At 74.0% G+C, this 55,983-nt stretch carries 53 protein-coding genes (2 of these 53 only partly in view); 38 read left to right on the top strand and 15 right to left on the bottom strand.

Going from position 1 to position 55,983, the window contains the following annotated elements; all coding sequences use genetic code 11:
- Positions 1-365 carry the 5' portion of a flavoprotein gene (locus tag ACFY1T_RS25395; protein ID WP_390790209.1) on the bottom strand. 190 nt of this gene lie to the left of the window's left edge, so 365 of the gene's 555 nt are visible here — the first part of the coding sequence; its start codon is at positions 363-365; its stop codon lies off the left edge, out of view.
- Positions 362-1,243: an alpha/beta fold hydrolase gene (locus tag ACFY1T_RS25390; protein WP_390790208.1), complete on the bottom strand. Its 882-nt coding sequence runs from the start codon at positions 1,241-1,243 to the stop codon at positions 362-364. Before ACFY1T_RS25390 ends, ACFY1T_RS25395 begins: the two co-directional genes overlap by 4 nt.
- Before the next feature lie 107 nt (positions 1,244-1,350).
- Between ACFY1T_RS25390 and ACFY1T_RS25385 the strand changes: the two genes are divergently transcribed.
- The 3 genes from ACFY1T_RS25385 (at position 1,351) to ACFY1T_RS25375 (ending at position 3,535) form a co-directional block, all read left to right on the top strand.
- Positions 1,351-1,566: a DUF4287 domain-containing protein gene (locus tag ACFY1T_RS25385; protein ID WP_030872579.1), complete on the top strand. Its 216-nt coding sequence runs from the start codon at positions 1,351-1,353 to the stop codon at positions 1,564-1,566.
- Between the two features lie 78 nt (positions 1,567-1,644).
- Entirely contained in the window at positions 1,645-2,493 is an 849-nt protein-coding gene (locus ACFY1T_RS25380; protein ID WP_390790207.1) for an NAD(P)H-binding protein, read from the top strand.
- 34 nt (positions 2,494-2,527) lie between these two features.
- A complete protein-coding gene (locus ACFY1T_RS25375) occupies positions 2,528-3,535 on the top strand; it encodes an AraC family transcriptional regulator (RefSeq protein ID WP_390790206.1) in 1,008 nt (335 codons plus the stop codon).
- On the opposite strand, the gene ACFY1T_RS25370 is transcribed toward ACFY1T_RS25375, so the two are convergent.
- Positions 3,532-4,017, bottom strand: coding sequence for a GNAT family N-acetyltransferase (locus ACFY1T_RS25370; protein ID WP_390790205.1), 486 nt, complete (start codon positions 4,015-4,017; stop codon positions 3,532-3,534). The genes ACFY1T_RS25375 and ACFY1T_RS25370 overlap by 4 nt on opposite strands.
- 112 nt (positions 4,018-4,129) lie before the next feature.
- Between ACFY1T_RS25370 and ACFY1T_RS25365 the strand changes: the two genes are divergently transcribed.
- Positions 4,130-4,666: a DUF1772 domain-containing protein gene (locus ACFY1T_RS25365; RefSeq protein WP_390790204.1), complete on the top strand. Its 537-nt coding sequence runs from the start codon at positions 4,130-4,132 to the stop codon at positions 4,664-4,666.
- Positions 4,667-4,684: 18 nt separating this feature from the next.
- Here ACFY1T_RS25365 and ACFY1T_RS25360 read toward each other — a convergent pair whose 3' ends face one another.
- The gene (locus ACFY1T_RS25360; protein WP_390790203.1) at positions 4,685-5,179 is read right to left on the bottom strand and encodes a DUF1772 domain-containing protein; all 495 of its coding nucleotides are present in this window, start codon (positions 5,177-5,179) and stop codon (positions 4,685-4,687) included.
- A gap of 196 nt (positions 5,180-5,375) precedes the next feature.
- Here ACFY1T_RS25360 and gdhA point away from each other — a divergent pair, with 196 nt between their 5' ends.
- Positions 5,376-6,731 carry an NADP-specific glutamate dehydrogenase gene (gene gdhA / locus ACFY1T_RS25355; protein ID WP_390790202.1) on the top strand — a complete coding sequence of 452 codons (1,356 nt, stop codon included), beginning with the start codon at positions 5,376-5,378 and terminating at the stop codon, positions 6,729-6,731.
- Positions 6,732-6,862: 131 nt separating this feature from the next.
- Positions 6,863-8,215 (top strand): AMP-binding protein, encoded by a 1,353-nt coding sequence (locus tag ACFY1T_RS25350; RefSeq protein WP_390790236.1) that lies wholly within the window; start codon positions 6,863-6,865, stop codon positions 8,213-8,215.
- 21 nt (positions 8,216-8,236) lie between these two features.
- Here the strand turns inward: ACFY1T_RS25350 and ACFY1T_RS25345 are convergent, their stop codons facing one another.
- Positions 8,237-9,517: an MFS transporter gene (locus ACFY1T_RS25345; RefSeq protein WP_390790235.1), complete on the bottom strand. Its 1,281-nt coding sequence runs from the start codon at positions 9,515-9,517 to the stop codon at positions 8,237-8,239.
- A gap of 17 nt (positions 9,518-9,534) precedes the next feature.
- Positions 9,535-10,074: an ArsR/SmtB family transcription factor gene (locus tag ACFY1T_RS25340; RefSeq protein ID WP_390790201.1), complete on the bottom strand. Its 540-nt coding sequence runs from the start codon at positions 10,072-10,074 to the stop codon at positions 9,535-9,537.
- 275 nt (positions 10,075-10,349) lie between these two features.
- On the opposite strand from ACFY1T_RS25340, the gene ACFY1T_RS25335 reads away from it, so the two are divergent.
- The 8 genes from ACFY1T_RS25335 (at position 10,350) to ACFY1T_RS25300 (ending at position 19,601) form a co-directional block, all read left to right on the top strand.
- Complete coding sequence (locus ACFY1T_RS25335; protein ID WP_390790200.1) at positions 10,350-10,874, top strand: hypothetical protein; 525 nt, start codon at positions 10,350-10,352, stop codon at positions 10,872-10,874.
- A gap of 280 nt (positions 10,875-11,154) precedes the next feature.
- A complete protein-coding gene (locus ACFY1T_RS25330) occupies positions 11,155-11,997 on the top strand; it encodes a DUF4097 domain-containing protein (RefSeq protein WP_390790199.1) in 843 nt (280 codons plus the stop codon).
- A 60-nt stretch (positions 11,998-12,057) separates the two neighbouring features.
- On the top strand, positions 12,058-13,056 hold the full coding sequence (locus tag ACFY1T_RS25325) for an ATP-binding cassette domain-containing protein (RefSeq protein WP_390790198.1): 999 nt from the start codon (positions 12,058-12,060) through the stop codon (positions 13,054-13,056).
- A complete protein-coding gene (locus ACFY1T_RS25320) occupies positions 13,053-13,841 on the top strand; it encodes an ABC transporter permease (protein WP_390790197.1) in 789 nt (262 codons plus the stop codon). Before ACFY1T_RS25325 ends, ACFY1T_RS25320 begins: the two co-directional genes overlap by 4 nt.
- A 567-nt stretch (positions 13,842-14,408) precedes the next feature.
- A complete protein-coding gene (locus ACFY1T_RS25315) occupies positions 14,409-15,521 on the top strand; it encodes a bifunctional DNA primase/polymerase (protein WP_390790196.1) in 1,113 nt (370 codons plus the stop codon).
- Positions 15,522-15,538: 17 nt separating this feature from the next.
- Positions 15,539-17,128: a phage/plasmid primase, P4 family gene (locus tag ACFY1T_RS25310; protein WP_390790234.1), complete on the top strand. Its 1,590-nt coding sequence runs from the start codon at positions 15,539-15,541 to the stop codon at positions 17,126-17,128.
- Entirely contained in the window at positions 17,125-17,514 is a 390-nt protein-coding gene (locus ACFY1T_RS25305) for a DUF6009 family protein (protein WP_390790195.1), read from the top strand. Before ACFY1T_RS25310 ends, ACFY1T_RS25305 begins: the two co-directional genes overlap by 4 nt.
- Positions 17,515-18,095: 581 nt before the next feature.
- Complete coding sequence (locus ACFY1T_RS25300; RefSeq protein WP_390790194.1) at positions 18,096-19,601, top strand: FAD-dependent monooxygenase; 1,506 nt, start codon at positions 18,096-18,098, stop codon at positions 19,599-19,601.
- A 94-nt stretch (positions 19,602-19,695) separates the two neighbouring features.
- On the opposite strand, the gene ACFY1T_RS25295 is transcribed toward ACFY1T_RS25300, so the two are convergent.
- The gene (locus tag ACFY1T_RS25295) at positions 19,696-20,361 is read right to left on the bottom strand and encodes a ScbR family autoregulator-binding transcription factor (protein WP_390790193.1); all 666 of its coding nucleotides are present in this window, start codon (positions 20,359-20,361) and stop codon (positions 19,696-19,698) included.
- Positions 20,362-20,496: 135 nt separating this feature from the next.
- On the opposite strand from ACFY1T_RS25295, the gene ACFY1T_RS25290 reads away from it, so the two are divergent.
- Positions 20,497-21,342, top strand: a complete 846-nt coding sequence (locus ACFY1T_RS25290; RefSeq protein ID WP_390790192.1) for an SDR family oxidoreductase — start codon at positions 20,497-20,499, stop codon at positions 21,340-21,342.
- A 52-nt stretch (positions 21,343-21,394) separates the two neighbouring features.
- Here the strand turns inward: ACFY1T_RS25290 and ACFY1T_RS25285 are convergent, their stop codons facing one another.
- Positions 21,395-22,351 carry a ScbA/BarX family gamma-butyrolactone biosynthesis protein gene (locus ACFY1T_RS25285; protein ID WP_390790191.1) on the bottom strand — a complete coding sequence of 319 codons (957 nt, stop codon included), beginning with the start codon at positions 22,349-22,351 and terminating at the stop codon, positions 21,395-21,397.
- Between the two features lie 557 nt (positions 22,352-22,908).
- On the opposite strand from ACFY1T_RS25285, the gene ACFY1T_RS25280 reads away from it, so the two are divergent.
- The 7 genes from ACFY1T_RS25280 (at position 22,909) to ACFY1T_RS25250 (ending at position 30,296) form a co-directional block, all read left to right on the top strand.
- Positions 22,909-23,529, top strand: a complete 621-nt coding sequence (locus ACFY1T_RS25280) for a ScbR family autoregulator-binding transcription factor (RefSeq protein ID WP_390790190.1) — start codon at positions 22,909-22,911, stop codon at positions 23,527-23,529.
- A 350-nt stretch (positions 23,530-23,879) separates the two neighbouring features.
- Positions 23,880-24,728, top strand: coding sequence for a BTAD domain-containing putative transcriptional regulator (locus ACFY1T_RS25275; protein WP_390790189.1), 849 nt, complete (start codon positions 23,880-23,882; stop codon positions 24,726-24,728).
- Between the two features lies 1 nt (position 24,729).
- Positions 24,730-25,572, top strand: a complete 843-nt coding sequence (locus ACFY1T_RS25270; protein ID WP_390790188.1) for a ScbR family autoregulator-binding transcription factor — start codon at positions 24,730-24,732, stop codon at positions 25,570-25,572.
- 34 nt (positions 25,573-25,606) lie between these two features.
- On the top strand, positions 25,607-26,524 hold the full coding sequence (locus ACFY1T_RS25265) for a phosphopantetheine-binding protein (protein WP_390790187.1): 918 nt from the start codon (positions 25,607-25,609) through the stop codon (positions 26,522-26,524).
- Positions 26,525-26,563: 39 nt separating this feature from the next.
- Positions 26,564-28,396: a polyketide synthase gene (locus ACFY1T_RS25260; protein WP_390790186.1), complete on the top strand. Its 1,833-nt coding sequence runs from the start codon at positions 26,564-26,566 to the stop codon at positions 28,394-28,396.
- Positions 28,393-29,214, top strand: a complete 822-nt coding sequence (locus tag ACFY1T_RS25255) for a 4'-phosphopantetheinyl transferase family protein (protein WP_390790185.1) — start codon at positions 28,393-28,395, stop codon at positions 29,212-29,214. Before ACFY1T_RS25260 ends, ACFY1T_RS25255 begins: the two co-directional genes overlap by 4 nt.
- A 167-nt stretch (positions 29,215-29,381) precedes the next feature.
- A complete protein-coding gene (locus ACFY1T_RS25250; RefSeq protein ID WP_390790184.1) occupies positions 29,382-30,296 on the top strand; it encodes an MBL fold metallo-hydrolase in 915 nt (304 codons plus the stop codon).
- On the opposite strand, the gene ACFY1T_RS25245 is transcribed toward ACFY1T_RS25250, so the two are convergent.
- The gene (locus ACFY1T_RS25245) at positions 30,266-31,195 is read right to left on the bottom strand and encodes a BTAD domain-containing putative transcriptional regulator (RefSeq protein ID WP_390790183.1); all 930 of its coding nucleotides are present in this window, start codon (positions 31,193-31,195) and stop codon (positions 30,266-30,268) included. The genes ACFY1T_RS25250 and ACFY1T_RS25245 overlap by 31 nt on opposite strands.
- A 211-nt stretch (positions 31,196-31,406) precedes the next feature.
- On the opposite strand from ACFY1T_RS25245, the gene ACFY1T_RS25240 reads away from it, so the two are divergent.
- The 7 genes from ACFY1T_RS25240 to ACFY1T_RS25210 all read left to right on the top strand — a co-directional run bounded on the left by ACFY1T_RS25240 (position 31,407) and on the right by ACFY1T_RS25210 (position 39,751).
- Positions 31,407-32,228, top strand: a complete 822-nt coding sequence (locus ACFY1T_RS25240) for a BTAD domain-containing putative transcriptional regulator (protein ID WP_390790182.1) — start codon at positions 31,407-31,409, stop codon at positions 32,226-32,228.
- Positions 32,229-32,398: 170 nt separating this feature from the next.
- Positions 32,399-33,163 carry a thioesterase II family protein gene (locus tag ACFY1T_RS25235; protein WP_390790181.1) on the top strand — a complete coding sequence of 255 codons (765 nt, stop codon included), beginning with the start codon at positions 32,399-32,401 and terminating at the stop codon, positions 33,161-33,163.
- The gene (locus tag ACFY1T_RS25230) at positions 33,160-34,425 is read left to right on the top strand and encodes a beta-ketoacyl-[acyl-carrier-protein] synthase family protein (protein ID WP_390790180.1); all 1,266 of its coding nucleotides are present in this window, start codon (positions 33,160-33,162) and stop codon (positions 34,423-34,425) included. Before ACFY1T_RS25235 ends, ACFY1T_RS25230 begins: the two co-directional genes overlap by 4 nt.
- Positions 34,422-35,690, top strand: a complete 1,269-nt coding sequence (locus tag ACFY1T_RS25225; RefSeq protein ID WP_390790179.1) for a ketosynthase chain-length factor — start codon at positions 34,422-34,424, stop codon at positions 35,688-35,690. Before ACFY1T_RS25230 ends, ACFY1T_RS25225 begins: the two co-directional genes overlap by 4 nt.
- 44 nt (positions 35,691-35,734) lie before the next feature.
- Complete coding sequence (locus tag ACFY1T_RS25220; protein ID WP_390790178.1) at positions 35,735-35,998, top strand: acyl carrier protein; 264 nt, start codon at positions 35,735-35,737, stop codon at positions 35,996-35,998.
- A 3-nt stretch (positions 35,999-36,001) separates the two neighbouring features.
- Entirely contained in the window at positions 36,002-37,294 is a 1,293-nt protein-coding gene (locus ACFY1T_RS25215) for an FAD-dependent monooxygenase (protein ID WP_390790177.1), read from the top strand.
- 234 nt (positions 37,295-37,528) lie between these two features.
- On the top strand, positions 37,529-39,751 hold the full coding sequence (locus ACFY1T_RS25210) for a condensation domain-containing protein (protein WP_390790176.1): 2,223 nt from the start codon (positions 37,529-37,531) through the stop codon (positions 39,749-39,751).
- An 11-nt stretch (positions 39,752-39,762) separates the two neighbouring features.
- Here ACFY1T_RS25210 and ACFY1T_RS25205 read toward each other — a convergent pair whose 3' ends face one another.
- Positions 39,763-40,932 carry a serine hydrolase domain-containing protein gene (locus ACFY1T_RS25205; protein WP_390790175.1) on the bottom strand — a complete coding sequence of 390 codons (1,170 nt, stop codon included), beginning with the start codon at positions 40,930-40,932 and terminating at the stop codon, positions 39,763-39,765.
- Between the two features lie 102 nt (positions 40,933-41,034).
- Between ACFY1T_RS25205 and ACFY1T_RS25200 the strand changes: the two genes are divergently transcribed.
- Positions 41,035-41,373: an EF-hand domain-containing protein gene (locus tag ACFY1T_RS25200; RefSeq protein ID WP_390790174.1), complete on the top strand. Its 339-nt coding sequence runs from the start codon at positions 41,035-41,037 to the stop codon at positions 41,371-41,373.
- A gap of 9 nt (positions 41,374-41,382) precedes the next feature.
- Here the strand turns inward: ACFY1T_RS25200 and ACFY1T_RS25195 are convergent, their stop codons facing one another.
- Positions 41,383-41,826 (bottom strand): nuclear transport factor 2 family protein, encoded by a 444-nt coding sequence (locus ACFY1T_RS25195; RefSeq protein WP_030870415.1) that lies wholly within the window; start codon positions 41,824-41,826, stop codon positions 41,383-41,385.
- Positions 41,827-41,982: 156 nt separating this feature from the next.
- Here ACFY1T_RS25195 and ACFY1T_RS25190 point away from each other — a divergent pair, with 156 nt between their 5' ends.
- The 8 genes from ACFY1T_RS25190 (at position 41,983) to ACFY1T_RS25155 (ending at position 52,314) form a co-directional block, all read left to right on the top strand.
- The gene (locus tag ACFY1T_RS25190) at positions 41,983-43,578 is read left to right on the top strand and encodes a class I adenylate-forming enzyme family protein (protein ID WP_390790173.1); all 1,596 of its coding nucleotides are present in this window, start codon (positions 41,983-41,985) and stop codon (positions 43,576-43,578) included.
- A 59-nt stretch (positions 43,579-43,637) separates the two neighbouring features.
- Entirely contained in the window at positions 43,638-45,464 is a 1,827-nt protein-coding gene (locus ACFY1T_RS25185; protein ID WP_390790172.1) for an FAD-dependent oxidoreductase, read from the top strand.
- Complete coding sequence (locus tag ACFY1T_RS25180) at positions 45,461-46,294, top strand: SDR family NAD(P)-dependent oxidoreductase (protein ID WP_390790171.1); 834 nt, start codon at positions 45,461-45,463, stop codon at positions 46,292-46,294. Before ACFY1T_RS25185 ends, ACFY1T_RS25180 begins: the two co-directional genes overlap by 4 nt.
- Entirely contained in the window at positions 46,294-47,253 is a 960-nt protein-coding gene (locus ACFY1T_RS25175; RefSeq protein ID WP_390790170.1) for an aromatase/cyclase, read from the top strand. Before ACFY1T_RS25180 ends, ACFY1T_RS25175 begins: the two co-directional genes overlap by 1 nt.
- Before the next feature lie 100 nt (positions 47,254-47,353).
- Positions 47,354-48,310 carry an aromatase/cyclase gene (locus ACFY1T_RS25170; RefSeq protein WP_390790169.1) on the top strand — a complete coding sequence of 319 codons (957 nt, stop codon included), beginning with the start codon at positions 47,354-47,356 and terminating at the stop codon, positions 48,308-48,310.
- Positions 48,311-48,435: 125 nt separating this feature from the next.
- Positions 48,436-50,592 (top strand): condensation domain-containing protein, encoded by a 2,157-nt coding sequence (locus ACFY1T_RS25165; RefSeq protein WP_390790168.1) that lies wholly within the window; start codon positions 48,436-48,438, stop codon positions 50,590-50,592.
- 169 nt (positions 50,593-50,761) lie between these two features.
- Positions 50,762-51,532 (top strand): SDR family NAD(P)-dependent oxidoreductase, encoded by a 771-nt coding sequence (locus tag ACFY1T_RS25160; protein ID WP_051806166.1) that lies wholly within the window; start codon positions 50,762-50,764, stop codon positions 51,530-51,532.
- The gene (locus ACFY1T_RS25155) at positions 51,529-52,314 is read left to right on the top strand and encodes a thioesterase II family protein (RefSeq protein WP_390790167.1); all 786 of its coding nucleotides are present in this window, start codon (positions 51,529-51,531) and stop codon (positions 52,312-52,314) included. Before ACFY1T_RS25160 ends, ACFY1T_RS25155 begins: the two co-directional genes overlap by 4 nt.
- Before the next feature lie 19 nt (positions 52,315-52,333).
- Here the strand turns inward: ACFY1T_RS25155 and mftE are convergent, their stop codons facing one another.
- The 4 genes in view from mftE to ACFY1T_RS25135 are tightly spaced (at most 10 nt apart) and all read right to left on the bottom strand, a layout consistent with a single transcriptional unit that may run on beyond the window.
- On the bottom strand, positions 52,334-53,032 hold the full coding sequence (gene mftE / locus ACFY1T_RS25150; RefSeq protein ID WP_390790166.1) for a mycofactocin biosynthesis peptidyl-dipeptidase MftE: 699 nt from the start codon (positions 53,030-53,032) through the stop codon (positions 52,334-52,336).
- Positions 53,029-54,417: a mycofactocin biosynthesis glycosyltransferase MftF gene (gene mftF, locus ACFY1T_RS25145; RefSeq protein WP_390790165.1), complete on the bottom strand. Its 1,389-nt coding sequence runs from the start codon at positions 54,415-54,417 to the stop codon at positions 53,029-53,031. The genes mftE and mftF overlap by 4 nt, the downstream gene beginning before the upstream one ends.
- Positions 54,414-55,178: a mycofactocin-coupled SDR family oxidoreductase gene (locus tag ACFY1T_RS25140; protein ID WP_390790164.1), complete on the bottom strand. Its 765-nt coding sequence runs from the start codon at positions 55,176-55,178 to the stop codon at positions 54,414-54,416. Before ACFY1T_RS25140 ends, mftF begins: the two co-directional genes overlap by 4 nt.
- A 10-nt stretch (positions 55,179-55,188) precedes the next feature.
- Positions 55,189-55,983, bottom strand: the 3' portion of a protein-coding gene (locus tag ACFY1T_RS25135; protein ID WP_390790163.1) for a mycofactocin-associated electron transfer flavoprotein beta subunit. 72 nt of this gene lie beyond the right edge of the window; only the last 795 of its 867 coding nucleotides appear in the window; the start codon falls outside the window, past its right edge; the stop codon is at positions 55,189-55,191.

Here is a 55,983-nt window from a genome sequence, read left to right as displayed (position 1 = left end):
GTGCAGGGCATGGTGACGACCGGGGTGCCCTTGCCGATCGCTTCGGCGGCGACGCCGACGGCGAAGCGGTCGGTGAGGCCGAGGGCCCAGGCGTTGAGGGAGTTGAAGGTCGCCGGCGCGAAGAGCACGGCGTCGGCGGCGGGCCATACGTCCGGCTCGCCGGGGAGTTTGTACTGCCATCGCACGGGGTGCCCGGTCAGGGCCGCCAGGCCGTCGAGGCTTCCGGCGACCCAGTGCGCGGCGGTGGGCGTGAGGCCGAGGCAGACGTCCCAGCCGCGGGACTGGGCGTCCTCGATCACGTGGGCCACGTCGAAGACGGGCGGGGCGGCGGAGCAGAGCAGGTAGAGAGTCCTCGTGGGGGTCATACCGACATGTGATCACATCGCTTGATCTCGACCCTAGTTGAGGGACCCGGATCATCCGGTTTGGCCAAAGGGCCCCCGTTTCCGGCCGGCTTGGCGAGGAAATCGGTCAGGAGGGCGTGGAGGGCCTCGGGATTGTGGAGGTGGACGTCGTGCGGGGCTCCGGGTATGGAGACCGCCGTAGTGTCGGGGCCCGGCGGGGTGAGCATGCGCTGTGATTCCTCCGGCGGGATGATCCCGTTCTCTCCGATCACGAGCAGTACCGGACAGGTGATCCGCTCCCATTCGGGCCACCAGGCACGGGTGGTGTTCTCGGTGATGGCGGCGACCATGACGTCCCGCTCGAAGCGCGGGCACCAGCCGTCCGGGCGCTTCTCCAGCCCCGCCGCCCAAGCCTCGCTGCCCAGGAACTCCCGGGCCGCGTCCAGCGAGGGGAACGGGACCGGCCAGGAGTCGAGCACGGCGCCGATCTCGTCCGGGGTCGCGGGGTCGGCGGCGGCCGCGCCCGCTTCGATCAGGACCAGGGCACGGACGAGGTCCGGGTGGGCGGCCGCGGTCAGCATCGCCGTGTGACCACCGAGGGACTGGCCGATGAGGACGGGCCGGTCGAGGCCCAGTTGGCTCGTCACGGCGAGGACGTCGGCGACGTGGGCCGCGCGCGAGACGTCGCCGGGGCGGCGCTCGCTCGAGCCGTGGCCGCGCTGGTCCACCGCGACCACGCGGTGGTGCGGGGCGAGACGCTCCGCGGCCGCGTCCCACTCGCCGGCGTGGCCGGCCAGTCCGTGGAGGAGGACGACGGGGACCCCGGTGCCGCCCCAGTCGCGGCAGGAGAGGCGGACGTCGTCCCGAGGCGAGGTGACGATGCGTTCGGTCCAGGTCATCGGGACATCATCCAAGATTCCTGCGGGGGCGGCGATGAGTTTCGGGGCGGGGCCGGGTCTACCCTTCGAGCGATCACGACAACCGGGACGACAGGAGAACCGCAGAGATGAGCGAGCCGGTGAAGGGCCCCGCCAGTTACTTCCCTTCGATCGAGAAGAAGTACGGACGTCCCGTCGCGGAGTGGAAGGAGCTGATCCGGTCCTCGCCGCTGAGCAAGCACATGGAGCTCGTCTCCTGGCTCAAGGCCGAGCACGGGATCGGGCACGGCCACGCCAACGCCCTCGTCGCGCACACCCTCGGCGAGGACGCCGGACGGGCCTGAGCGCCGCGTGGACGCTTGCGTATGGAGTTGAGCTTTTCGGCGATGTCGCGTCTCGCCGGGGCGGGCTTGACTTGAGGCATGACACAGACACAGGCACAGGCACAGACGACGGACGACGACCACCCGCTCACCCTCGTCATCGGCGGGAACGGCAAGACCGGGCGGCGCGTGGCGCAGAAGCTGCGCGGGCGGGGGCGTGCCGTGCGGATCGGGTCCCGTACGGGGGCTCCCGCCTTCGACTGGAACGCGCCCGGGACCTGGGGGCCGGCGCTGGAGGGCGTCGACCGGGTGTACGTGACCTACTACCCGGACCTCGGGTTCCCCGGGGCCGCCGAGCAGGTCGGCGCGTTCTCGGAGGCGGCAGTGGCCGCCGGGGCGCGGCGGCTGGTGCTGCTGTCCGGGCGGGGCGAGGAGGCCGCCCGGCGCGGGGAGGAGAGCCTGAAGGCGTCCGGGGCCGACTGGACGGTCGTCAGGGCCAGCTGGTTCAACCAGAACTTCGACGAGGACTTCTTCCTGGAGCCCGTACGTTCAGGGGAGATCGCCCTGCCGACCGCGGACGCCGTCGAGGCCTTCGTCGACACCGACGACATCGCCGACGTGGTGGTGGCCGCGCTGACCGACGACCTGCACATCGGCCGGACGTACGAGCTGTCCGGGCCGCGGCTGATGAGCTTCGCCGACGTCGCCGCCGAGCTGTCGAAGGCGACGGGGCGCGAGATCACGTACGCGCCCGTCTCGGACGAGGAGTACCGGGCCGCGCTCCGCGAGAACGGCCTGCCCGAGGAGTTCGCCGAGCTGTTCGCGCAGATCCTCGACGGACGCAACGCGCATCTGGTGCACGGGGTGGAGGAAGTCCTCGGGCGCCGGCCCAAGGACTTCGCCGACTTCGCCCGCGAGGCGGCGGCCACCGGTGTCTGGGAGGTTTGAGTTCCTGACGCGGGGCCGGGGAGAGGATGGGGCCATGGACACGCTGACCGGTCTGCTCGAAGGCCCCAAAGCCCGGGGCGCCTTCCTCCTCAAGGCCGTCTACAACCCGCCCTGGGCGGTGCGGATCGAGGACCGGGCCCCGCTCTCGGTGGCCACGATGGTGCACGGCTCGAGCTGGCTGCTCCCCGACGGCGGCGAACCCGTACGGATCGGCCCCGGGGACGTGGCGGTCGTACGGGGACCCGAGCCCTACACGATCGCCGACTCCCCGGACACGCCGGTGCAGATCACCGTCGATCCTGACCAGCGGTGCAGCACCTCGGACGGCGAGGACGTCACCGACAGCATGGCGCTGGGCGTGCGGACGTGGGGCGCGGAGCTCCAGGAGGCAGGGTCGGCGGTGATGCTGAGCGGCACGTACCAGGCGCCCAGCGAGATCGGCCGCCGGCTGCTGGCCGCGCTGCCCACGATCGTGGTCCGGCCCGCGGCGGCCGCGGACGCCACCCTGATCGGACTGCTCGCCTCCGAGATCTCCCGGGAGGAGCCGGGCCAGGAGCTCGTCCTGGACCGGCTGCTCGACCTGCTGCTGATCGGGGTGGTGCGGACATGGCTCGCGGATCCCGGCTCGGGGGCACCGGGCTGGTACCGGGCGCAGGGCGATCCGGTGGTCGGCCGGGCGCTGCGGCTGCTGCACGAGAACCCGGCCCACGGCTGGACGGTGGAGGAGCTCGCGCACAAGGCCGGGGTCTCGCGGGCCTCGCTCGCGCGGCGGTTCACGGAGCTGGTGGGGGATCCCCCGATGGCGTACCTGACGGGGTGGCGGCTGGCACTGGCGGCCGATCTGCTGCGGGAGCCGGACGCCACGGTGGCGACGGTGGCCCGGCGGGTCGGGTACGGGTCGGCGTTCGCGCTGTCGACGGCGTTCAAGCGGGTACGGGGAGTGAGCCCGCAGGAGTTCCGTACGGGGGCGGCGGCTGCGCCGACGGCCCGTACGGAGGCGGGCGGGCCGTCGCGCACGGTGGTCCTGCCGGACACGCCCTAGGTGTGTTGTCCGGACAGGTCCAGTACGCCCACGGTCTGGCCGCCGCTCGTCTCGCCGGTGAGCCGGAAGCCCAGGCCCAGGTAGAAGGGCTCGGGCGTGCCGGGGCCTTGCTCCCACGTGACGTACGCGCGGTCGGCGCCGCGGTCGCGGAGCTCGGAGGTGAGGGCCTGGACCGCGAAGCGGCCGTAGCCCTTGGCCTGGTGGGCGGCGGAGACGTTCAGCCGCCAGATGCCCGAGCGGATGTCGGCGGGGTCGCGCTCCGGGTTCCAGGCGATGTCGACGAAGCCCATGACGAAGCCGACCACCTCGTCGCCGTCGACGACGGCGCGCGGCCGGGCGGTGTCCCCGTGGACGTAGGCCTCGGCGAGGGACTTGACCACGGGGGAGACGAGATGGGCCTGGTCGGGCCGTACCCGGACCGCGCACACCGCGTCGAAATTGGCTGCGGTGACCGGCTCCAGGCGCAGTGCGGAGGTGCTCATGGCCGCACCCTAGCCGAGGCCGTGTCCTGCGCCGACTGCGGATGTTCCGAGACGGGATCCGATCCGTACCAGTGCCAGTGCCAGTACCAGTACCAGCAGAAGGGAGCTTCTCGTGCAGACGAACACCACCGGCGCCGGCGGCGGCAGCCGGATCGCGACAGTCCTGCTCATGGTCTCGACCGTCCTCGTGGGCCTGATGGCGGGCCTGTTCTTCGCGTTCGACGTCTCGGTGATGCCGGGGCTGGCGCGGGGCGACGAGCGGACGTACGTCACCGCGATGCAGAACATGAACGCCGTCATCGACGGGAACGGGCTGTTCGGCACCGTCTTCGTGGTGGCCCTGCTCGCCGCCGTCGCCTCGGCGGCCGTGGAACTGCGAAGGGGCCGGCGCGGGGTCGCGGTATGGGTGGGGGCGGCGGCCGTGCTCTACCTCGCCGTCCTGGTGATCACCTTCGCCGTGAACATCCCGCTGAACAACGAGCTCGCGGACGCGGGCGACGCGGCCCGGCTGACCGACTTCTCGATCGTGGACCGGTTCGAGGGGACCTGGGCAGCCACCAACATCGTGCGTACGGTGTGCAGTACGGCGGCTCTGGCCGCCCTCGTGCGGGCGCTCGTGCTGTACGGGCGGGCGACCGGCCCCCGGTAGGGCGCCGTCAGGGCCCCGTCACAGGCGGCCGCCGAGGACCAGGGCCCAGGCCAGGCAGCCGAGTGCGATCGTGCACAGCAGTGTCCGCCAGCGGTTGGCCGCCGCCCAGCGTGCCTCGAAGGCCCGCCGGACGGCGGCCGGGTCGGCGATGCGCTCGACGGGGCCGGCCCCGTCCAGGGCGTTGTTGAGCGGGATGTTGATCCGGCCCGTGACACCGAGCTGGAGGGCGTACGCGACGAGCGCGGCGATCAGCGGCGGCGCCACGGAGCCCGCGCCGGAGGCGAGGTGCAGCACCAGGGCGAGGGCCGTCAGGAGCAGGGAGCCGAGGAAGGCGGTCATGAACAGGCCGTTGACGATGGCGACGTTGACGCGCTGCATCACCTGGATGAGCGTCCGGTCGTCCGAGCGCCTCAGCGCCGGCATCACGGACACGTCGAAGGCGAAGAACAGGCCCGCCATGAGGCCCGTGGTGACGGTGGCGGCGATGAGTACGGCGAGTCTCGCGGTGTCCACGTCCGGTTCCCCCTGCTGATCGTCTGCTTGCGGTCATGTGCGGGTCGTCGAAGCTCGAGGCTGCCGATCCTAGGGCCCGCGAAAATTGCGCGTCCTGGACACACTCCGCTCGGAAACGACCGGTATTCGCGGACCTGCTGGCACCATGCAGGCACCTGCCGTCGTCTAAGCACCGCGCACTCCCTGGAGGACACACGTGAAGGACTCGAAGGACAGGCTGGAAGCACTGCGGGCGGAGATCGAGCGCCGCAACCCCGCCCAGCCGGAGTTCCACCAGGCGGTGCGGGAGGTCCTGGAGACCCTGGCACCCGTTTTCGCCGCCCGGCCCGAGTACGCGGATCCTGCGGTGGCGTTGGTCGAGCGGCTGACGGAGCCGGAGCGGCAGATCGTGTTCCGGGTGCCGTGGCAGGACGACCGCGGCCGGGTCCACGTCAACCGCGGCTACCGCGTCGAGTTCAACAGCGCGCTGGGCCCGTACAAGGGCGGCCTGCGCTTCCACCCCTCCGTGGACATCGGCGTGGTGAAGTTCCTGGGCTTCGAGCAGATCTTCAAGAACGCGCTGACCGGGCTGGGCATCGGCGGCGGCAAGGGCGGCAGCGACTTCGACCCGCGCGGCCGATCGGACGCCGAGGTCATGCGCTTCTGCCAGTCGTTCATGACCGAGCTGCACCGGCACATCGGCGAGCACACCGACGTGCCGGCGGGGGACATCGGCGTCGGCGGCCGTGAGATCGGCTACCTGTTCGGCCAGTACCGGCGCATCACCAACCGCTGGGAGGCCGGGGTCCTGACCGGCAAGGGAGCGGGCTGGGGCGGCTCCGCGATCCGGCCGCAGGCCACCGGCTACGGCAGCGTCCTGTTCGCCGCCGAGATGCTGAAGGTGCGGGGCGAGTCGCTGGACGGCCTGTCGGCGGTGGTCTCCGGCTCGGGCAACGTGGCGCTGTACACCATCGAGAAGCTCCAGCAGCTCGGCGCGAACCCGCTGACCTGCTCGGACTCGCACGGCTACGTCGTCGACGACAAGGGCATCGACCTCGCCCTGCTGAAGCAGGTCAAGGAGGTCGAGCGCGGCCGCGTGAGCGAGTACGCGGAGCGGCGCGGGGCCTCGGCGCGGTACGTGCCGGGCGGGCGCGTCTGGGAGGTCCCGGCGGACGTGGCCTTCCCCTCGGCCACGCAGAACGAGCTGGACGGCCAGGACGCCCGCACGCTCATCGCGAGCGGGGTCAAGGCGGTCTCCGAGGGCGCCAACATGCCGACCACCCCGCAGGCGGTACGGCTCCTGCAGGAGGCCGGGGTCGCCTTCGGGCCCGGCAAGGCCGCCAACGCGGGCGGAGTCGCCGTCAGCGCCCTGGAGATGAGCCAGAACGCCGCCCGCACCGCCTGGAGCGCGCAGCGCGTCGAGGAGGAGCTCGCGGGCATCATGCGCTCGATCCACGCGGTCGCGCACGAGACCGCCGAGCGGTACGGGACCCCGGGCGACTACGTGACGGGCGCCAACATCGCCGGCTTCGAGCGGGTCGCCGACGCGATGCTCGCCCAGGGCGTGATCTGAGCGCCGGACCCGAGCGGGGGCGGGAGGCCCGGGGCTTCGGCTCCGGACCCCGCTCCTCCAGCCCCGGTGGAGGTGGCGGGCCGTAGCCTGGGGCCGAGCTGCCGGAGTGAAACACCGAGGGGAACGTGACCGTGCTGACGGCGTTGGACGGGGTGTACGGGGATCGCAAGGACGCGGTCTCCGTCGCGGGGCGGACCGCCTCGTACGAGGAACTGCTGGGTGCGGCCCGGGCGGTGGCCGCCGACGTGGCCGGGGCGAAGTCCTTCGCGATGACCGCGACGGCCTCCCTGGAGACCGTCGCCGCCGCGGTCGGGGGGCTGCTGGCCGGGGTGCCGTTCGTACCTTTGCCGCCCGACGCGGGACCCGCCGAGCGCGAGCACGTCCTGCGGGACTCCGGGGCCGAGGTCGTGGAGGTGGACTTCGCCCGGCGCTCCGACTGGACCGGGCCCGCCGCCGCGCCCGCGGACCCGGCGCTGGTGCTGTACACCTCCGGGACCACGGGCCCGCCCAAGGGCGTGGTGCTGACCGGCGCGGCGCTCGCCGCCGACCTCGACGCGCTCGCCGGAGCCTGGCAGTGGAGCGCCGAGGACACCCTGGTGCACGGGCTGCCGCTGTTCCACGTGCACGGGCTCGTACTCGGCGTGCTCGGGGCCCTGCGCACCGGCAGCCGCCTCGTGCACACCGGGCGGCCGACGCCCGAGGCGTACGCGCGGGCGGGCGGGAGCCTGTACTTCGGTGTGCCGACCGTGTGGTCCCGCATCGCCGCGGCCCCCGAGGCCGCGGGCGCGCTGTCCGGGGCCCGGCTGCTGGTGTCGGGGAGCGCGGCGCTGCCCGCGCCCGTGTTCCGGGACCTGGAGCGGCTGACGGGGCTGCGGCCGGTGGAGCGGTACGGGATGACGGAGACGCTGATCACCGTGAGCGGGCGGGCGGGCGGCGAGGTGCGGCCCGGCACGGTCGGCACCCCGCTGCCGGGGATCCGTACCCGGATCGTGACCGAGCCGGGCGCCGAGATCGGCGAACTCCAGCTGACCGGGCCGACGTTGTTCGCCGGGTACCTGGGCCGGCCGGAGGCCACGGCGGCCGCGTACACCGAGGACGGGTGGTTCCGTACGGGCGACATCGCGGCCGTGGACGAGGTGGACGGGGTCCACCGGATCGTGGGGCGGGCCTCCATCGACATGATCAAGACGGGCGGGTACCGGGTCGGCGCCGGGGAGATCGAGAACGCCCTGCTGGACCATCCCGGGGTGAGCGAGGCGGCGGTGGTGGGAGTGCCGGACGCGGACCTGGGGCAGCGGGTCGTGGCGTTCGTGGTGGCGGCGGGGGTGACGGGGGCGGAGCTCACGGACTTCGTCGCCGCGCACCTGTCCGTGCACAAGCGGCCGCGGGAGGTGCGGTTCGTGGCGGCGATCCCGCGCAACGCGATGGGCAAGCCGCAGAAGAAGCTGCTGCTGACGGGGGAGTACGGCCCGCAGGCCGGCTGAGCCGGCGCGCGGCGCGGCCCCCTACACCGGTTGGTTGGCGGGCGAGGAGCCGTTCGCGGTGTCGTGGGTGGCGTCGTGGGTGGTGTCGGCCGCGGTGGCGGCGGCACGCAGCGCCGCCTCGACCCGGCGGTTGCCGGTCATGGTCGCGGTGACGGCGGTCATGGCGAGGAGGAGGCCCGCGGCGGTGTAGAGCGGGGTGCGCACGTCGTAGGCGGCGGCCAGCCAGCCGCCGAGGAAGGCGCCGAACGGGGCGGCGCACATGGCGAGCATGCGGGAGGTGGAGGCGACGCGGCCCATCAGATGGGCGGGGACGATCGCCTGCCGGAGGGAGGGCGCGAGCACCATCGTGGCGCCCATGCCCGCCCCGCAGACGGCGAGCGCGAGGCCGGCGGCGTACGGGTTCGGGGCGGCGGCGAGGCCCAGGACGGCGAGGCCCTCGACCGCGGCCGTGCAGGTCAGTGCGGTGCCGGTGCCGAGGCGCCGGCCGAGGAAGGAGGCGATGCCCGCGCCGAGCAGGCCGCCGGTGGCCTCCGCCGTGAGGAGCAGGCCGAAGCCGAAGGTGCCGATGCCGAGGCGGTCGTGCGCGAAGAGGGCGAGTACGGTCTCCACGGCGATGAAGGCGATGTTCCCGACCGCCGGACGCAGCGCGAGCCCGAGCAGCAGCCGGTTCCGGAAGACGTAGGCGGCGCCGGCCCGCGCCTGGCGCAGCAGCGACTCACGGGCCTGCGGTACGGGCCGGGGCGCCGCGGGCAGCGACCGTACGAGCACGGCGGAGAGGGCGAACGACACCGCGTCGGCGAGCAGCGGAACCGCCCGCCCGAGCGCGAGCAGCGCACTGCCCGCGGGGGGCCCGGCGAAGCCGGACGCGGCGGTCTGGGTGCCGCGCAGGCGGGAGTTGGCGCGCTCCAGGAGCGCGGGGTCGCGGCCGAGCAGATCCGGCAGATAGGCCGTGGCGGCCGTGTCGAAGAAGAGTCCGCCGAGGCCGAGCAGGAAGGCGACGGCCGCGAGCAGGGGAATGTTCAGTACGTCGAGCGCCGCCGCTGCCGCCGGTATCGCGAGCAGTACCGCCCGCGCCGCATCCGCGATCCACATCGTGCGCCGGCGGTCCCAGCGGTCCACCAGCGCACCGCCGAGCACCCCGAACAGCAGCCACGGCAGCGTTCCGGCGGCGGTGACGACGGCGAGCGCCATCGGATCCCGCGTCAGCGTCAGCGCGAGCAGCGGCAGTGCGGCATGCGTCACCCCGTCACCGAAGGAGGACACCGTCTGCGCGGTCCACAGGCGTCCGAACCCGGTCGGCAACTTCTTCATGTCTGCGGTCACTTGGCGTCCCCTTCGGTCTGTCGGCGCGGTGCGGGGTGGAACAGTGCGAAGACGAATGACGCGTCCGGCAGCGACGGGTCGGACAGCTTCCGGTACTCGGCGGCCAGTGCCTCCAGCCGCGTCCCCAGCTCCGCGAACTGCTCGTCGGTGAGCCGCAGGTGCGCCATCCCCACGTGCCGCTCGGCGTCCGCCGGCGCCGCCTCCAGGTCCGCCACCGCGTGCCGCATCAGCACGTCCGGCCCTCCCTCGCCCGGATCCGGCAGCACGATCGACCGTGCGGCCATCGCGTAGTACCGCTCGGTGACCCCCCGGACCTTCCGCGTCCGCACCACCTTCACCAGGCCGGCCCGTTCCAGCAGCCGTACGTGGTAGCTGGAACTCCCTTTCGCGAGGCCGACCCGTTCGGCGATCTGCGTGATCGTCGCGGGCTCGAAGCGGAGCACGGCCATGATCCGGTGACGCGTGAGATTGGAAACGGCGCGCAGCTGCTCGTCCGTGGTGACGTGAAACGTCTCGGGAAGATCGTCGGTTGGCATGTCCTCAATGGTCAACACTTCTTGACCATTGCGCAAGGGGTTTCGGCATTCGGAGTGCCGCCGGGTCGCATCTCGGCGTGGCGCCACGTGGCACGGCGTGGCGCCATTCGGTGCCATGCGGCGCCTTTGAAGGTGGGTGGGCATGTGTGGCGCCATCGCGATGGCAGTGAATTTTCCTGCGTTTTCGCAGGTGAAGGGGTGTTCGGCTCAGCCGGTGCCATGAGTGGCGCCATGGATGCTTGCGTATGGCGCCATTGTGGTGCCATCATTGAGCCATGGACCTCACGCCTTATGTCGACAACCTTCGCCGCGAGCTCGCGGTGGCCGCCGAAGCCGGTGGGGAAGACGCCCGGGAGCTGGCCGAGCGGCTCACGGCTCCTCTGGAGTCCGCGACCCGGCTGACCATGCTCAACGTGCTCTCCGCCGCGATGGACGAGATCACCCGCGAGCTGGCCCCCGGCTCGGTCGACGTACGGCTGCGCGGACTGGACCCCGACTTCGTCGTGACGCTGCCGCCCACCGGGGGCGGTGCCCCCGCGGAGCCGGACGCGTTCTTCGAGCCGCTGCCGGCCGCGGTCCCGGCCGACGGCGACGAGGGCGGCACCGCCCGCGTGAACCTGCGCCTGCCGGCCCACCTCAAGGCGCGCGCCGAGGAGGCCGCGAACCGCGAGGGCCTGTCGGTCAACGCCTGGCTGGTACGGGCCGTGTCGGCCGCGGTCGACGGCGGGGCCCGGCCGCGGCCGCGGCCGGCGGAGAAGACCCAGAGCGTCGGACAGAGCATCACCGGCTGGGTGCGCTAGGGGGTGTCGTCAAAGTCCCTTCTGGCCGGCGGGGTCTGGCACGCGCGCTCGCCGCGTTGTCGTCGGTCGACGACGCGAGCGTCGCCTCCCTCCTCCGCCTTGCGATCACACGCACCAGACCCCGCCGGCCCCGCCCTCGCGGGCGGACGAAGCTACTTCGACGACACCCCCTAGCCCTCGGGTCCCAGGCCCCAGGCCCCGGAACCCAGCCCTCAGCCCTCAAGCCTCAGAGCGCAACACACCACCACTTCACCCACAGACCCAAGAGGACGGGACAGCCATGCCTTCTTTCGACACCCCCGAACCGATCTCGGCCACGGCGCGCGTGGAGGCCGGTTCCATCCAGTTCGTCGCCGGTGACCGCACCGACACCGTCGTCGAGGTGAACCCCCGCGACCCCAAGAAGGACCTGGACGTGCGGACGGCCGAACAGACCGAGGTCGCGTACTCGGGCGGCGTACTGACCGTCAGGACGCCCAAGTCCAACATGTTCGGCCGCACCGGCGTCGTCGACGTGACCGTCGAACTGCCCACCGGCTCGCGCATCGACACGACCGGCTCCTGGACCCAGGTGCTCGGCGAGGGCCGGCTCGGCGAGGTCCGTGTGAAGACCTCCTCCGGCGACGTCCGCCTCGACACCACCGGGCCGCTGTACCTGAAGGCCTCGCACGGGTCCATCACCGTCGACCGGGTCGAGGGCACGGCCGAGATCACCACCAGCTCAGGCAGCCTGCGCGTCGGCTTCGTCGACGGGTCCGCCGTCCTGAAGAACTCGCACGGCACCACCACGGTCGGCGCCGCCAACGGCGAGCTGCGCGTGAGCGGCGCCAACGGCGACATCGAGATCCGGCGCGCCGAGGACTCGGTCACCGCGACCACCGCCCACGGCACCCTGCGCGTCGGGGAAGTGGTGCGCGGCACCATCCAGCTGGAGACCTCGTACGGAGCCATCGAGGTCGGCGTCCGCGAGGGCACGGCCGCCTGGCTCGACGTCAGCTCGGCCTCCGGCCAGGTGCGCAACGCGCTCACCCCGTCCGAGACCCCGGGAGGGACCGAGGAGACCGTCCAGGTCCGCGCCCGCACCCGGCACGGCAACATCGACGTCCGCCGCGCCAAGGCCTGAGCCACCACCCCTCGAACGACGCCGTCTTCCGACCACTTCAGCCTTCGAACGGAGGGCCCCATGCCTTCTTCTGTCATGCCCACGCCAAGGCGGGCGGACGGTCACACGTCGCCCGTCGCCGTCTCCACCACCGCTCTGCGCAAGTCGTACGGTGACAAGACCGTCCTCGACGGCGTCGACCTGCACATCCCGGCCGGATCCGTGTTCGCACTGCTCGGCCCCAACGGCGCCGGCAAGACCACCGTCGTGAAGATCCTGTCCACGCTCATCAGCGCCGACGGCGGTCAGGCCCGGGTCGCGGGTCACGACATCGCGGCCTCGCCGGAAGGGGTGCGCGCCGCGATCGGCGTCACCGGGCAGTTCTCCGCCGTCGACGGGCTCATCACCGGCGAGGAGAACATGCTCCTCATGGCGGACCTGCACCACCTCTCCCGCAGCGAGGGGCGGCGCGTCGCCGCGGAGCTGCTGGAGCGCTTCGACCTGGTGGAGGCGGCCGGGAAGCCGGCCTCCACGTACTCCGGCGGCATGAAGCGCCGACTCGACATCGCCATGACGCTGGTCGGCAAACCGCGGATCATCTTCCTGGACGAGCCGACCACGGGTCTCGACCCGCGCAGCCGCCACAACATGTGGCAGATCATCCGCGAGCTGGTCACGGACGGCGTCACCGTCTTCCTCACCACGCAGTACCTGGAGGAGGCGGACCAGCTCGCCGACCGCATCGCCGTGCTGAACAACGGCCGGATCGCGGCCGAGGGCACCGCCGAGGAGCTGAAGCGGCTGATCCCCGGCGGACACGTCCGCCTGCGCTTCTCGGACCCGGCCGCGTACCGGAACGCCACCCTCGCGCTCGGCGGGGTCACCCGGGACGACGAGGCGCTGTCGCTCCAGATCCCCAGCGACGGCAGCCAGCGCGAGCTGCGCTCCCTCCTCGACCGGCTGGACTCGGCCGGCATCGAGGCGGACGAGCTGACCGTGCACACCCCCGACCTCGACGACGTGTTCTTCGCCCTGACCGGCGGCAGCGACACCGACCAGCCCAAGGAGACCGCCCGATGAGCACGCTCGCCCACGCCGTCCGGGACTCGTCCACGATGCTGCGCCGCAACCTCCTGCACGCGCGCCGCTACCCGTCGATGACCCTCAACCTGCTGCTGACCCCGATCATGCTGCTGCTGCTCTTCGTCTACGTCTTCGGCGACGTGATGAGCGCGGGCATGGGCGGCGGCGCCGACCGCTCCGCCTACATCGCCTACCTCGTGCCGGGCCTCCTGCTGATGACCGTCGGCTCCACCACGATCGGCACCGCGGTGTCCGTCTCCAACGACATGACCGAGGGCATCATCGCCCGCTTCCGCACGATGGCGATCCACCGGGGCTCGGTGCTCGTCGGGCACGTCGTCGGCAGCGTGCTGCAGTCGGTCGCCAGCGTGGCCCTCGTGGGGGCCGTGGGCGTGGCCATCGGCTTCCGCTCCGTGGACGCGACCGCCCTGGAATGGCTCGCGGCGTTCGGACTGCTCGCCCTGTTCGCCCTGGCGCTCACCTGGATCGCGGTCGGAATGGGCATGGTCAGCCCGAACGCCGAGGCGGCCAGCAACAACGCGATGCCGCTGATCTTCCTCCCGCTCATCTCCAGCGCCTTCGTCCCGGTCGACGCGATGCCCGGCTGGTTCCGGCCGATCGCCGAGTACCAGCCGTTCACGCCCGCCATCGAGACGCTGCGCGGGCTGCTGCTCGGCACCGAGATCGGCATCAACGGGTGGCTCGCGGTCGGCTGGTGCCTCGTGCTCTGCGTGCTCGGCTACTTCTGGTCGAAGTCGGTCTTCGACCGCGACCCGAAGTAGCCGGTACGACGGCCCGGACCGGGGCGGCGCACTCCGACACCACGTCGGCGTACGCCGCCCCTTCGCGTCGTTTCAGTCGCTGCTCGCTTCCCGCCGGAGCCGGACTCCAGAACCGCTCAAGAAGGCCCGGAGCGCGCGGGGCGGGGGGCAGCGACTGAAGAAGAGCGACTGAGCGACTCTTGGGTCGCTCTTAGAGCGGAGGAGAAAGTGCAGGTCAGAGGGTATGGCCAGGGGAGACAGCGACTGAAGCGACTCAAGGTCCGGGTATATGGAGACATTGGCGTGCGCGTGTGTGTGCGCGTGTGCGCGTCATATATGGGGGACTTGAGTCGCTTCAGTCGCTGTTTCGTCTTGCGCAAGGCTGTGACCTGGTGTTCTGTGAGCGACTCGACGAGCGACCGAGCGGGGCTGAGTCGCTGTGCGTTCAGTCGCTCGGTCGCTGGGGCATCCCCGGGGCCCTTCGAGAAGGCGTACACCTGTTCTGGCTCATATGCCCCTCGCCTCCCGGCGGTTTCGCTAATCTGTTGTTGGGCGTTGAGTCGCTTCAGTCGCTTATGGGGGAAGTGAATGGCAGCTGACCTGCGGGTTTCGCGCAGCGACCGAAGGCAGTTCACGAGAGCTGCAGCGGTCGTGTCGCAGCCTCTGACGACTGCCACGTGGTGCGCGCGCCAGGGGTGGCCGGTTCACCCCCTTGCGCCGGGCCGCAAGACGCCCGTGGGCAACTGCGACGCCTGCCGGGCCACGGGCCACGACCGCGGTGCCTGCGACTGCCTGCGGGCGGGCCGCTGGTGTCACGGGTTCCATGCCGCCACGCTCGACTGCGAGCGGATCCGCCAGTGGTGGGGCGCGCGCCCGGATCTCGGGGTCGGTGTCGCCACCGGTCCGGCGGGCCTCGTGGTCATCGACATCGACGCGCACGGGGCGGAACTCCCCGGCCGCGAACGGCTGCTGCCGGGAATCCCGATCGCCGGCACCGTCGACCTGACCGGGCTGGCCAACGGCTTCCACACCCTGGGCGTGCTGGCCGCGCTGCGCGGTGCCACGAGCCCGGCGGACGACGAGACGACCCTGCGCGTACGGACCCCCTCCGGGGGCCTGCACGTCTGGTACCGCAACGACGGCGGTCGCCCGTGGCAGTGTTCCGCCGGCTCGGGCAGCGGCCGGGCGCTGGCCTGGCAGGTCGACGTACGGGCGCACGGCGGGTACATCGTGGCCCCCGGGACGGTGACCCCCTCCGGCGTCTACCGGCCCCTGGGGTCCGTACGCATCCCCGCGCCCCTCCCCGGCTGGCTGGCCGGGGAGCTGGAGCGCACCGGGCACCTGCCCGCCGAGGCCCTTCCCGGGCCCCGGCCCGTACCGCCCCGCGCCCGGCAGGCCGTCATCGCGGCGGGCGGGGGACGGGCGGTGTCGGACCGGGTCCTGGCGGGAGTGCTGGCCGATGTCGCCGACTGCGCCGCGATGGCCGAAGGGGCCGCGTTCTCCGAGAAGCTGAACCGCGCCGCCTACACGGCCGGAGGACTCGTCGCCGCGGGACACGTCAGCGAGGCCGAGGCGCTGCGGGCCCTGGAGGAAGCGGCCGGAGCCGCCCGCCCCGGGCAGGAGCGCCGCTGCCGCGCCATCATCCGCGGCGGACTGAGTGCGGGCCTGGCGCGCCCGCTCGCCCTCAGAGGACGCGTGTGAGGCCGGAGAACGACAGCATGCTGGCCGGTTTCGACGTACAGCCCGGTTTCGACGTACAGGCCGTCGCGGCCCAGATACTCGCGCAGCCCGTACCGGCGCCCCGCGGGCCCCAGGAGCCGCCGGTCCCCGCAGGATCCCCGGCCGGCCGGGAGGCGGCCGACCGCGACCCGGGACGGACGACGCCCGGGACCACGGAGCCTTCGGCGGTGGAGGGCAGCGAGGCGACGGCCGACGGACTGCTGCCCGACACCCTCACCGACCGCGGCAACGCCAAGCTGTTCGTGAAGCTCTACCGCAACGACTACCGGCACGTTCCCGGCATCGGCTGGTTCCGCTGGGACGGCACGCGCTGGCAGATCGACGAGGACGACACCGTCATGTGGTCCGCGGGCGACCTCGCGGAGTCCATCGCCACCACCGACCCGCGGGGCGTCTACACCCCGGTCGCACTCCAGCAGCACCGACGCCGCACGCTCAGCACCAGCGGGATGAACGCCATGCTCACCCAGGCGAAGTCCGCCCCGGGCATGGTGCTCAACGCGGCGCGCCTGGACGCCGATCCGTACGCGCTGTGCACGCCCGCCGGAGTCGTGGACCTGCGGACCGGGCACATCCGGCCCGCAGAGCCCACGAAGGACTTCCACTCCCGCTCCACCTCGGCGGCGCCGCAGCAGATGCCCACGCCGCGCTGGAACCGCTTCCTGACCGACACCTTCGGCGAGGGGCCGGAGGGCGCGGAGATGATCGACTTCCTCCAGCTGCTGCTCGGGTACTCCGTCACCGGGGACGTGGGCGCCCAGGTCATGCCGTTCCTGTTCGGTTCCGGCAAGAACGGCAAGTCCGTACTGCTGGACGTCCTGATGAAGCTGCTCGGGGACTACGCGGACGCCGCGCCCCCCGGATTCCTGATGTCGCGCCCGTACGAGGGGCACCCGACCGACCTCGCCGAACTGCACGGCCGCCGGGTGATCGTGTGCAGCGAGGTCAAACCGGGCGACCGCTTCGACGAGGCCCGCGTCAAACTGCTCACCGGCGGCGACCGCATCAAGGCGCGCCGGATGCGCCAGGACTTCTTCAGCTTCGAGCCGACGCACAAGATGTGGCTGCTGGGCAACCACCGGCCCGAGGTCGGCACCGGCGGTTTCGCGTTCTGGCGGCGCATGCGGATGATCCCGTTCGAGCGGGTCGTCTCCGACGACCGCAAGATCGACAACCTGGCGGACGTACTCGTCACCCAGGAGGGTCCGGGCATCCTCAACTGGCTCATCGACGGCGCCCGCCGCTACCTCGGCGGCGACCGGGACCTCACGGGTCCGGAGCGGGTCCGGATCGCGACGACGGCGTACGCGGAGACCGAGGACCACACCGGGCGCTTCATCGGCGAGACCTGCCGGCTGGAGCCCGATCTGAGGGCGGAACAAGCGCAGCTCTACGCGGCGTACAGGGGCTGGTGCCAGCATGAGGGCGCTCCGGCGATCTCTTCCCGGGCCTTCGCGGCGCGCGTGCGCGAGTCGGTGGGGCTGGCCTCGCCGAAGGAAATGATCCTGTCCAACCAGCGCAAGTACTACCCGGGCATCGGCCTGCTCGCGGACGAGGAGACAGCATGAGCGCCCTCATCGCAGAAGACGAGATCGTCCACGAGGTGGACTTCGTCTGGCTCGAGGACATCAGCCGCCTCGACTATGTCCGCCAGAGCCTGGACCGGCTGCCGACGCGGCGCGGGCGGCCCGCGTACCACCGCGACGGGCGGATGGTCGGGTACGCGCTGCTGGGGCCGAAGGCGAAGCCCTCGCGCTCCTCCGGCACCTTCCGGCGCCGGGTGTTCTGGCTGCTGCCGCACGACCGGGACACCGCCCCGGAGGGGCTGTACGCGACGGGGGCGCCGGCCGAGGCCGTGGACGCCCGGACGCTGGCGCCGGGCATCAAGGGGCGCAAGACGGAGCGTTCGGAGGGCGGGCCGATGTCCTCGGCGGTGCGCGGGCTGCTTCCGTAGCCCGCGGGCCTGTCCGCGAAGTTCCGCCTGCCCCGGCGGGCGCACGGCGCTGCTTTGCGGACACCTCCCGGCGGCGGTCTCGGAGGATCTCCGGGTCTCCATACGGGCGAGGACGTGCGACGGCTCTCTCGGTGAGCAGCCCGGTCCCCCCATCCCGAAACAGGACCTTCCCGCAGTCCTCGCGAACGCCGAGAACTGGGAGTACCCGCGATCCGGCAGGTGGCTGGGGTGCCTCGCCCTGACCCTCACCGAAGCGGGCCAGATGATCCACCGCTGACAGCGGTCTCCACGGCACCCCGGGTGGCGGCGGTGACTTCCTCGGCGGTGACTTCCTCGGGGGAGGCGGCCTCGACGCCGAGGCGGTCGGTCGGGTGGCCCGGCCCTCGATGGGGACCCGGCCGGGCCGCGACCGGAGCGAACGCCGCGTCCGCGCCCGTCGCTTGAGCGGGTAGCCCGGCCCGACGGTCCGCACCCGGTGATCATCAGCCCTTGGAAAAGAAACAGGCCATCCCGTATATTTCCGCGCCTGGCCTGAGGGCGCGTCAACGGGGGAGGGGACTGCTGTGCACGGGGAACGCGGGATGCGGGCACGGGTGGCGGTGGTGGGCGGAGGGCCCGTCGGGATGCTCGTGGCGGCCGAGCTGGCCGGGTACGGGGTCGACACGGTGCTCCTCGAGTCCCGGGCCACCGTGTCCGACCGGCCCAAGGCGACCACGCTGCACGCCCGGGCCGTGCAGTGCCTGGCCCGGCGCGGCCATCTGCCGGCGCCGACCGCCCCGTACGCCGGTGCCCGGGGCCCCCGGACCGGGAGCCCCTTCCACTTCGCCGGGCTGCCCGGACTGTTCATCACCGCGCCCGAGACCGAGCCCGAGCCCATCCTCAAGCGCCCCCAGGCGCAGCTGGAGCGGCAGTTCGAGGAGCGGGCCCGGGAGGCGGGTGCGCGGATCCTGCGCGAGCACCGGGTGACCGGGATGGTCCAGGACGCGGACGGGGTCCGGATCACGGCCGAGGGGCCGCGCGGGCCGGCCGCGTACGACGTGGAGTACGTGGTGGGGGCGGACGGTGCGCGCAGTACGGTCCGCGACCGGGCGGGCATCGGCTCCGACACCCATCCGGCCACCACCTCCGCACTGATGGGCGCCGTCACGCTCGCGGATCCGGACGCGCTGCCCCAGGGCTGGCACCGGACCCCGCGCGGCTGGATCGTGTCCAAGCGCGACGCCGAGGGCAGGACGCACATCCGGACGCTCAACTGCACCGGGGCGCACGCCGACCGGCACCTGCCGCCCACCCTGGAGGAGCTGCGCCGGGAGGTGTCCTGGATCGCGGGCCGCGAGATCGCGCTGGAGGAGCCGCAGTGGCTCGGCCGGTTCAGCGACTTCTCCCGGCTGGCGCGGACCTTCCGCGAGGGGCGGGTCTTCCTGGTGGGGGACGCGGCGCACGTGCACTTCCCGATCGGGGGGCAGGGCCTGAGCACCGGGGTGCTCGACGCCCTCAACCTGGCCTGGAAGCTGGCGCTCGCGGTGCGCGGCGAGGCGGGTCCGGACCTGCTCGGCACGTATGACGCGGAGCGCAGGCCGGTCGCCCGGCGGGTCATCGAGAACACCCGGGCCCAGCTCGCGCTGATGCGGCCGGGGCCCGAGCTCGACGCCCTGCGCGGGGTGTTCTCGGGGCTGCTGGCGGAGGAGGGTGCCCAGGGGCACCTCGGCGGGCTCATCAGCGCGCAGGACACGGTGCTTCCGGCGGTGCCGCCGGCGTGTCCCGGGAGTTCCGGCCTGCCCGCAGGAACGTTTCTTCACAATGCGGCACTGACCACCTCGACCGGCGAGACGGACGTCATCCGGCTACTGCGGGGCGGCCGGCCGCTGCTGCTGCTCCTCGGCGAGAAGGGCGCCGGCCACCGCGAGGACGCGCGGGGCTGGGAGGGGGTCCTGCGCGTGGTGCGCGCCCGGCCCACGCCCGACGTGCCGTACGAGGCCCTGCTGGTGCGCCCCGACGGCTACATCGCGTGGGCGCCGGGCGGCGCGGACCTGGCCGCCACGCTGTCGGCGTACTTCGCCGGGGGCGCCCGTACGGGATGCCGGTGAGGAGCGGGGTCCCTCCACGTCACCCGGATCGGTACGGGCACGGGCCGGTCGGTGCCCCGGCCCGTGCCCGTATCCGTACCGATCCCGGACCGGCTCAGCCGGCCGCCGCCTCCAGTGCGTCTGCGGCCCTGCGAGCTTCCCCGTAGACCGCCGCGCCGCGGGACTCGGTGAGGTCGAGCGAGGCGAGCACGGAGGGCATCACGACGCTGGGCAGCAAGTGGCGCATCAGGGCGGAGACCCGGGCGACCAGGTCGCGGTAGTCGCAGATGGCCTGGGACATGGACTGGATGCCCGCGAAAGCGCCCACGATGACGTCGGCGGTCTCGGGCACCACGACGTGGGGCAGCAGCTCGCCCTGGGCCTGTGCCCGGTCGAGGAGCGTGGTGCCGACCTCCGCCCAGCGCAGGAAGGGGCCGCTGCGGTCGAGGCCCTGGGCCAGCTGGTCCATGGACAGCCGTACGCCGGCGCGCACCATGGGGTCGGTCTGCAGGCGGTGGGCGTGCAGCATGACCACGTCCACGATCTCCTGCACCTTGGAGGCGCGATCGGGAACCATGAGGTGCTGGTCCTGCTCGGCCAGCACCCCCTGGGCCAGGTCCTCCTTGGACTGGAAGTGGAAGTACAGCGCTCCCTTGGTCACCCCGGCCTCGCCGAGGATCTGGGAGATGGTGGCTGCTTGGTAGCCGTGTTCCTCGAAGATCTTGGCCGCCGCAGAAAGGATCGTCTGCCGTGTGCGGATAGCGCGGACTTGCTCAGCCACTGTGCCTCCTCACCTCCTTGGGGTGTCATCCATCGATCGCGGTCCGTAAAAAAACCGCCCAGTTCGTATATTACAGCGGGCAACCACATTCGGCTCATGGCGGCCGAAGATGAAGTCAAGTCGGGGGAAAAGCGCATGATTTTGGTCACCGGGGCCACGGGGACGATAGGGAACACCGTGATCCGTCACCTTCCCGAGGGTCTGGCGGTCCGCGTCATGGCCCGGGAACCCGCGCGCGTCACGGGTGCGCCCGCCACGGCGGAGATCGTCCGGGGGGACTACGGTGATCCGCCGTCGCTCGCCCGCGCGCTCGACGGCGTGCGGACCGCGCTGCTGGTGACCAGCCGGGTGGGGGACGACGACGAGCGCTTCGTACGGGCGGCGCGGTCGGCCGGAGTGCGGCACGTGGTGAAGCTGTCCGCCGCGGCCGTCGAGGACGCGGGGGCGCAGGACCTGATCACGCGGTGGCAGCGGGCGAACGAGAACCTGCTGCGCGGCTCCGGGATGCGGTGGACGCTGCTGCGTCCGCGCGCGTTCATGTCCAACACGCTGTCCTGGGCGCCCTCCATCCGGTCGGACGACATGGTGCGGGCCCTGTACGGGGTGTCGGCCAACGCCTGTGTCGATCCCCGCGACGTCGCGCAGGTCGCCGTTCGCGCGCTCACCGAGGAGGGGCACGCGGGCCGGTCCTACACCCTGACCGGGCCGGAGGCGATCAGCGCGGCCGAGCAGACGGCGCACCTCTCCGAGCTGCTGGGCCGCCCGCTGCGGTTCGAGGAACTGCCCCTCGAACGGGCGCGCGCTGCGATGTTCCGGCGCCATCCGAGCGAGCTCGCCGAGGCGCTGCTGGACGGTGCCGAGCGGCAGCGCGCGGGGGCGAAGGCCGCCGTGGACGCGACGCTCCCCGCGCTGCTGGCCCGGCCCGCCGGCTCCTTCCGCCGGTGGGCGAGCGATCACCTGAGCGCCTTCGCCGCCCCGTGACGATGTGCGGCCGCCCTCGCGGCCGCGAGGGCGGCCGGCCGTGAGCGGTCGCTCAGCGGCCGTGCTCCCCTGCGGTAACGGCTCCTTTGAACACCACCGCTCCATCCTGGTGCGCGGTGACCAGCACGGTCTCTTCTCCGTCCGGACCCCGCCCGGGGACGAGGTCCGCCGTGATCATGCACGGGGAGTCCAGTTCGGCGTACCGCTTGAACTCGGCGTTGATGCTCAGCGGGAGGTACGAGGACCGCCCCAGCACGGAGGCCGTGGCCTGCCGTGCCGCTTCGAGCAGCACCATGCCCGGTACGTGGTCCACCGCGTGCTCGAAGAGGATGGGGTGGCGCGTGTCCACCCGGAGCTGCCAGCGGGTGGGCTCGCCGGTCGGGGAGAGGACCACGTCCATGGGCGACATGCGTCCGACGCTCTGGGGTGCGGCCGGGCTGATGAGCGGAAGCTGGTACCAGTCGCCGCCGAGGGTGTGGCCGCCGCGTACGCGCTGGTACACCCCCGGTGCCATGCAGGAGAGGGAACCGCCCCCGGTCGCGACGACGTGCCCCTCGCGGCGCAGCACCGCCTCGAAGCGCAGGCCCGACAGGTTCCCGCCGCGCCGCTTGACCTCGGTGCAGACGACCTCGATGTCGAGGGCCGCAGGGGCCCAGCCCACCCGCAAGTGCTGCGGGCGCACGGATATGCCGATGTCCCAGACGATGAACTGGTGCCCGAGCGGGACGCCGAACTCCGCGTGCCCGAGGAGCAGGCCGATCTGGCGGATCGTTTCGCAGCCGATGAGCGGATCGTGGTAGTCGTCCGCCACGGGGGTGAAGAAGCTGTGCCCCCGGGGCCATTGCGCGGTCAGCACGAAGCGCGTCTCGTCCACCCGCTGCCAGTCGGTCAGGACCACCTCGGCGACGGCGGCTCGATGCACTAATTCCTTGGGGACGGTCGTGGTCCAGGTGCTGGGGCGGGAGAAGCCGGGGCCGCTGGTGGCGGGCCGGTCTTCTCGTCTTTCCATCTCGGGTCCGAACGCAGTGCGTTCGACTTGAAACGTGCTCGCAGACATTGCTCCCCCTGGGCTCCGCTGGCGAGAACGGCGTGTGCGTCTCTGGCTGGAAAAGATACATACCAACCGGTTTAATTTCTAGCTCATGTGGCTGTCCGCCAGGAAAATTAGCGGAGGCATTTATTCCGATTCGCGCGTTCGTGCTGACGGGCGGGGTTTCCGGGCCTGCGGGGCGTGGGACCCGTCGCAGGCCGGACCCGGGCGGATCGAGTGAAGCACGAACCGTTCTCGAGCGAGTGGACAGAAGGTGTCCGCGAACATCCTGCCGGATCCGGCCGTGATCTCCACCTGCTGTGACGGGATAGGTACACAGCTCTACCAATAGAAACCGCACAGACGGTTTGTTATAGTCCTTCTGGATCGGGACCACACCGTGGGAGGGGTCGGCACGGGCGGTGTGCGTTGCCCGAAAACGCCGAGCCCGCCTCCTCTCGCGAGGCTCCGAGGTCACCCCCCGGCCTGCCCCTTGGCAAGCACGGCAACCCCATCCCGCAGTGACGGAGCAGTCGATGGTCAAACAGGAACGTGCGGCGCGTACGCGCGAGGCTCTGATCCGGGCGGCGGCCGAGGTATTCGACCGGGAGGGCTTCTCGACGGCGTCCCTCACGACGATCAGTTCCCTGGCCGGGGTGAGCAACGGAGCGCTGCACTTCCACTTCCCCAGCAAGGCCGCGCTGGCGAACGCCGTCGAGGAGGCGGCGTTCGCCCGGCTGAGGGTGCTCACCGGTGACGTTCCACCGGCCGGCGCGAGCCGGGTGCGGCTCCTCGTGGACGTGACGCACGCACTCGCCGGCGCGCTCCGTACGGATCCGGTGCTGCGGGCCGGTTTCGCGCTGAGCGGCGAACCGTCCCGGCTGGGCCCGGGCGACCTGCGCGAGGGCTGGCGCTGCTGGGTCGAGGAGACCCTGAAGCGGGCCGAGGCGGAAGGCGAGTTGCGTCCCGAGGCGGAGGCCGCAGACGTGGTGACGGCCGTGGTGGCGGCGACCGTGGGCTTCGAGGTGCTCGGTGTACGGGACGGGGCGTGGCTGTCGGCGGCGACGGTGACCCGCTTCTGGCGGCTGCTGCTGCCGACCCTCGTGCCGGCGGAGCGGCTCGCCGGTTTCGTGGCCGTCGGAACCCATTCCCCGTAGGGGCCGCACGGAGGTGGTGCCCCGGTCTCCGTGCGCGAGTTGCGCCGGGGCCGGGGCGCTTGCATGTCCAACCTCCCTGCGCCGTGCACGCGTTCACCTCGTGTGTCTCTCCTGCATGCGGGAGACTCGGCGGTTTGTTTTGCCAAATCTAGACCTCTCCTGGAGGGGGTGTGGACTGGTGAAGTCGCGCCCTGGCCCCGAGGGCGCGAGGTAAATCCGCAGGTCAGAGGCGTGTGTTGAGGAGTCCTGGATGGGCTGGAGATTGAAACGGCGCGGTCGGTTTTGTATTGACAAACCGCCGGTCCTGTTTTTTACTGGCGAAGGCTCATCCACGGACAGGGGAGTACGGCGTGGACATCGAAGTACTGGGAACACTGGCGGTGCGCGAACGCGGAGTCTCCGTTACGCCCACCGCTCCCAAGCCGCGACAGGTGCTGGCACTGCTGGCGCTCCATGCCGACCAGGTCGTACCGGTGTCGGCTCTGATCGAGGAACTGTGGCAGGGGGCTCCGCCGCGGAGTGCGCGGACCACACTGCAGACGTACGTCCTGCAGCTGCGGGCGCTCATCGCGACCGCGCTGGAACAGGGCGAGGCCGACGGAGACGGCGAAGCCGCCCCCGCGGGCCGGCGCACCGCCAAGGACGTGCTCGTCACGCTGCCCGGCGGCTACCTGCTCAACAGCGGTGGCGGCACCAGCGACGTCCGCGAGTTCGACCGGCTCGCCGGCATGGGCTACCGGGCGATGGACGCGGGCGACTTCCCGGGCGCGGCCCGGCTGCTGCGCGAGGCGCTGTCGCTGTGGTCAGGACCGGCGTTCGCCGACGTGCAGGGCGGCATCCAGCTGGACATGGAGACGCGGCGGCTGGAGGAGACCCGGCTCTGTGCGCTCGACCAGCGCATCGAGGCCGATCTGCGGATCGGGCGGCACCGCGAGCTGCTGGCCGAACTCACCGTGCTGGCCAGCCGCTACCGCACCCACGAGAACCTGCACGGCCAGTTCATGCTGGCCCTGCACCGCTCCGGACGGCGCGGCGAGGCCCTCGACGTCTACCAGCGGCTGCGCGCCACGCTCGTACGCGAGCTGGGGCTCGAGCCCTCGGCCGCACTGCGCCGGCTGCAGCGCTCGATCCTCATGGCCAACCCGGAAGCTCCCGCGGTGGCGGAGAACAACAGCGAGCGACTCGTACGCGTGGGCTGAGATGACAGCCGCACGCGACACCGACACCCGTACCCACACCCGTACCGATACCGACACCGGGAACGCGGCCGGGTCCGGGGCCCGGGGCCGCAAGCGCTCCCGGACCACGGCCCGCGGAGGCGGCGCGGTGCAGGAGAGGTCGGAGCGGACCCGCAGGAAGCTCGTGCACGCGGGCGCCGAGATGTTCCACCGCAGCGGCTACGCGAACGCGACGCTCCTGGAGATCGCCGTGTTCGCCGGAGTGACCAAAGGGGCGCTGTACTTCCACTTCGCCTCCAAGGAGGAACTGGCGGAAGCGGTCCAGCTGCGCGGCTGCGAGCTGCTGCGCGATGCGGTCCGCGAACTGCGCGCATCCGGCGGCTCACCGCTCCAGACCCTGGTCGACACGACGAACTGGCTCGCACTCAGCCTGCGCGAGGAACCGGCGGTCCCGGCCAGCTTCCGCATCACCAAAGAGTGCGCGGGACTGCCCGCGCTCTCCACCGACTTCCACCGGATCTGGCTCGCTGAGGTCTGCGGGCTGCTGCGCGAGGCCCGGGACGCGGGTGAACTGCGCGCCGGGGGCTCCTGGGAGGGCGTCGAGTCCCTGGTCGCCGCGGCGGCCTGCGGCATCGAGACGCTGGCGGCCACGGGAATGCCGTACGCCGAGCTGCAGCGCCGGGTGTCGGGACTGTGGTCGCTCCTGCTGCCGATCCTGGTGCCGGAGGGCGCGGAACGGCACTTCCGTGTCGGGAGGCCGGAACCCGACACGGCGCCGCGGCGGGTGGGGGACGTACGGGGCGACGTCCTGGACGAGAGCGGGCACTGCCCTTCCCGTCCGGTGTTCTCCGGGAGCAGCGCGTGACCGTGTGCCACCCGACGGCTTGGAGGAGCCTGCGATGACGATGGAACATCCCGACGACGTACTGACCGACCTCATCGGAGTGCTCGGCGACGTCCTGCGGGTCAAGCCGGAGAAGATCGACCCCGAGCAGACCTTCCAGTCCATGGGGCTCGACTCCCTGCTGGTCGTGGAGTTCGTGGCCGTCGTCAACACCCGGTACGGGCTGCGCGTGCGCGCGTCCGACCTCTACGACTTCCCGACCCCGGTGTCGTTCGCGCGCGAGGTCGCGCGGGCGGCGAGCGGCGCGGCCGCGGCGCCGGTTCCCCCGGTGCCCGCTGCCGTCGCGGCGGGGGCACCGGCCGTGGCCGCGGAGTACGAGGCGCCGGCCGCCTTCGCCTTCCCCGCCGCCGCACCCGCCGCCGCACCCGCACCCGCACCCGCCGCCTCCGCACTCGCCGAGCGGCAGGCGCCGGCGGCCGCCGCGGCGACCCGCATCGCGGAGGTGCTGCGCGAACAGCTCGCGGGGATCCTGTGCTGCGACCCCTGGGACATCCACAACACGGCCGCGTTCAACGTGCTCGGCGTGGACTCCATGGTGGGCGCCGAGTTCATCGCGGTCGTCAACCGCAGCTTCGGCCTGCAGGAGCGGTCCGTCCTGCTGTACGAGCACCCGAACCTGGCCGCCATGGCCGCCTACATCGCGACCCGTACGGGTGCGGCGGCACAGGCGGTCCAGGCCGCGCAGGCCCGCACCCCGGCCCCGCGGACGCCGGAGCCGGCGCTCCGCCCGGCGGTCGCGGCCGCGGCCGTGGCCGCGGGTGTCGCGGGCGCCGCTGCCGCCGCCGCCACCACTTCTCCGGCGACCGCCGTGCGGCGCCTTCCCGGCGGGGACCTCGACGTCCTGCTGGACGCGATCCGTGACGACCGGCTCACCGTGGACGAGGCCCTCGTACTGCTCGGCCGCCGCGGCTGAAGCCGAACTGCCGGATACCCCCAGAAGGAGCACGTCCAGATGGACGAGAAGGAAGTCCTGACCCGGTTCAAGAACGGCCATCTGGACCGGGCCCAGGTCGCCGCGCTGCTGACCGGCGCCGGCGCCGGGACGGGACCCGTCGTCCTCGCACTGCCGGACCTCCGGCCGGAGCCCTCCGCCACGGCCGAGCCGCAGGCTCCCGGGCGGCGGCCGGACACCGAGGGGGTCTCCGGGCGGGACGGGCAACCGGTGGCCGAGCCCGTCGCCGTCGTCGGGATGGCCGGGCGGTATCCGGGGGCGCCCGACCTGGCCGCGTTCTGGCGGCGGGCGCGCGGCGGGTACGACAGCGCCTCGACCCCGCCGGCCGGTCGGCCCGGGGACGAGCTCGGTCACTACCTGGAGCGCGTGCAGGACTTCGACCCGGAGTTCTTCGGGATCGACGCGCACGAAGCCGCCCTGATGGACCCCCAGGAGCGGCTGTTCCTGGAGACCGCGTGGGAGGCCCTCGAGGACGCCGGCTGCACCGGCGGCCGGCTCGACGCCCTGACCGCCGCCGACGGGACCCCGCGCAGCGTCGGGGTGTTCACCGGCGCCGGGCCCGGTGACTACGCGCTGCTCGCCGCCCGGACATGGCGGCGCGAGCGGTCCCGGCCGATGCCGCGGGGCGGCCAGTGGAGCCTGCCCAACCGGCTCTCCGCCCTGCTCGGTCTGACCGGCCCCAGCCAGGCGGTGGACACCGCGGAGTCCTCGGTGCTCGTGGCCCTCCACCTCGCCGTCGCCGCCCTGCGCGGCGGCGAGTGCGCCGCCGCGCTCGTCGGCGGCGCACGGCTGCTGCTGCACCCCTCCAGCCGGCACCCCGGCGCGGGCGAGGGCGTGGGCGCGCTGCTGCTCAAGCCGCTGGCGCGGGCGCTGGCCGACGGGGACGCCGTCCACTGCCTGGTTCGCGGCACCGCCGTCGGCCACACCGCACCCGACCCCACGGCAGCCGGCCCGGGCCGCGCGTCCCGGGCCGCGGGTGCCCGTACGGGCTCTTCGGCCGGGCACCCGCAGGCTTCGGCCGGGCGGGTGCTGCGGGAGGCGTTGCGGATCGCGGGTGTGGGCGGGGTGGACGGCGTCGTCCGCGAGGACGCCGCGGCCGTGCGGGATCTCGTGGGGGATGCGGGGGCTGCCACCGGGGCCGCGGTGCTGACGCGGGCCGTGCTGCAGCTGGGGCACCGGGTCCTCGTGCCCGGCGCCGGGCGCGCGGAGGCGCAGCCCTGGGAGAGCGAGGGGCGCGGGCCGCGGCGGATCTGCGTCGGGGTGCGGGGCGCGGGGGGTGTGGACGCGGAGGTGGTGCTGGAAGAGCACCTGCCGGCCGCCGCCGCGCCGCGCGCGGTCCCGGACCACGATGGCGCGGGTCCCGAGCTCTTCCTGCTGTCCGCCCCGACCCCCGCCCATCTCGCGGCCACCGCACGGCGGTTCGCCGAGATGCTGGACGGGCCCGGGCCGGTGCCGCCGCTCGGCCGCCTCGCCCGCGCCCTGCGGACCGGCCGGGCCGCCATGGACTGCCGTTTCGCGGCCGTCGTCGGGGACACCGGAGACCTGCTGCGGGTCCTGGAGGAGTTCGTACGGGGCGGGGCGCCCTGCGCCGATCTGCGGGGCGGCGGGGCCGACCCGCTGGGGCTGGGCGCCGTACCGGAGACGGACGGGTACCTGGCGGCGCTCTGGCGGGCCGGGCACGTGCACCAGCTGCGGGGGCTGTGGCTGTCCGGGCTGGACGTCGACTGGGCCGCACTGGAGCCGTCGGCCGGGCCCGAGGAGCCGTTGCCGCTGCCCCCGTCCGCGTTCCTGCGCGTTCCGCTGTGGCTGGGTGGCGAGGAGGGCCCGGCATGACGACGCCGCCGATCGACCCCGCGGGGCCGGGGGAGCACGAGCCGGCCCCGGTGAACCTGTGGTTCTGCCCCAACGAGGACCTGGCGCCGGGCATCGCCGCGACGCTGGCCTCGTACTGGCTGGACGAGAACGAGCAGGAGGTGGCGGGCCGGTTCCTGTTCGAACGCGACCGACGGCAGTACCTCGTCGCGCACGCCCTGGTGCGGCGGGTGCTCGCGCTGGAGACCGGTATTCCGGAGGCCGAGGCGATCATCTGGCGGTCCTCGCGCGGGCGGCCGTTCCTGCAGACGCCGGCCGGGGGGCTGCCGCGGGGGGCCGACGCGCTGGACTTCAACCTCTCGCACGCCAACGCGTACAACCTGCTGGGGGTTTCCCGGGGGCTGCGGATCGGCGTGGACGTGGAGCGGCTGGACCGGGGCGAGCGCGGACTGGACAGCATCATCGCGACGTTCTCCGGTGAGGAGCAGGACTGGATCGCCAGTGCCGCGCCCGGGCGGCCGCGGGACCGGCGTGCGCTGAGGCTGTGGACGCTGAAGGAGGCGTACTCGAAGGCGCGGGGGCTGGGGCTGGGGCTGCCGTTCGACTCGTTCGCGTTCGCCCTGGCCGAGGACCGGGGAGTGCTGTCGTTCCGGCCTCCGGCCGATGACTCGGCGGGGCGGTGGCGGTTCCTGGAGGTGGAGCCGGTACCGGAGGTACTGGCGGCGGTGGCGGTCGAGGTCGACGACGAGCGCGTCCCGGCCGTCCACCTCCACCACGGCTTCCCCTGGGGCCGCGCAGCCCCCCGCCGCCTGGTCCTGCCCGCCCCCGCCGGCGTCTGAGGCCCCGTTTCCCCGGCCGCGTCGGAAAAGGCCGCTCCGCCCCGGATACCGGTCGGCGGAGAAAAGGGTTTCCGGAAATCGCCGGTGCGGGCGGGGATCGGAAATCCAGCGGGAATCGAGCGGGGCAGCGGATGATTTGAGATCCGTTGTTCAGCAGGTTTTGAGAGGTGCGCGTGGGCGGGGAGCGGGGCGTTCTTGAGGTCGGGGACGGCGTATACGCCTATGTGCAGCCCGAGGGCGGGTGGTGCCTGAACAACGCGGGGATCATCAGCGACGGCGGGTCCAGCGCGCTCGTGGACACCGTGGCCACCGAGCGGCGGGCCCGGGAACTGCGGGCGGCCGCGCTGCGGGTGGCGGGACGCGCTCCCCGGGCCCTCGTCAACACGCATTTCCACGGCGACCACACCTACGGGAACTTCCTCTTTCCCGAAGCGCTCACCATCGGGCACGAGCGGACCCGGGCCATGGTCCGGGCGGCCGGGCTGCACATGGCCGGGCTGTGGCCCGGGGTGTGCTGGGGGGACATCGAGGTCCGGCCCCCCGAGCTGACCTTCCGGGACGCCACGACGCTCCACGTGGGCGACGTCCGGGCCGAGCTCATCCACATCGGCCCGGCCGCCCACACGACCGACGACACCGTCGTATGGCTGCCCGACCAGCGCGTGCTGTTCACCGGCGACCTGGTCATGAACGGGGTCACACCGTTCTGCGTCATGGGGTCCGTCTCGGGTTCACTGCGGGCGCTGCAGCGGTTGGCGGAGCTCGGTGCCACGACCGTGGTCCCCGGCCACGGGCCCGTCGGGGGACCCGAGTTGTTCGATGCCAACGCGGACTACCTGCGCTGGGTCCGGGGTCTGGCCCGGGAGGGCGTCGCGGCCGGGGTGAGCCCGCTGGAGCTGGCGCGCGCCACCGACCTGGGCCCGTACGCCGAACTGCTCGACTCCGAGCGGCTCCTGCCCAATCTCCATCGCGGCTACGTCGAAGCCGAGGGGCGGCTGCCCGAGGGGTCCCCCCTGGACGTCGGGAGTCTGTTCGCAGAGATGGCCGTCTTTCACGGACGGCCGCCCGCCTGCCACGCCTGAGCGCCCGGGGCCAGGCTGTTCAGGCGGTCGATGAGCGTCTTCTGCTCCCTCGCCAGTTCCTCGATCCTCGCACCCAGGCGGGCGATCGCCCCGCCCAGCTCGGCGAGCGAGGCCTCCGGGTCCGGCGCCGTCAGGGACGGGGAGTGGTGGAGGATCGCCGCCATGCGGTCGCGCAGGGCCGGGCCGGGTTCCACGCCGAGTCCGTCCACCAGGTGGCGGCGGGCGCGCTCGTACACGCCGAGGGCCTCCGTCTGGCGGCCGCACCGGTACAAGGCCAGCATGTGCAGGTCGTAGAGCCGTTCGCGCACCGTGTGGCGGGCCGTGAGCCGTTCCAGCTCCGGGGCGGCCTCGGCGTGCCGGCCGCTGCGCAGATGTGCGTCGTAGAGGGTCTCCAGCGTGGTCAGCCGCAGCTCTTCCAGCCGCTCGGCCTCCGTCGCGCAGACGGATCCCTGCCCGCTGCCCTCCAGTGCCTGACCGCGCCACAGGGCGAGGGCGTCGCCGAGGAGTTCCGCCGCGCGGACCGGGTCGGTGGCGAGCATCCCGCGGCCCCGGGAGGACAGCTGGTGGAAGTGGTGGGCGTCCGTACCGGCCGGGACCCGCGCCAGCGCGTAGCCCATGGCGTGGGTGGTTATCGCGCCGGTGGCGCCCGCGCGCTGCAGCAGCCGGCGCAGGCGGGCCACGTGGGCGTGCAGGGCGTTGGCCGCGCTCACCGGCGGGCGCTCGCCCCACAGTTCGTGGACGAGCCGCTCGGCCGGCAGCACCTGGCCGGCCCGGACCACCAGAGCGCCCAGCAGCGCACGCTGTTTGGCTCCGGACGGCGCGACGTACGCCCCGCTGCGGCGGTCGAGTACCTCCACCGGGCCCAGGATGCGGAAGTCCATTTCGGTGTCGTCGCCCATGGTGCCGGTTCCCCCTCCCGGCGGAAATGGCCCTATGCCGGTTGAATGCCCTGAGCGGAAGCTACCAGCTTGCTTTCTCCATGCAAATATCGGGGGCGGAGGGCGGCTCGACAGCCACTCAAGAATTCCGGGACCGTCTACCGGGCGGCGCTACGGTGCGGAAGTCGAAGGCTGAAAATCGATGGGAACTCGACGAAATACGGAGGAGACCGTGAAGATTCAGGTTCTGGGTCCGTTGAGTGCCGAGGTCAACGGGGGCTCGATTGTTCCGACGGCTGGCAAGCCGCGCCAGATCCTGGCGCTGCTGTCGCTCTATCCGGGGCGGGTGATGCCCGTACAGACCCTCATGGAGGAGATCTGGGGCACCGACCTCCCGCAGAGCGCGCTCACCACGCTGCAGACCTACATCCTGCAGCTGCGCCGCAGACTCGGCACCGCCATGGGGCCGGGCGTGCCGGGCAGCGCCAAGGACGTCCTCGCGACCCGGCACGGCGGCTACCTGCTGCAGATCCCGCCGGACGCGGTCGACGTCCACGAGTACGAGACCCTCGTGGCGGGCGGACAGCACGCGTACGAGGAGGGGGACGACGAGGCCGCGTCCGACCTGCTGCGCAGGGCGCTGCGACTGTGGAACGGCCCGGCGCTGGTCGACGTGCGCGTGGGACCGATCCTCGAGATCGAGGTCATGCGCCTGGAGGAGAGCCGGCTCGTGACCGTCGAGCGGCGCATCGACGCGGACCTGCGCCTCGGCCGCCACGTCGAGGTCATCGCCGAGCTGACCGAGCTGATCGCCCGGCACCCGCAGCACGAGGGCCTGCACTCGCAGGCCATGGTCGCGCTGTACCGCTCCGGTCGCCAGGCCACCGCCCTGGACGTCTACCGCAGGCTGCGCAACCGCCTGATCGACGAACTCGGGGTGGAACCGTCCCCGCAGCTGCAGCGCCTGCACCAGGCGATGCTGACGGTGGATCCGGCGCTGGACGTGGTGGCGGGGCCGCGCCGGGGGTCGACCTTCGACCTGTACGCGGCCTAGTCGGCCGGGGGTGCCGCGGGCGCCCTCGGCCGCAGCTGACCTGCCCCGCCCCGCTCCGCGCCGCCACCCGTCCGCATCGCGTCCCGGACCCGTACACACCGATTCGAGCCGGTCTCAAGCGCGGTCGGTGAATGTCGAGGCCTACGAGGTGCGGTTCCTGGGAGGTGGCGATGGGCGACGTACGGGCCGTGCGGCTGCACTGTTTCGCACATGCGGGGGCCGGAGTGTCCTCGTTCTACCGGTGGGACAAGCTCGCCGGAAGCGGGGTGAGGACCACGCCCTGGCTGCTGCCCGGGCGCGACGAGCGGCGCCGCGAGGTCCGGCTGACCACCCGCGACGAGCTCCTGTCCGATCTCAAGCCGCTCTTCGAGCAGATCGCCGACGAGCCCGCCGCCCCCTACGTCCTCTACGGGCACAGCCTCGGCGCGACGGTCGCCCTCACGGTCGCCCACGCCGCGCTGGAGTACGGGCTGGCGATGCCGGCGCTGCTGGCCGTCGGGGCCAGCCCGCCGCCGGACCTGCCGGCCGCCCTCGCGAACTCCGCCGAACTGCCGGACGAGGAACTGCTGGGCGTCCTGGACCGGTTCGACGCGCTGCCGCCGGGCGTGCGGCCCGGGGACGTGTGGTTCCGGTCCGTCTTCCCCGTGCTCCGCGCCGACCTCCGCCTCGCCCGCAACCTGCGGGCCGCCGCGGTCGCGCCCACCTCGCCCGGCCCCGTGCCCGTACCGCTGCTCGCGGTCACCGGCAGCGAGGACCCGCTCGTCGGCGCCGAGGCCGCCGCGGGCTGGCAGCGCTGGACCACCGGCCGGCTGGTGCGCAGGACCGTACCCGGCGGCCACTTCTTCGTCCGGGGCGGCGAACTGCCCCGGATGCTCGGCCGGGCCGCCCGCATCGTGCTGCGCCCACACCGGACAGAACAGGGGGACGGGCGATGAGACGCGTCGTCATCACGGGCATCGGGGTCGTGGCCCCGGGCCGCCCGGGTACCAAGGAATTCTGGTCGCTGCTGACCGACGGCCGTACGGCCACCCGCGCCATCACCCTCTTCGACGCCTCCGGCTTCCGCTCCCGGATCGCCGCCGAGGCCGACTTCGACCCCCGGGAGTCCGGGCTCACCGACGAGCAGGCCGGCCGCCTGGACCGGGCCGCCCAGTTCGCCGTCGTCAGCGCCCGCGAGGCCCTCGCCGACAGCGGCCTGGCCGGCTCGTACGACGCCACGCGCACCGGGGTCACCCTCGGCAGCGCGCTCGGCTGCACCACCGGACTCGACGCCGAGTACGGGGTCGTCAGCGAGCAGGGCACCCGTACGCTCGTCGACCACACCAAGGCCGTACCCCACCTCTACGACTACTTCGTCCCGAGCTCGATGGCGGCCGAGGTGGCCCGCACCGTCGGCGCCCAGGGGCCCGTCGCGCTGGTGTCCACCGGCTGCACCTCCGGCCTCGACGCGATCGGCCACGCCGTCGACCTCGTCCGCGAGGGCAGCGCCGACGTGATGGTCACCGGCGCGGCCGAGGCGCCCATCACGCCGATCACCGCGGCCTGCTTCGACGCCATCCGCGCCACCTCCACCCGCAACGACGAGCCGGAGACCGCCTCGCGGCCCTTCGACCGGACCCGCAACGGGTTCGTCCTGGGGGAGGGCTCGGCCGTCCTCGTCATCGAGGAGTACGAGCACGCCCGCGCCCGCGGCGCGCACATGTACGCCGAGATCTCGGGCTTCGCCTCGCGCAGCAACGCCTACCACATGACCGGACTGCGGCCCGACGGCATCGAGATGGCCGCCGCCATCACGGCCGCGCTGGCCGAGGCGGAACTGGTGCCCGGGGACATCGACTACATCAACGCGCACGGCTCCGGCACCAAGCAGAACGACAAGCACGAGACCGAGGCGTTCAAGCGGAGCCTGGGGCAGCGGGCGTACGAGGTCCCCGTCAGCTCGATCAAGTCGATGATCGGGCACTCGCTCGGCGCGATCGGCGCCCTCGAAGTGGCCGCCTGCGCGCTCGCCATCGAGCACGACACCGTCCCGCCGACGGCGAACCTGCACGAGCCCGACCCGGCCTGCGACCTCGACTACACCCCGCTGACCGCCCGCCGGCAGCGCACCGACGCCGTCCTGACCGTCGGCAGCGGCTTCGGCGGGTTCCAGAGCGCGATGATCCTGACCAGCCCGAGCCCGAAGGCGGACCGATGACCACCGTTCTCGCCGCCCCCGTCGTCACCGCCTCCCCGGCGCCCTCCCGTACCGCCGCCCCCGTCGTCACCGGCATCGGGGTCGCCGCGCCCAACGGGCTCGGCACCGAGGCCTGGTGGTCCGCCGTGCTGCGCGGCCGCTCCGGCATCCGGCCCGTCAGCCGGTTCGACGCGAGCGGCTACCCGGCGAAGCTGGCCGGGGAGGTGCCCGGGTTCGTCGACGCGGAGCACGTCTCCAGCCGGCTGATGCCGCAGACCGACCGGGTCACCCGGCTCTCGCTCGCCGCCGCGAAGGAGGCGCTCGACGACGCCGGGGCCGATCCCGCGCAGCTGCCCGAGCACGCAGCGGGCGTGGTCACCGCCAACTCCTTCGGCGGCTTCGAGTTCGGCCAGCAGGAGCTCCAGGCGCTGTGGAGCAAGGGCGGCCAGCACGTCTCCGCGTACCAGTCGTTCGCCTGGTTCTACGCCGTCAACAGCGGCCAGATCTCCATCCGGCACGGTCTGCGCGGCGCCTCCGGAGTGATCGTCTCCGAGCAGGCCGGCGGCCTCGACGCGATGGCCCACGCCCGCCGCCAGATCCGCAAGGGCGCCGAGCTCGTCGTCACCGGGGGCATCGACTCCGCCCTGTGCTCCTGGGGCTGGGCCGCCTACCTGGCCGGCGGCGGGCTCACCGACCGGGAGGACCCGGCCCGCGCCTACCTCCCGTTCGCCGAGGACGCGAGCGGTCACGTCGCGGGAGAGGGCGGGGCGCTCCTGGTCCTGGAGGGCGCCGAGGAGGCCCGCCGGCGCGGAGCGCGCGTCTACGGCGCGGTCGCCGGGCACGCCGCCACCTTCGACGCCGACGGGACCTCCCGGCTCGGCGCGGCCGCCGAACTGGCGCTGGCCGACGCGGGCGTGCACCCCGACGAGATCGACGTCGTCTTCGCCGACGCGGCCGGCGAACGCGAAGCCGACCGCGCCGAAGCCGAGGCCATCACCGCCCTGTTCGGCCCGTACGGGGTGCCCGTCACCGCGCCCAAGTCGATGACCGGGCGGCTCGCCGCCGGAGGCGCGGCCCTCGACGTGGCGGCCGCCCTGCTCACCCTGCGCGACCAGATGATCCCGCCGACCACCGGGACCGAGCTCCCGGCCGCGGAGTACCTGCTGGACCTGGTCACCGGCGCGCCCAGCCCGGCCCTCGGGCTGCCGCTGCGGACCGCGCTGGTCCTGGCCCGCGGCCGCGGCGGGTTCAACTCCGCCGTCGTCGTACGGGCCCCGGACGCCTGACCCGTATCCGTCCCCGAACCACCCACCAGAACAAGAGGGAGACCATGGACCGGCTGGAACTCGACGACCTGAAGCGCATCCTGCGCGAGTGCGCGGGCGAGGAGGAGGGCGTCGACCTCGACGGCGACGTCATGGACCTGAACTGGTTCGAGCTGGGCTACGACTCGCTCGCCGTCCTGCAGACCACCGGGTACATCGAGCGCGAGTACGACGTGCTCCTCGACGAGGAGGCCCTCGACGACGCCGACACCCCGCGCCGCTACCTCGCCATGGTCAACGAGGTGCTCTCCGCCCGGGCCGTGGTCTGATCCGTGATCCAGGAGACCCGCACCACCCGCACCACCGACGCGGGCGCCACCGTCGACACCGACGTCTGCGTCATCGGCGCCGGACCCGCCGGGCTGGCCCTGACGCTCATGCTGCTGCGCTCCGGCGTCCGCGTGACCCTGGTGGAGCGCTCCACCGCGTTCCGCCGCGAGTTCCACGGCGAGATCCTCCAGCCGGGCGGCCAGCGGATCCTCGACGAGCTCGGCGTCCTGGCCGGGGCGGCGGCCCGCGGTGCGGCCCGCCTGAGCGGGTTCCAGGTGCTGGAGCGGGAGCGGGTGGTGCTCGACATCGACTACGGGCGGCTGTCCGCCCCGTACGACCACCTGCTGGCCCTCCCGCAGCCCCACCTGCTGGAGGAACTCCTGGCCGCCTGCCGGGAGCTGCCCGGATTCACCCTGCTCGAAGGGCACCGGATCGCCGCGCTCCGGCAGAAGCGCCCGGACAGGCCCTGCACGGGCGCGGTGGTCAACGGCCCCGACCGGGTGCCGGTCACCGTGCACGCCCGGGTGGTCGTCGGCGCCGACGGCCGGTTCTCCAAGACCCGCGCGCTCGCCGGCATCGACGCCGGGCGGCGCGAGTCCTTGGCCCACGACGTGGTGTGGTTCTCGCTGCACGCGCCCGGCCGGGCCACCGGGCAGGTACGGGTGCACCGCGCGGCGGGCAGTGCCGTACTCGTCCACGACGCCCACCCCGACCGGCTGCGGATCGGCTGGACCCTGCCGCACGGCGGCTGGCACGGCGTCGTACGGCGCGGCATCGAGGACATCCGGTGGGAACTGGCCGAGTTGCTGCCGCAGTACGCCGACCTCGTGCACGAGCAGATCACCTCGATGGCCGACCTGGCCCTGCTCGACGTGTTCGCCTCGCACGCCGGGGAATGGGTGCGCGACGGACTCGTACTGCTGGGCGACAGCGCGCACACCCACGGGCCGATCGGTGCCCAGGGCATCAATCTGGCCCTGCAGGACGCCGCCGCGCTGCACCCCGTACTCGTCCGCGCGCTGGCCGACGGGGAGCCGACGGCGGCGCGGCTCGCGCCCTACCGGGACCGGCGCGCCCCGGCGGCGGCCGCCGTGCACCGCATGCAGCTGATGCAGGACCGCACGCTGTTCGGCGAGGGCGGGCCGGCCGTCTCCTTCCTGCAGGCGCGGGCGGCGGCCGTCGTCACCCGCACCCCGATCGGGACGAAGATCGCCCGGAAGGTCGCGCACGGCCAGGATCCGGCGGGGGTCCGCACCGACCTGTTCCCGGTGCTGCACATCAACCGGTCCCTGTAGGGGTGTGCCGGCGGGCCGTCCGGATCCGGTCCGATCCGGACTGATTCGGGCGGCCGTGTGAATCGGCCGGAAAACGGGGCAGTTCCACATGGAACTTGCCAACTTCCATGTGGAATAGGACATTCAGAGACTGAGGCTTGCTGTTTTGTCAGATATTGCCTGAAAATTGACCCGGACTTGACCTGCCCTTCTCGGAGGCGTTCCTGCGGTGTGCATACGGAGAGGGAGGGGTGCATGGACGGAACCGGAACCGGAACCATGACCGTGGTCATCGCGTCCGGCTCACCGCTCGCTCTCGACCTGCTCGGCCCCCTCGACGCCCTGCTCCTGGCCAGTGCACTCGACATGGCCGCCCCCTGCGAGCCGACGCTCAGCCGCCACACCGCGACCCACCACACCCTCCGGCTGACCTGCCGGACCGGTGAACGGCCCGGCCTGGCCGGCCGGCTTGCGGACCTGCTCACCGACCCGGCGGCGGGCCACGGCCGACCGGGCCGGCGGTCGGGCGTACCGGCGGCCCTCCCGCAGCTGCCGCCCCCCGGCCGCGCGGAGCACCAGGCCGCAGCGGCCGCCGGGCTGCCCGCCTCCGCCCGCCAGCGCGAGGTGCTGCTCGACGCGATGGCCGCACCGCCCGGGTCGCAGCTCCACCTCGGGCAGCTGCACCTGCGCTGGTACGGGCCGCTGGACCGGCACCGGTTCGACGAAGCCTGGCAGGCGGTGTGCGACCGCGAGTCCGTGCTGCGCGCCGCGTTCGCCCCGGGCCCCGGCCGGGGCGGCAGCGGGCCCGTCGTCACCGTGCACGAGCGGGCCGGGATGCGCGTGCGCCACGATCCGTACGAGCCCGGCGACGCGGCCGGCGACGCGGCCGGCGACGCGGCCGCCTGGGCCGCCGCGCTCCGCGCCGAGCGGGAGCGGCCCTTCGACCTCGCGGAGCCCGGTCCGCTGCGCGTGCGCTGCGTCGAGGGGGCGGCCGGAGCCCACGCCCCCGACGCCCGGATCGTCCTGACGTACCACCAGGCCCTGCTCGACGCCCCGAGCGCGCACATGCTGCTGCGCGCCTTCCTGCGGGCGTACGCGGCCGACGGCCGCGTCGCGGGCGGCGAGCGCCGCCCGGGGCTGCCCGACCACCTGCGCTGGCTGGGCGCCCGCGACCAGGGCCCGGCCCGCGCGTTCTGGACCCGGGCCGCCCCGCCCGCCGGGGCCCGTACGCTTGCGGCGGACGCCCCGGTGGCGGACGCCGGACCGGCTCCGGCTGCGGGACCCGCTGCGGCACCCGCGCGCGGTGGCGAGGGGTACGGCCGGGCCGTGGAGCGGCTCAACCCCACCGAGGCGGTACGGCTGCGGGGATGGGCGGCCTCGTGCGGAGTCGCGGAGAGCACCGCCCTGCACGCCGCCTGGGCCCTCCAACTGCGCCGGGCGGCTTCGCCCGGCGCGGCCGACGGGAGCGTCCCGGTCGCCTTCGGCGTCAGCGTCTCCGGGCGCGGCATATCCCTCGAGGGTGCGGACCGGTTGCCCGGCCCGCTCCGCAACCCGCTCCCGCTGTCCGTGGACGTGGACCCGGCGGCCCCGCTCGCCCGGCTGCTGACCGACCTCCGGGACGGGGCGCTGGGCCTCGCCGCGTACGAGTGGGTCTCCGCCGGGCAGATCCGGGAACAGGCCCGCGGGCAGATCCCCGAGCGGGGCGGCGCCCCCGCGCAGCCGCCGCAGACCGAATCGCTGATCACCTTCGAGCGGGTGCCCGTCCGCCCGGGGGCGGCAGGCGCCGGCGATCCGCTCGACGCGGAACTGGCCGCGGCCGGCGTTCGCGTGGGCCCGGCGGAGGACGTCGAGGCCCACACAGGGCTGCCGTTCGCCCTCACCGCCCGCCACGACCGCGCGGGCGGCCTCGTCCTGACCGCCGACAGCGACCGGGCCCGCCTCGCCGACGCCGACGCGGCCCGGATCCTCGAGCAGACCGCGCTCCTGCTGCGCGAGCTCCCCGAGGCGGACCTCCACCGTGCCACCGTCGCCGACGCGCTGGCGCTGCTCGAAGGCCTGCCCCGGCCGGGCGCGGCGGCCGCACCGCGCACGGCGGCGCCCCGGCTGGTCACGCTGCGTCCCGCCGCGTACCCCGGCGCCGGGACGGTGCTGCTCGTACCGCCCCCGGACGCGCCCGCGCAGTGCTACGAGGCGGTGGCGCAGGCCCACCGGGGACTGCAGGCGCTGGTCACCCTCGATGCCCCGGCCGACGCCACGGCCTGCCTCGCGGCGCTGCGGCCGGTCCTCGCCGCGGGCGAACCGCTGCTGCTGGGCTGCTTCTCCGGCGGCGGGGCCATCGCGTACGAGGTGGCCGAGCGCATCGGCGCCCACGGCTGGCGGGCCCCGCTGGTGTCGATCGGCGGCAGCGCCGAAGGCGGGCCCGCCTCGGCCCGGGACCTCTCGCGGGCCCTGTGGGCCGCCGCCCACCACGAGTCGTAGCGAAGCCGCGGTCAGCGGCCGCAGAGGGCCGTGTCCACGAGGTGCTCGAAACGCTTCATGGCGGCCCCGTCCGAAGGCCTGGCCGTCACCGCGATGCTGACGGCGCGTCCGGTGCCGGTGACCCCGACCCGGGTCTCGTACCCGGGGAAGCTGCCGCCGTGCCCCCAGGAGACGCCGCCGCACGACAGCGGCGTGCTCACGAGCCCCAGTCCGTAGCGTGCGCGGGAGTCGAAGGGGTGTCCGGCGGGGACGGTGGTGCGCATCTGGTCGAGCTGGGCCTGCGGGAGGAGGTGGCCGGCGAGCAGCTCGGAGAAGAACCGGTCGAGGTCGGAGGTGGTGGAGACCATCTGGCCGGCCGCCCAGCCCCATGACGGGTCCGTCTCCGTGACGTCGCTCAGCGGCCCGCCCGGCTCCTCCCGGTGGTAGCCCCGGGGGTGTGCTCCGCGGATGGTCGCGTCACCGGGGGCGGGGAAGTAGGTGTGGTGCAGGCCGATGCGCCGGATGACGCGCCGGTCGATCTCCTGCGCGAGGGGGCGGTGGGTGACCGCCTCCACGATCAGGCCGGCCAGTACGTAGTTCGTATTGCTGTACGCCCAGCGCTCGCCGGGGTCGAAATCGGCCTTGTAACGGAGGGCGAAGCCCACCAGCTCGCGGGGCTCGTAGTACCGGGGCCGGAGGTCGGCCCGGGTGTAGTCGGGAAGTCCGCTCGTCTGCTGGAGGAGCTGGCGCACGGTGATGCGGCTGCCGTCGATCCCCTCCCCGCGCACGAGGCCCGGCAGGTAGTCCTCGACGTGGGCGTCGAGGCCGATCCTTCCCTCGCCGACCAGCTGCAGAACGACCACCGCGGTGAACGTCTTGGTGTTGCTGCCGATCCGCACCCGGCCGTCCGTGGGCACCTTCGCGCCGGTGGCCAGGTCGCCGACGCCCGCGGTGTACGTACGGGTGCGGCCGTCGGGGCCGGAGACGCTCGCCAGCGCGGCGGGCAGGCCCTCGTCGCGCACCAGCGCGTCCAGGCCCCGCTGGAGGGTGTCGGGCCGCGGGGCGGCGAACGCCGGCGGCGCCGGCGCGCCGATCGCCAGGAGGCCGGCGGCCAGGGCCCCCGCGGCCCTCGCCGCTCGGGGACGGCCACCCCGCTGCCGCCGGCCGGTGGGACGAGACGCCTGCTGTTCCTGCGCGCGCACGGGCCAACTCCTCTGGAATCATCGGAAATCCAACGGTTTCCGCCGGACCCAGCATGTCCGGACGCGGCCGGACGCGACGATCCCGCCACCCACCCGCCCGAGGTGGGGAAAACCCCCGGCACATGCGGGCGGTGCACCCGTTCGGGGGTACGGCGCGGAGGTCCACGCAGGGGATCTGCCAGGGTGGTGGGTCATGTGGACCTTCAGGGTCCTGTGAACGCGAGAGGGGAAGACGTCATGACCGAGGCCGAACTCAGGGCACTGTTCGACGAGATCGACACGGACGGCGACGGGCGGATCAACATCGTCGAACTGGCGGAGGGGTTCAAGGCCGAGGGCGCCCGGGGGCACCTCGCGGAAGAGGTCAAGAAGGCCATGGCGGCCGACGCGAACCACGACGGGGTCCTCGACTTCGAGGAGTTCCGGACGCTGCTGAAGTAGCCGTCCCGGTCAGGGCAGGTCGTCGCGCGTCACCAGGCGGTGGGCGACCTGCCAGCCCTCCGGCGCGGGGACCAGCACGTCCTCCATGACGCACACCCGGTGCACCTTCGGCTCGCCGCCCCGCGGGGTCAGGTACACGAGCGCGTAGCTGCGGGTGTGCACCGTGCCGTCGGGCTGCGGCCGCGCGTCCAGCATGCCGAGCCAGTGCCGCAGGAGCTCGCCGCTGCCGGCGTGGACCTCCGCGTTGCGCAGGACGTTCGCGGCGAGGGCGGCGCGCCCGACCACCGGCGCGGGCAGCGTCGGCACGTCGAAGACGGCGTCCTCGGTGAAGGTCCGCGCCCACGGCTCGGCCTCGAACGAGTCGAAGAGCTGCATCTGGCGTGAGTAGAACTGCTGGACTTCCGCGTACAGCAGGCCGAACTCCCTCACTGCCGCCGTCGTCGTCGCTGTCATGGGGGAACTCCGTTCCGTCGGTTTCCGACAGCATCCGCACCGCAGATCGAGCGCTCTTCGAAGACTCCTCAAGCGCCGCTGCCCAGGCTGGGCCGACAGGTCCAGGGGCGGCGCCGCAGCCGCGGCCGCCCCGTCGGGAGCCAGGAGGAGAGCACCATGGCGAGATTCGCGTACCCGGAACTCCCGCTGGACGGCCTGCTGCGCCGGGCTGCGGTCCGCGACCCGGCCGGCCTCGCGGTCCGGACCGCCACCGGCGCCGGGTTCACGACCACGGTGACCTTCGCGGAGCTCGACGCCCGGGCCGACCGCTTCGCCTCCTACCTGGAGCACGCCCTCGGCCGGCGCGGGGCCCGGGTCGGCGTCGCCAACGTCCTCGACCCCGTCTTCGCCGCCGCCTACTACGGGACGGTGCGCAGCGGCAACACGGTGGTGCTGGTGAACCCGCTGATCAAGGAGGCGGGCCTGCTCCACGTCCTGCGGACCGCCGAGGCCGAGGTGGCCTTCGTACCGGCGGCCACCGCCGAACTCCTCGTCAAAATGGGCGACCGGCTGCCGCACCTGCGCTCCGTCGTCGTCACCGACGCGCCCGACGGCGTGGTCCCGGGCGACGCCCTCCCGCTGGCCGAGGTCCTGGCCCGCGCGCCCGAGCGCAGGGACCTGCCGGGCGCCGTCGACCTGGACTCCGACGCCTGCATCCAGTTCACCACCGGCACGACGGGCCCGGCCAAGGGCGTCCGGCTCACCCACCGCAACCTGGTGGCGAACGCCGCCCAGACCGCCGCCGCGCACGACCTCGCCAGCGACTCGGTCACCCTCAACCACCTGCCGCTCTACCACACCATGCACCTCAACTCGGGCGTGTACGCGGGGGCCTGCCAGGTGCTGTGCACCGACCCCGACCCGGTCGCCTCGCTCGCCGCCTCCGCCCGCGCCGAGGCCACCCACTACTACGGGCTGCCCGCGCGCCTGCACCGCCTCGCCCGGGACGAGCGGCTCACCCACGACTTCCCGGCCGGGCGCCGCCTCACCGCCGTGCTCTCCGGCGGCACCGCCCTGGCCCCCACCGCCGCCCGGGCCCTGCGCGCCCGCCTCGGCGTGCCCGTCATCCAGGGCTACGGGCTGGCCGAACTCTCCCCGCTCTCCCACTGCCAGGACCCGCACAGCCCCAAGAGCGGCTCGGTGGGACCCGCCGTACCCGGCACCGAATGCCGCATCGTCGCCGTGGGCACGGACACCCCGCTCGACGTCTACGCGACCGGCGAGGTCCAGGTCCGCGGGCCGCAGGTGATGGCCGGCTACCTCGACGACAGCGTCCCCTCGCCGGTCGACGCCGACGGCTGGTTCTCCACCGGGGACGTCGGATACCTGGCCGAGGACGGCGTGCTGTTCCTGGTGGACCGGCTCGACGACGTCTTCAAGTACGACAACGAGCTCGTCTCGCCCAGCGCGGTCGAAGACGTCATCGGCGCCGACCCGCGCGTCGCCGAATGCATCGTCGCGGGCTGGTCCGATCCGGTGCACGGCGCGCTCGTGTGGACCGGCATCGTGCTGCGCGATCCCACCGCGCCAGGCCTGCTCGACGTCCTCGACTCCGTCGTGGAGCGGGCCAACGCCCGCCTCGACGACCACGAGCAGATCCGCCGCGTCGAGGTGCTCGACGCGGTGCCGCGCAACCACGTCGGCAAGCCCGAACGTCGCGCGCTGCGCCAGAGCCTGTGCAGCCGGGCGGCCGCCGAGACGGCGGCGGTGTGACCCGCCCGTCCCCCGAGCGCGCGCGCACTTCATCCCGTACGACCAGAGGAGCGACCACTGTGGCGACCGACGCCGACACGACCCCGACGGCCGGGTCCCCCCGGGTACTCGTGGTGGGAGCGGGCCCCGTGGGCCTGACCGCCGCGATCGAACTGGCCCGCCGAGGACTGCGCGTGCGCGTCGTCGACGGCGCCCCGGGCCCGGCTCCCACCAGCCGCGCGGTGGCCGTCCACCCGCGCACGCTGGAGACGTTCGACCAGATGGGCGTCGTGGACGGGGTGCTCTCCCGCGGACGCAAGAACCGGGCCTTCACGATGTACGCGCGGGGCAGCCGCCTGGTCCGCCTCGAGGCGGACTACCGCTCGATGCCCACCCGGTTCCCGTACACCGTCATCATCGGACAGACCGAGACGGAGGAAGTCCTGCGCGAGGCCGCGGCCCGGCTCGGCGTCACCGTTGAATGGGGGGTCCGGCTGACCTCCCTCGAGCAGTCCCGGCACACCGTGCTCGCCCGGCTCGAGCACGCCGACGGGACGGCCGAGGAGTACGAAGTGCCCTGGCTGGTGGGCTGCGACGGAGGCCACAGCACCGTGCGCAAGGAGCTGGGGCTGCCGCTGCTCGGCGAGTCCAGCGAGACCTGGGAGCTCGCCGACGCGCCCGTCTCCCTCGACCTGCCGCCCGACACCATCTACTGGGTCCACACCGGCAGCCAGGCCCTGATGATGGTGCCCTACCAGCGGGAGGGGTACTGGCGGCTGCTCGACACCATGCCCGTCGGCCGGTCACAGACCCCGGGCGAGACCGCGCAGCGCTTCTCGGAGAAGCTCACGACCGGGCTCGGCCGCCCGGTGGTGGTCGGCGAACCCGACTGGACCTCCGTCTTCACCTTCCAGCAGCGCATGGTGCCGCGCATGCACGACGGCCGCTGCTTCGTGGCGGGCGACGCCGCCCACGTGCACAGCCCCGCCTCGGGACAGGGCATGAACACCGGCATCCAGGAGGCCTACAACCTGGCCTGGAAGCTCGCGATGGTCGCCCGCGGGCAGGCGGGCCGGGAGCTGCTCGTCACGTACGGGCAGGAGCGCGTCCCCGTCGGCAGGAAACTGCTGGGTTCGACGCGCAAGGCCACGTTCCTGGTCCAGTTCAAGAACGCCCTGGCGGGAGTGGGGCTGCCCGTCGCCTTCACCTTCGTACGCAACATCGGGCCGCTGCGCCGGGCCATCCAGCGCAAGGTGCTCGGCGGCATGTCCGGGCTGCTGCTGGCGTATCCCGAGAGCCCGCTGACGACCGCCGACCCGCTGGCGGCGCTGCCCGCGGGCTCGCGCGCCGCGGCCGCGGCCGGGCGCCACCCGGACGACCCCGGCTGCGAGGCGCTGCGCGAAGAACTGCGGGACGTCCGCTGGTCCCTGGTGTGGGCGGCGGGCGGAGAGGGCGAGGCCGGGCGCGTGGCGGCAGCCGCCGCGGCCGTGCACGGCACCTGGCTGTCGGTACGGACCGCGTACGGCGCCGCCGAAGGCGGGCCCGGGGGCGGCCCCGGGCCGCTGGCCGACCCGGACGGGCTGCTGCGGCGCTCGCTGGGCCTCGGGCCCGGCGGCTGGGTGCTGATCCGGCCCGACGGCTACCTCGCCGCGGGAGGCCCGGAGCTCACCCGGCGCGGGCTCGCGCAGGCCCTCGCCCCGCTGGGCCCGGCCGCCGTACTGCCGGACGTGGTCCGGGACGCGGTCCGGCCGGGCCGGGTGTCCCCGCCGCTGGTACTGGCCGCCGCGGTGGCCGCGTCCACCGGTGCCATCGGCACCGTGCCGGTCCTCGACCCGTCCTCCAACGCCTCTCCAGACGACCGCGACACGGTCGAAGTTCCATCACGGGTACTGGAGGCACACCGATGACGACAACGTCCACGACGACAGCACGGCCGACGCCGTCGGCGCCGAAGGCGCCCGAGCAGCCGGTCGCCCTCGTCACCGGCGGCACGAGCGGCATCGGCCTGGCGGTCGTACGGGATCTGGCCGCGCGCGGGCACCGGGTGTTCCTGTGCGCACGGACCCCCGAGGACGTCGAGCGGACCGTCGAAGAGCTGCGCGCCGAGGGCCTGGACGTCGCCGGCGCCGCCGCGGACGTCCGCTCCCGCGAGGCGGTCGCCGAGCTGGTCGCCGCCGCCGTGGCGGAGTGGGACGCCCCGGTCTCCGTCCTGGTCAACAACGCCGGGCGCAGCGGTGGCGGTCCGACCGCCGACATCAGCGACGAGCTCTGGCACGACGTCATCGACACCAACCTGAACAGCGTCTTCCTGCTGACGCGCGAGGTGCTCAAGCACGGCGGCCTCGGCTCGGCGCCGTGGGGCCGGATCGTCAACATCGCCTCCACGGCGGGCAAGCAGGGCGTCCTGCTCGGCGCCCCCTACTCGGCGTCCAAGCACGCCGTCGTCGGCTTCACCAAGGCCCTCGGCAAGGAGCTGGCCCCGGCCGGGATCACGGTCAACGCGGTGTGCCCCGGCTACGTCGAGACGCCGATGGCGCAGCGCGTACGGGCCGGCTACGCGGCGGCCTGGGACACCACGACCGAGGACGTGCAGGAGCAGTTCGAGGCGAAGATCCCCCTGGGGCGGTACGCGACCCCCGAGGAGGTGGCGGCGATGGTCGGCTACCTGACCACGGACCTGGCCGCGTCCGTCACCGCGCAGGCGCTGAACGTCTGCGGCGGGCTGGGGAACTTCTGATGGCGGCCGAGCGGGTGCACCGCCTGGTGCACGAGACCGAGGTGGCCGCCCCCGCGGGCGTGGTCTACGGACTGATCGCGGACCCCGTGCAGTGGCCCCTGTACTTCCCGCCCAACGTGCACGTCGAGCGCCTGGAGTTCGACGGCGTCAACGAGCGGCTGCGGATGTGGGCGACGGCGAACGGGCGGGTCAAGTCCTGGACCTCGCGCCGGGTGCTCGACGCGGCCGCACGGCGCATCGAGTTCCGCCAGGAGGTCCCCGCGGCCCCCCTGTCGGCGATGACCGGCACCTGGATCGTGGAGCCGCTGGGCCCCGAACGCTCGCGGCTGGTCCTGCTGCACGACTTCTCGGTCGCCGGGGACCGGGCCGAGGACGTGGAGTGGGTCGAGCGCGCCACCGACACCAACAGCCGGGCCGAGCTGGGGAACCTGGCGCGGCTCGGCGAGCGCTGGGGCCGCCTCGACGACCTGGTGATGTCCTTCGAGGACACGGTGCGCGTGGACGCCCCGCCGGAGCTGGTCTACGCGTTCCTGGAGCGGGCCGAGCAGTGGCCCGAGCTGCTGCCCCACGTATCGCGGCTGGAGCTCACCGAGCCCGAGGAGCTGCCCGGGGTCCAGGTCATGGCCATGGACACGCTGACGGCCGACGGGTCCGCGCACACGACGGAGTCGGTGCGGGTGTGCTTCCCGGCGGCCGGCCGCATCGTCTACAAGCAGACACGCACCCCCGCCCTGATGTCCGCGCACACCGGCGCGTGGACGGTCACCGGCGGCGCGTACGGCTCCACGGTCACCTCGCGGCACGGGGTGGTGCTCCGGGAGGAGGCCGTCGCCGGGGTGCTGGGCGCCTCGGCCGACCTCGCCGCGGCCCGCCGGTACGTGCGCGAGGCGCTCGGCCGCAACAGCACGGCGACGATGACCCACGCGAAGCAGTACGCGGAGTCGGCGCTGGCGCGCTGAGGCGCGGGGACGGCGCTCCGGGTCGGCTCCAGGCCGTCTCGACCGGACCTCCGTCCCGCACGAACAGACTCTGGATCACTTGTGACGGAAAGGTGTGGCGATGTCGGTCCAGCAGGTGCACCGCACGTCCTATTCCGTGGACGTCAACGCCCCCGCGGGCGTGGTCTACGGGCTGATCGCGGACACGACCCGGTGGCCGCTGTACTTCCCGTCGAGCATCCACGTCGAGCGGCTCGACTTCGACGGCTCCCGGGACCGGTTCCACATCTGGGTGACCGCGAACGGGAGCGTCAGGTACTGGCTCTCGCACCGGACGCTGGACGAGAGCCGGCTGCGGATCGACTTCCGCCAGGAGGTCCCCGCTGCCCCCGCCGTCGCGATGGGCGGCAGCTGGATCGTGGAGCCGCGGGGCAGCGGGCGCTCGCGGCTGGTCCTGCTGCACGACTTCGCGGTCGCCGGGGACCGGGCCGCCGACGTCGAGTGGACCAAGCTGGCCACGGACACCAACAGCCGGGCACAGCTGGCCACGCTGAAGGAGGCCGCGGAGGGCTGGACCCGGCTCGACGGCCTGCAGCTGTCCTTCGAGGACTCGGTACGGGTCAACGGGCCCTCCGAGCTGGTGTACCAGTTCCTGTACGAGGCCGCCGACTGGCCGGAGCGCGTGCCGCACGTCGCGCGCGTCGCCGTCACGGAGCAGGCACCCGGCGTCCAGCTGCTGAGCATGGACACCGTGACCGCGGACGGGTCGGCGCACACGACGGAGTCGGTGCGGGTGTGCTTCCCGGCGGCCGGCCGCATCGTCTACAAGCAGACCGCGACGCCGGCCCTGATGGCGGCGCACACCGGTGAGTGGTCGCTGATCCCGGACGAGAACGGCGTCACCGCGGTCTCCCAGCACAGCGTGCTGCTGCGGGAGGAGGCCATCGAGCGGGTCCTGGGCCCCGGCGCGGACCTCGCCACGGCCAGGACGTACGTGCGCGAGGCGCTCGGCCGCAACAGCACCGCGACGCTGGGTCTGGCCAAGGAGCACGCGGAGACGGCCGTCCGCATGCTGTGAGCCCCGCTCCGCCGGGGCTCCGGCGGCGTGTCAGGCGCGCGTCAGGCGAACGTGGGAACCCCGCTCATGCTCAACCCCTTTGAGGTGTGACGCCGCCCGGCGTCCGCCGAGACGAGGGGGAGTGGATGAGCGTCGCCATGACCGTGGTCATCGCGCCCGGCTCCGCCCCGGCGCTGGACCTGCGCGGTCCCCTCGACCAGGACGCCCTCGCGGCGGCCCTCGCCGCGCTGCCCTCCGGTACTCCCGCCCTGCGCCGCCACACGGCGACGCACCACACCCTGCACCTGCCCCGGCAGCACTCTCCCGCCGGCACGGTGGCGGACCTGCTGACCACCCCCGGAGCCCGGCCGCGGCGGACGCCCGCGCGGGCGGAGGCGGTGCGGACCGCGTGGCAGGGCGCTGTCCCGGAGGAGGCCGACGGGCCCGACGGGCCGTACGCACCCCGCTCCGGCGAGGGCCCGGCCGCCGTCCGCCCCGCGGCCGGACTCCCCGCGAGTGCGCGCCAGCGCGAGGTGCTGCTCGACGTCCTGACCGGCAGGCCCGGCGCCGGCCTGCACGTCGGGCAACTGCACTGGCGCTGGCACGGGCCGCTGGACACCGGGCGCTTCCAGGCCGCCTGGGAGGCCGTCTTCGCGCAGGAGTCCGTGCTGCGGGCCGCGTTCACCGACCGCACCCCGGCGGACGGCTTCGGCAGCGCCCCCCGGGTCGGCGTGCACCGCAGCGCCCCGCTCCAGCTCGTCCGGCACCACCACGGATCCGCCGACTGGCACTCCCTCCTGGCGAGCGAGCGACTGCGCGCCTTCGACCTCCACCGGCCCGGGCTGCTGCGCATCGCGCTCCTGGACGAACAGGCCGGGGCCGCCGGGCCGACCCGCATCGTCCTCACCTACCACCACGCCATGCTCGACGGCCGGAGCGTGCGCCTGCTGCTGCGCGCCTTCTACCGCGCCTACCTGGCCGAGGGGCGCACCGCCGGCGGCGAGCGCCGCCCCGATGTACTGGACCACCTGCGCTGGCTGGCCCGTCAGGACCACACCCGGCCCCGCGCGTACTGGTCCCTCGCCGCGCCCCCGCCCGGGTCCCGCACCCTGCCCGGCCCGGCTGCGGCCGGCCCGCGTGCGGGAGCCGGCCGGGCCCCCCGGGGCCACGGGCTCGCCCGCCAGCGGCTGAGCCCGTCCGAGGCCGCCCGGCTGCGCGACTGGGCCGCCGGACTCGGCGCCACCGAGAGCACGGCCCTGCACGCCGCCTGGGCGCTGCTGCTGTACCGGTCCGGCGGACCGGGCCCGGCGCCCGCGCCCGTCGCGTTCGGCATGGCCGTCTCCGGCCGCGGCATCGCCCTGGAGGGCGCCGCCGGCATCCCGGCTCCGCTGCGGGGCGCGCTGCCCGTCCACGTCGACGTGGACCCGGGAGCCCCGCTGGAGCGCCTGCTGGCCGACCTGCGGGACCGGGCGCTGGACGCGGCCGCGTACGAATGGGTGACGGCGGGCCAGGTCGGCGCCTGGAGCGGGCACGGCCCCCGCGCCTCCTTCACCGACTCCGTCGTCTGCTTCGAGACCCCGCAGGACCCGTTGCCCGGTCCGGACGGCCCGGACCCGCTGCGGAGCGAACTCGCCGCCGAGGGCGTACGGGTGGAGCCCCCACAGGCCGTGGCCGCGCCCACCTCCGAGCCCCTCGCCATCCGCGCCTGCCACGACCGGGAGGGCGCGCTGCTGCTGACCGCGGTGAACGACCGGACGCGGATCGCGGACCCCGAAGCGGCCGCGGCCCTGTCCCGGACGGCGCGGCTGCTGCGCGAACTGCCCCTGCTCGGCCGCGGGAGCACCACGGCCGGCGAGGTGCTGGACTCGCTGGCCGGGCTGCCGCTCCCCGGACCGCTGGCACCCTCCCCGCTCCCGCCCGGGGGCGGCCTGCTGACGCTGCGCGCCGCGGCGCGGCCCGGCGCCGGCACCATCCTGCTCGTTCCGCCGCCGGGCGCGTCCGAGGTCTGCTACGACGGCCTCGTGCACGCCTACCGCGGCCCGGAGGCGCTCACCACCGTCCGCGCCCCGGCCGATACGGCGGCCTGCCTCGCCGCGGTGCGTCCGGTGCTCGCCGCCGGGGAGCCGCTGCTCCTCGGCGGCTTCTCCGGCGCCGGGAGCATCGCGTACGAGGCCACGCGCCGCATCGCCGCCCACGGCTGGCGCCCGCCGCTCGTGGCCATCGCGGGAACGGCCGACGGCGGCGCCGCCTCCGTACGGGACCTCGCGCGCACCCTGGCCGCCGCGGCCGGGCCCGGCGCGTGATTCCGGCCGGGCGGGCCGCGCCGCAGGCGCGCTCGGGCCCCGGCAGCGGGCCGGTGGAGCCCGCGGGACCGGCGGCCGGTTAGGGGTCCGGTAAGGGTGGTCGGGGCCGGGCGGGCAGCGCAGGGTGGGCGGGGAAATCCGGTCATTCACACTCGGCGAGGAGCTCGACGTGGCAGATCTCGAAGGCAGCACGCCCCAGCACGACGGACCGAAGCTGGTGGTCATCACGGGAGGCGGCTCCGGCATCGGGCTCGCCTGCGCCGACCGCTTCCGCAAGGACGGGGCGGAGGTCGTCGTCCTCGATCTGAACGACCCGGAGAACCCGGTCGACACCACCGACCGCGACGCCGTCGAGGCCGCGTTCGCCGCGCTCCCGCGCACCCCCGACGTCCTGGTCAACGCCGCCGGCATCGGCGGCGGCGACATGCTGCTCGACCTCCCCGTCGAGGAGTTCCGCCGCATCCTGGCCGTCAACCTCGAGGGCTCCTTCAACACCCTCCAGGCCGCCACCCGCCTGATGGCGAAGGCCGGCCGCGGCGCGGTCGTCAACGTCAGCTCCATGAACGACCGCTGGCCGATGAAGACCGGCGCCGCCTACTGCGCCAGCAAGGCCGGGCTCACCATGCTGACCCGCGTCGCCGCGCTGGAGCTCGGCGGATCGGGCGTCCGCGTCAACGCGGTCGCCCCCGGTCCGATCGACACCCCGATGATCTCCTTCGGCCTCCAGATCCCGGCCGTCAAGGCCGCCATCGCCAGCCGCACCCCGCTCGAGGGCCGCGCCGGAACCCCCGAAGAGGTCGCCGACGTCGTCGCGTTCCTCGCGTCCGACGAGGCCCGCTGGGTCACCGGTCAGGTCCTCGCCGTCGACGGCGGCCAGCTGCTGCTGGGCGGCCCGGACCTGCTCGCCGCATTCGCCGAAGGGATGGCCGCACAGTCATGACCCAGACAACCGGGACCGGAGCGGCGTGGATCCGCAGGTTCCATCCGTCGGACGACGCTCCCGTCCGGCTGGTGTGCTTCCCGCACGCGGGGGGCTCCGCCTCGTTCTACTTCCCGGTGTCCCGCACGCTGGCGCCGTCGGTCGACGTCCTCGCCGTCCAGTACCCGGGCCGCCAGGACCGGCGCCTGGAACCCAGCGTCAGTGACATGAACGAGCTGGCCGACCTGGTGGCCGAGCAGCTGCGTCCGTGGACCGACAAGCCGCTGGCGCTCTTCGGGCACAGCATGGGTGCCATGCTCGCCTTCGAGGTGGCGCGCCGGCTGGAGAGCGACGGCGTCCGCCCGCTCGTGCTCTTCGCGTCGGGCCGACGGGCCCCGATGCGCCGCCGCGGGAACGAGAACGTCCACGTGCGCGACGACGAGCAGCTCATCGAGGAACTGAAGACGCTCAGCGGCACCGACTCGCAGATCCTGGGCGATCCCGAGGTGCTGCACATGATCCTCCCGGCGATCCGCAGCGACTACCGGGCGGTCGAGACGTACCGCTACCAGCCCGGTCCGCCGCTCGCCACGCCGATCGTCGCCCTCACCGGCGACAGCGACGCCCAGGTCACCCTCGACGAGGCCGAGGACTGGGCGCAGGTCACCTCCGGCGGCTTCCAGCTCAAGGTGTACGAGGGCGGCCACTTCTACCTCAACGCCCAGGCGGCGGCCGTGATCGCGGAGATCAGGTCCCACCTGCGCGCACCCTCACTGACGGGTTCCGCCGCGGCGGACCGCTGACGTGAGCACCGAAGGCCGGTCAGGCTCCGCCTGACCGGCCTTCGCCGTGCCACGCGTCGAACGCGGTCAGCAGCGCCGCCGTCCAGCGGGCCAGGATCCGCTCGCCCTCCCCGGAGCTCGCGCCCCGGGGATCCCCGAGCACGCCGTTCGCGCTCACGGCGCGGACACCGCCGGCGATCAGGTCGGGCAGGATCCGTGCCAGCGGCCGGCGGTCGCCCGGCTCGTAGGCGTCCGTGCGCACGGCTTCGGGACGCAGCGCGAGCATCACCGAGGTCTCCAGCCGGCCCGCGTGACTGTCCCGCGGGTCGCCGGACGGTGCCCACGCCAGCACCTTGCGGCCCTCGCCGCGCAGCAGGGACACCGCGGCCCGCAGGGGCACGGCGTTCCCGCCGTGTCCGCTGATCAGCACCACCCCGTCGAACGCGTCGGCGGACCGTACGAGTTCGACCAGGAGCAGTTCGAGGGCCGCCCTGCCGATCGAGAGGGTGCCGGGGAAGCCGGCGTGCTCCCCGCTGGACCCGTACGGCACGGCGGGCGCCAGCACCACGCCGCGGCGACGCCGCTCCAGCGCCCCGGCGAGTGCGGCCGCGATCTCCGTGTCCACCGTGAACGGCAGGTGAGGTCCGTGCTGTTCGGTGGATCCCAGCGGCACCACCAGCACGCCGGGGCGGCCGGGGGCGGCGTACCGCGGCCATGCCGAGCCGTCCAGACTGCTCATACCGGTGTACCCGTCCCTTCGTCCGCGCAGCCGCCGGCGCCGGTGCGGCGGGCGCCGTGCGCTGCCAGGTCGGGCCGCAGCGGACCGGCCGTACGACCGCGCAGCGCGCCCCACCAGACCCCGGCCCCGTACGCCAGGTCGTCGGCCGTGCACAGGGCCGTCCAGCGCAGGGGATCCAGGTCCGGGCGGACCCGGTACCACCGGGCGAGGTGCCGCGCGCAGGCGGCGGCCAGCAGCACCCGGCCGCGGGGGTGGGCCGCCAGGACGGGCCACCAGACGCGGCCGGCCGCCTCGGCCAGCAGGCCGCCCGCACCCGCGTGTCCGCGCAGCGCCAGGGAGAGGGAGACCCCGGCCGGAACCCCCGAAGGGGCCAGCTTGCGGGGGAGCAGGGCCGCCGTACCGGCCGCCACGGCCAGTCCGGCCAGCGGCCGGCCCGCGGCGACGGCGGCCCAGGACAGCGCGCTCCAGGGGGACATGCGCACCGGGGCGACGGCCGGGCCGTGCCGCCGGGACAGCGGGGCGGCCGAGGTGCCGTAGCCGAAGCGCTGCCGCGCCCAGGCGTGCCAGGTGCGCCGGGGGGCGTGGTGGACGACCGCATCGGGGACGTAGCGGACCTCGCCGCCCGCCGCCAGGCGCCAGACCAGGTCGACGTCCTCGCCGAAGCGCATCTCCTCGTCGAACCCCGCGTGCGCCTCCAGGGCCCGGGTACGCACGACCAGGGCCGCCGTCGGCACGTAGGGCACCCGGGTGCCCGGACGGACGGCCGAGGGGAGGGGGCCGAGGTCCAGCGGGGAGCGGTGCTCCTCGTAGCGCTCCCGTACGGAAAGGCCCGGGGCGCTGCGCACGCGCGGGGCCGCGGCCTGCACCGCGGGGTCCTCGAACTGCCGCAGCAGCGGCTCCAGCCAGCCGGGCTGCGGGCGGACGTCCGCATCGAGGAAGGCCACCAGCTCCGTCGAGGCCAGACGCCAGCCCGAGTTGCGGGCCGCCGCCGGACCCCGCGCCGTGGCGTGGCGCACGGCGGCCCCGTCCAGGGGGACGGCCGAGCCGTCGTCCACCACCACGACGCGGCCCACCGGCCCGATGGCCGGCAGGAGTTCGCCCAGGGCCCGGGCATGGTCGCGGACGGGGACGACCACCGTGACGTCCGCAGGCGTGAGGCGGCCGCCCGCCGGGTGCGGATGGGCCAGCCCCGCCCGGACCAGGCGGGAGGCCAGCCGCCGGTGCGCCGGCCGGTCCGCGACCGGGGACCCGGCCAGCCAGCCGTCCGCCAGCCGTGCGCCGGCCGCCGTCAGGCGCAGTACGCGGCACGGCGAGCCGCCGAGCAGGACGCGGCCGCCGGCCAGACGGCGCAGCCCCGGGTCGGGTGTCAGGAGGTACGTGCTCATGCGGTGAAGCCCCCGTCGGCGTGGACGACCGTGCCGGTGACGGCGGACGACTGCTCGCTGCACAGCCAGCACACGGCGGCCGCGACCTCCGCCGGGTCCAGCAGCCGGTCCACCAGCTGGTGGACGGCGAACTCCTCGACGTCCGGCAGGTCGTAGAGCGCCGCGCTCGCGTCGAGCATGGCGGTGCGCGTGGACCCGGGGGAGACGGCCGTGGCGGTGACGCCCGTTCCGCGCAGGTCCGTGGCCAGGCCCCGGACCAGGCCCACCACGCCGTGCTTGGCCGCGTTGTACGCCGCCAGGTGCCACAGGCCGCGGTGGGCCGCGGCCGAGGCCAGCGCCACGAACCGGCCCGAACGCGGCTCCGGCCTGCGCAGCAGTGCGGGAACGGCGGCCCGGGCCAGGTTCGCGACACCGCGCACACCGGTCTCGAACAGGGCGTCCCACTCTTCGTCTGGGGTCTCCCACAGCGGGCGCCCGCCCGCGATGACCGCGGCCGCCGCCACGGCCGCGTCCAGCGCCCCGAACCGCTCCTCGGCGAGGTCCACCGCGGCGCGCAGCGCCTGCGGGTCGCGGACGTCGGCGACCACGTCGAGGACCCGTCCCGGCCAGCGCGCGGCGAGCTCCGCCAGTTCCCGCCGGCTGCCCATCGCGTACGGCACGCCCGGCAGGTCCGCGCACCGGTCGGCGGCGACCACCCGCCAGCCCGCTCCGGCCAGCTGCTCCACCACGGCGGCGCCGATCCCGCGTGCGGCGCCCGTCACCAGCGCGACCCTAGGCACCGGCTTCGGTGTCCGCCGGGTCGAGGTAGCCGTGCTCACGCAGGTAGCCGAGGAGTTCGTCGACGGCGTCGGCCGGGGTCGGCGGTGTGACGAGCCGCGGTGGGGTGCGCTGCTCCAGGGCCCCGGTCAGGGCCAGCAGCCGCTCGCGGGGGTCGGCGGCGTCGGGCGCCGGGCACTCCACCGGACGGGGCCGGTACGGACGTACGGCGCCGGTCCGCACCCGGCCCCGCGCTCCCGCGCCCTCGGCCCGCACGGCCGGGACGGCGGCGGACTGCGCCGCCAGCACGGCGGGCAGCGCCGCGCGCCGCAGCGTCGCGCTGTGGGCCTCCACCGAGCAGACCGCGGGCAGTGGTACGTCGAGCAGCTCGCGGCGCCCGCCGTCCAGCCGCCGCACCGCCCGCAGGACCGCGCCGTCGGAGTCGAGCCCCACCAGTCCGGTGGCCTGGGCCGCACCCAGCAGGCCGGCCAGTACGGCGGGCGTGGCCGACGTACCCCAGTCGGCCGACCGGTCCCCGCACACGATGAGGTCCGGGCTGCCGAAACGGCGGCGCACGGCGTCGAGCAGGGTCCGCGCGGTCGCCTCGGCGTCCTCGTCCGGGCCGGTCACCCGCAGGACGTCCGCGGCCCCGCAGGCCAGCGCCTCGCGCAGCATGGCCTCGGCGGCGGGCGGGCCCACGGTGACGGCGACGCAGCGGCCGCCGTGCAGCTCGGCCAGGCGCAGCGCGTGCTCGAGGGCGCTGCGGTCCGCGGCCGCGGCCCCGCCCGCGAGCGCGTCGCTCTCCACGGC

Source organism: Streptomyces sp. NPDC001194 (assembly GCF_042896985.1).
Classification (GTDB): domain Bacteria; phylum Actinomycetota; class Actinomycetes; order Streptomycetales; family Streptomycetaceae; genus Streptomyces.
The sequence above is the reverse complement of the archived record's forward strand: the minus strand, read 5'-3'. Positions and strand labels throughout refer to the sequence as shown.

Coding starts and splice junctions, on each gene's coding strand:
- ACFY1T_RS25390 (WP_390790208.1), bottom strand. CDS start 1,243: ATGACCTGGACCGAACGCATCGTCACCTCGCCTCGGGACGACGTCCGC.
- ACFY1T_RS25385 (WP_030872579.1), top strand. CDS start 1,351: ATGAGCGAGCCGGTGAAGGGCCCCGCCAGTTACTTCCCTTCGATCGAG.
- ACFY1T_RS25380 (WP_390790207.1), top strand. CDS start 1,645: ATGACACAGACACAGGCACAGGCACAGACGACGGACGACGACCACCCG.
- ACFY1T_RS25375 (WP_390790206.1), top strand. CDS start 2,528: ATGGACACGCTGACCGGTCTGCTCGAAGGCCCCAAAGCCCGGGGCGCC.
- ACFY1T_RS25370 (WP_390790205.1), bottom strand. CDS start 4,017: ATGAGCACCTCCGCACTGCGCCTGGAGCCGGTCACCGCAGCCAATTTC.
- ACFY1T_RS25340 (WP_390790201.1), bottom strand. CDS start 10,074: ATGCCAACCGACGATCTTCCCGAGACGTTTCACGTCACCACGGACGAG.
- ACFY1T_RS25335 (WP_390790200.1), top strand. CDS start 10,350: ATGGACCTCACGCCTTATGTCGACAACCTTCGCCGCGAGCTCGCGGTG.
- ACFY1T_RS25330 (WP_390790199.1), top strand. CDS start 11,155: ATGCCTTCTTTCGACACCCCCGAACCGATCTCGGCCACGGCGCGCGTG.
- ACFY1T_RS25325 (WP_390790198.1), top strand. CDS start 12,058: ATGCCTTCTTCTGTCATGCCCACGCCAAGGCGGGCGGACGGTCACACG.
- ACFY1T_RS25320 (WP_390790197.1), top strand. CDS start 13,053: ATGAGCACGCTCGCCCACGCCGTCCGGGACTCGTCCACGATGCTGCGC.
- ACFY1T_RS25315 (WP_390790196.1), top strand. CDS start 14,409: ATGGCAGCTGACCTGCGGGTTTCGCGCAGCGACCGAAGGCAGTTCACG.
- ACFY1T_RS25310 (WP_390790234.1), top strand. CDS start 15,539: ATGCTGGCCGGTTTCGACGTACAGCCCGGTTTCGACGTACAGGCCGTC.
- ACFY1T_RS25305 (WP_390790195.1), top strand. CDS start 17,125: ATGAGCGCCCTCATCGCAGAAGACGAGATCGTCCACGAGGTGGACTTC.
- ACFY1T_RS25300 (WP_390790194.1), top strand. CDS start 18,096: ATGCGGGCACGGGTGGCGGTGGTGGGCGGAGGGCCCGTCGGGATGCTC.
- ACFY1T_RS25290 (WP_390790192.1), top strand. CDS start 20,497: ATGATTTTGGTCACCGGGGCCACGGGGACGATAGGGAACACCGTGATC.
- ACFY1T_RS25285 (WP_390790191.1), bottom strand. CDS start 22,351: ATGGAAAGACGAGAAGACCGGCCCGCCACCAGCGGCCCCGGCTTCTCC.
- ACFY1T_RS25280 (WP_390790190.1), top strand. CDS start 22,909: ATGGTCAAACAGGAACGTGCGGCGCGTACGCGCGAGGCTCTGATCCGG.
- ACFY1T_RS25270 (WP_390790188.1), top strand. CDS start 24,730: ATGACAGCCGCACGCGACACCGACACCCGTACCCACACCCGTACCGAT.
- ACFY1T_RS25265 (WP_390790187.1), top strand. CDS start 25,607: ATGACGATGGAACATCCCGACGACGTACTGACCGACCTCATCGGAGTG.
- ACFY1T_RS25260 (WP_390790186.1), top strand. CDS start 26,564: ATGGACGAGAAGGAAGTCCTGACCCGGTTCAAGAACGGCCATCTGGAC.
- ACFY1T_RS25255 (WP_390790185.1), top strand. CDS start 28,393: ATGACGACGCCGCCGATCGACCCCGCGGGGCCGGGGGAGCACGAGCCG.
- ACFY1T_RS25245 (WP_390790183.1), bottom strand. CDS start 31,195: ATGGGCGACGACACCGAAATGGACTTCCGCATCCTGGGCCCGGTGGAG.
- ACFY1T_RS25235 (WP_390790181.1), top strand. CDS start 32,399: ATGGGCGACGTACGGGCCGTGCGGCTGCACTGTTTCGCACATGCGGGG.
- ACFY1T_RS25230 (WP_390790180.1), top strand. CDS start 33,160: ATGAGACGCGTCGTCATCACGGGCATCGGGGTCGTGGCCCCGGGCCGC.
- ACFY1T_RS25225 (WP_390790179.1), top strand. CDS start 34,422: ATGACCACCGTTCTCGCCGCCCCCGTCGTCACCGCCTCCCCGGCGCCC.
- ACFY1T_RS25220 (WP_390790178.1), top strand. CDS start 35,735: ATGGACCGGCTGGAACTCGACGACCTGAAGCGCATCCTGCGCGAGTGC.
- ACFY1T_RS25210 (WP_390790176.1), top strand. CDS start 37,529: ATGGACGGAACCGGAACCGGAACCATGACCGTGGTCATCGCGTCCGGC.
- ACFY1T_RS25195 (WP_030870415.1), bottom strand. CDS start 41,826: ATGACAGCGACGACGACGGCGGCAGTGAGGGAGTTCGGCCTGCTGTAC.
- ACFY1T_RS25190 (WP_390790173.1), top strand. CDS start 41,983: ATGGCGAGATTCGCGTACCCGGAACTCCCGCTGGACGGCCTGCTGCGC.
- ACFY1T_RS25180 (WP_390790171.1), top strand. CDS start 45,461: ATGACGACAACGTCCACGACGACAGCACGGCCGACGCCGTCGGCGCCG.
- ACFY1T_RS25175 (WP_390790170.1), top strand. CDS start 46,294: ATGGCGGCCGAGCGGGTGCACCGCCTGGTGCACGAGACCGAGGTGGCC.
- ACFY1T_RS25170 (WP_390790169.1), top strand. CDS start 47,354: ATGTCGGTCCAGCAGGTGCACCGCACGTCCTATTCCGTGGACGTCAAC.
- ACFY1T_RS25165 (WP_390790168.1), top strand. CDS start 48,436: ATGAGCGTCGCCATGACCGTGGTCATCGCGCCCGGCTCCGCCCCGGCG.
- ACFY1T_RS25155 (WP_390790167.1), top strand. CDS start 51,529: ATGACCCAGACAACCGGGACCGGAGCGGCGTGGATCCGCAGGTTCCAT.
- mftE (WP_390790166.1), bottom strand. CDS start 53,032: ATGAGCAGTCTGGACGGCTCGGCATGGCCGCGGTACGCCGCCCCCGGC.
- mftF (WP_390790165.1), bottom strand. CDS start 54,417: ATGAGCACGTACCTCCTGACACCCGACCCGGGGCTGCGCCGTCTGGCC.